The organism is Fibrella aquatica (assembly GCF_041321135.1).
GTDB classification, from domain to species: domain Bacteria; phylum Bacteroidota; class Bacteroidia; order Cytophagales; family Spirosomataceae; genus Fibrella; species Fibrella aquatica.
This window is the reverse complement of sequence record NZ_JBGGWF010000006.1, coordinates 230,296-287,764: the sequence shown is the minus strand read 5'-3', so window position 1 is coordinate 287,764 and position 57,469 is coordinate 230,296. Positions and strand designations below refer to the sequence as shown.

Below are 57,469 nucleotides of genomic sequence, written 5' to 3'. Positions count from 1 at the left end.
TGTGTAGGGGCGGCCCATCGTGGCCGCCCCTACAGATCAATCATCTTGGGTGATTAGGAACGGCTGGCTTTTAGCGTAGACTGGCTGGCAATCAAATCAAAATCCGAATCATTGTGCAGGAGCGTTATATCAGCCTGGATTGCGTAATAGGCAATTAGGCAGTCATTTGCTTTCCGGATGGTCACGCCTTTTTTGCGGAGCGCTCGGTACAGGTCAGCCGCTCCGATGGCAGTCAAAAAGGCATCTGCCTGAAAACAGTTGAGTGCCAATAAGCTGGTCCGGATCAGCTCATATTGTTTGTCATCACGAACACCCTGTAGGGTTTCCTGTACGATGACAGGCGCAATCCAAATTGGGTGGTTAGCCGCCAGGTAAACAGCTACACGATTTGTTTGAGGGCTGTCGATGCCTTTGAACCAGTCAACCCAAACGGTTGTGTCGACGAGAATAGGCTCCATTAATGACGACGCATGGCATCAATATCACCGTCCCAAACTACTTTGCCACGCAACGAAAGCAGTTGTTGGCGTTGAAGTTGCTTAACGAAGTTGTCTAAAGCTAAGGTCACTACTTCTTTCTTCGTTTTAGCATTACTCAGCTTCAGTGCCTGCTCAACAAGTGTAGCGTCTAGGTCAATGTTCGTCCTCATGATCCTGTCGATTTATACACAAAGATAACGAGATTTTGGTGTATAAAAGACTGGTTACCCTTTCCGCTTCGCCAGCCAGTCGCGTACGGCGGGGCCGGTGCCGAAGGGCCAGGGACGAAGTTCGCTGATAGGCGTGAGCTTATAGGCCTGTAGCTCGGTGGTATCCATCACAATATCGCCCGTGGCGCGAACGTGGTAGGTGAAAATAATTTCGTTGCGCTGGTAGAAGGTGTAAATGCCCAGAAACTCCACGATCTCGACCTGCGTGAGGCCAATCTCTTCCCTGATTTCGCGCAGGATGGCATCGGCGGGTTCTTCGCCCCGTTCCAGAAAACCCGTCACCAGCCCGAACCAATCGGCGGGCCAGCCGATGTTCTGCGTCAGCACCACCGTATCGTTATCGTATTCCACAATAGCCCCCACCACCGGCAGCGGATTATCGTAGAAGACGTACCCGCAAGGCTTCGAGCAAACCAGTCGGTCGCGACCGCTAGCTTCTTTGACTTCCAGCGGCGAAGCGCAAACGGGGCAGAACTTCATGATTGGTTTGTGGTTTGTCGTTTGTCGTGTGAGGTTTGTGGTTGCGTTGCTAATCAACGAATCTGTGCATCGGCAGCGCAACTACAAACCACAGACTACAAACTACAAACTAATTTAAATCTCATTCCAGAATGCCTCGATCGCGCCCAGGGCTTCATCCACGGTTTCGACAACGATGAGGAGGTCTCTGTTTTCGGGTTTCAGGAAACCGTCTTCTACGCAACGGTCGAGTTGTTGAAGCATCAGGTCGTAATAGCCATTGACATTGATCACGGCAATAGGGCCATCATACAATTTCAATTGACGCCAGGCCAGGATCTCGAACAGCTCGTCGAAGGTGCCGTAGCCGCCGGGCAGTGTAATCACGCCTTTGGCCAGCGTCACCATTTTATACTTGCGCTCGTGCATCGTTTCCACGAAGTGCATCTCTGTCAGCGTTTGGTGAGCCACCTCCAGCTTGGCCAGGAAGTTAGGAATTACGCCCGTCACTTCACCCCCTGCGCTGATGACCGTATCGGCCACGTTGCCCATCAGGCCAAATCCACCTCCGCCGTAGATCAAACGGATGTTCCGCTCGGCCATCTTTTGGCCCAGTTCAACAGCTATTTCTTTGTAAATAGGTTTGGTTCCGGGTGAAGAACCACAGTAAACGACAATGCTATGCATGGGAAAAAATGTTCAATGTTTAAGGTTCAATGTCTAAGGTTGCTTCGCTAGGGAAACTTCTTAAACGCCGCGAAGCAACGTTAGACATTGAACCTTGAACGTTAGACTAATTTAGTCAGATCCATCCCGCCGAACGTACCTGAACTCATCATCAGGAATATATCGGCGTTGGCGCTGTTTTGTTTGATAAATGATTCGAGGTCAGTTGTTACGGTGAAAACCTGTAAGCCCGGTTTATCGAAAGCAGCCAAAATGTCGGACGGAGAAATGGGTTCCAGGCGTTTGATGGCCAGCGTGTGCTCATTGAAATAAACGGCCGCTATATCGGCCGCGGCGAGCGTTTGGTGGTATTCGGCCAGAAACGCCTTGTTCAGGCTGCTGAACGTATGTAACTCCACGCAGGCCAGCAGCTTTTTGTCGGGATACTGTGCCTTCACCGCTTCGGTCGTTGCCTCTACTTTCGAGGGCGCATGGGCAAAATCGCGGTACACGATCTTACCGCCTGCCTGCATCACCGTTTCGAGCCGCCGGGCCGCTCCCCTGAACGTCTGAATAGCTTCGTAGAACTGCTCGTCCGTAATGGCCAACCGATCACAAACGGCCATAGCCCCGGCGATGTTTTTCATGTTGTGCAGGCCAAAAACCTGTAGTGGCACTTCGCCACCCGCTGCCGTGGTCAGGTACGTATGTCCATTGCGAATCACGTGCGGATGCGCTAGATAAGGCACCTTCTGCACGTCGTGCCGTTCTTTTTCGCCAATCACATCGAGCATATTATCCGTCTCGTCGAAGAGTAGCACACCCGATTTGGGCATCTGATCGGCCAGCAATTCAAACTGATCGACGTATTCTTCGTAGGTCGGATAAATGTTGACGTGGTCCCAGGCAAGGCCGCTGATAAGCGCCATGTGCGGCTGGTAATGCAGAAACTTCGGCCGACGGTCGATGGGAGAGGAGGCGTATTCGTCGCCTTCGATGATAATGACCGGTGCTGAATTCGCCGACGTATCGTCGGTCAGGCTCACCATCGTATCGAATCCGTCGAGTTGCGCCCCTACCAGGTAATCGAACTTGCGATGATGGTACTTTAGTACGTGCAAAATCATCGACGTAATAGTTGTTTTGCCGTGACTACCGGCAATCACTACCCGCTGTTTCTGTTGGCTCTGCCTGAAAATAAATTCGGGATACGAGAACACCGTAATGCCCAGGGCGCGGGCTCGTTCCAGTTCTGGGTTGTCGACGCGGGCGTGCATACCCAGAATAACGGCATCGAGTCCGGTATGAACGCGGTCAGGAAACCAGCCCATTTCGGCGGGGAGCAACCCTTTTTGCTGAAGCCGGGTGCTGGCGGGATCATAAATCTCGTCGTCGGAACCCGTTATGGTGTGGCCTTGCTGATGAAGGGCCAAAGCGAGGTTGTGCATGGCACTCCCACCGATGGCAATAAAATGATAGGCCTGCGGCATGAAGATTGGTGGAGAAAAGTGTTTGTGGTGTGTTGTTTGTGGTTACGCTGCCAAGTCGAAATCTGGTAGATTGGCAGCGCAACCACAAACAACACACCACAAACCACAAACTGTTCAGAAGTTAAACTGGTAGACGAAGGTAGCCACTATCTTCGTTTAGCGAATAATGAGTTGCCCACTGACTATGAAATGGATAAACGGCCTGACGGTCGGAATGTTACTGACCGGATACGTTCAGGCGCTGGCGCAAGCTCCGGCGGCGGCGGGAAGCGCGTTGCCTTATAAAGGTGAAAACCTTGGCCCACAGGTCAATTCGACCTATAACGAAGGTACGCCACTCATCAGTCCAGACGGGAAAACGCTGTATTACACCCGCGAAGATCACCCCAACAACACAATGTTTGCCGACAAAGACAACGGCAGCACTGATATCTGGTATTCCGACTGGCAACCGAGCAATCAGTGGGGCCCTGCCCGCCGGTTGGGCGCGCCGCTGAATCAGTTCAACCACAACGCCGTGTTCAGCATTACACCCGATGGTAACTCACTGTTGCTACGGGGAGCGTATGTAAACGGCCGCTACGAAACGCGCGGTTTCTCGGTCAGCAAGCGCGTGAATGGCAACTGGAGTACGCCCGAAAAAATGGTCATTGCCAACTACGAAAAGATGAGCAAAGGCGCGTTCGACTTCGCCTACCTCACCGTCGACGGCAAGACCTTGCTGCTATCGTTCAGCGAAAAAAAGAACGGCCTGAAAGATGACCTGTACGTATCATTCCGCCAGAAAAACGGCACCTGGAGCCAGCCGATGAACCTCGGCGCCGATGTGAATACCGAGGAATTTACCGAAACAACCCCTTTTCTGGCTCCGGATGGTAACACGCTCTATTTCTCAACAAACCGCCCCGGTGGACAAGGTGATAACGATGTGTGGGTAACCCGCCGGGTCGACAAAACCTGGAAACGCTGGTCGAAACCGCAGAATCTTGGCCCTACGGTCAACACCGACGGTTACGACGCTTATTATTCTATTTCGGCGCTGGGCGATATGGCCTATATGACGACCTTCAAAAACACACAGGGCGGTAAAGGCGGCGACATTGTTCAGATCAAACTCTTCGAAGATACTAACCCTAGAGGAGGAACTGATTCGACTACGCTGGCGCAAAATCCGGCAAAAGCTGGCGGTGGTGGCGATAACAACCCCGCCGCCGATGACCTGACACGCCCCGGTGCGGTAGCCATGATTTCGGGCAAGGTGATCGACCAGAAAACGGGCCGACCCATTGCCGCCGAAATTATTTACAACACCCTGCCCGATGGGGCTGAAGCAGGTCGTGCCACGGCTGACCCGGCTACGGGCGAGTACAAGATCATTCTGCCCTATGGTCAGAAGTACACGATGCGGGCCGTAACGCCCAACTACATTGCCGAAGGCGAAAACGTGGACTTGACTGGTGGCCCCACCGACAAGAAAGGGTTTGTCGAGATCAAAGGCCGCGAGTTAAAGCTGGTTCCGATCGAAGTAGGCCAATCTATCCGGCTGAATAATATCTTCTTCGACACCGGAAAGTCAATCCTGCGCGATGAATCGGCCCCGGAACTCGACCGGATGGTGGTGGTGATGAACGAGAACCCCAAACTTGGCATTGAATTGGGCGGGCATACTGATAACACCGGCTCAAACGAGATAAACGCTAAGCTCTCGCAAGACCGCGCCGACGCCGTACGTGAATACCTGATCGGCAAGGGCGTTGAACCTGACCGTATTGCCAGCAAAGGCTACGGCGAAACCAAACCCGTTGCGCCTAACGACTCCGACGCCGGCCGCCAGCAAAACCGCCGCGTAGAGTTCGTAATCACGAAGAAGTAGGGGGGCAGTTAAGCCAAGTCATTCTCAATCAACAAACGCTCAATCTCTTGGTCGGAAATGGTTGCCTGATCTGCTTTGTCGAAAATAGACAGGAGCGTGACTGATTCCTGCAAAGCCACTACGCAGGAAATTACTCGGGCACCACCTCGCTTACCACGACCTTTACTTTTGATGGCCAAGCGAATTTTGTAGCAGTTTCGCCCCAGCGGTGAGCCTTGTTCTGGATTTTCGGCGAGACTTTCCCCCAGAACTTCTACGTCTTGTTTAAGCGACGGGTATTTCTTGGCTAATCGCTTCAACTCCTTGACAAAATTCTCGGAGGTAAGGATATCATAACTCATTCAATACATCTTTAAGAGGCCGCGTTTTCAGCGTGCCTTTTTGCAATGCGATGTAGTCTTCTTTGAGTTGATTGAGTAGTTGTTCTTTCGTCGGCGCGGCGTCATCCTGAATAAGATTGGCCAGTTGCTCCCGTTCTTTTGCCGGAAACTGTTCGCGAATCAGTTGGGCCAATTGGCTCAGACTAACGTCCGTTGACGGGGTATGAAGGATAGCTTCCATAGAGATACACTTGGTTTAACGAAGATAAAGAAAGTAGGGAGTTAGCAACAGAACAGGCGAATCGGTAGCGAGGTTTCAACCGTAACGCGGACTTCAGTCCGCATGATTATTGCTCAACTATGCGGACTGAAGTCCGCGTTACGTCCTAATTTGCAGGCATGTGGCAAATCTGGATTGACACGGGCGGCACCTTTACCGATGGCCTCGCCCGCGACCCAAACGGGATTATTCATCGCATCAAAGTATTAAGCAGCAGTCGGCTGCGTGGGCAACTTATCGACGGCCGAGTGGTGGCTCCCTGGTTGACCGCGCCAATCTTCGACGGCTATATGCTGCGTGTGGTTGATACGGACAACACCCCGCTCCAGCGGGGCAAGCTGTACCTGGTTCAGGCGCTGGCCGTTGATGGGCAACTCACGTTGGCCAGCGGGGATAACGTACCCAGCCAAACCGTTACCATCGAACTCTTTTCTGGTGAAGAAGCGCCGGTACTGGCGGCTCGGCTACTAACGCAAACACCGCTGAGTCAGCCGTTTCCTGAACTGGAAATGCGGCTGGGAACCACACGAGGCACCAACGCTCTGCTCGAACGGAAAGGTGCACGGGTGGCCTTGCTGGTGACAGAAGGTTTCCGCGATCTGCTGGTGATCGGCACCCAACAACGGCCTGATCTGTTTCAACTCGCCATTCCACTCGCTGAGATTCTCTACGAAACCGTGCTCGAATTACCTGAGCGCATCGCCGCCGACGGATCGGTTTTGCAGACGCTTTCGATCGAAACCATACAGTCGCTGATTGCGCAACTGCATGCCGAACAACCCGAAGCTGTGGCCATTTCGCTGTTGAATGCCTACCAAAATCCAGCCCACGAGCAACAACTGGCCGACGCCTTAACTGAAGCCGGTTTTCCCGTAGTCTGTACATCGACCAGCCTGTCGACAGCGCCGGGCTATGTGTCGCGTACGCAGACAACCGTGATCAACGCGTACCTGACGCCGGTACTGGCCCAATACCTGAATAATGTCCAGTCGCAATTGGGCGGCCGCGCCGTGCGGGTGATGACCAGTGCGGGCGGACTGGTTCGGGCCGATCTGTTTCAACCGAAGGATAGTTTGCTGAGTGGTCCGGCGGGGGGCGTAATCGGTGCAGCAGCCGTAGCCCAGCATGAAGCCTTGCTCACGCTCGATATGGGCGGCACCAGCACCGATGTGGCCCGACTCGAAAACGGTCAGCCCGATTACCGGTTCTCAACGCCCATCGGTCCGTTCGACCTGCAACTGCCTTCACTGGCCATTGAAACCGTAGCAGCGGGTGGCGGCTCTATTTGCTGGTTCGATACATTGACGGGCCAATTACGCGTCGGCCCCAAGAGTGCGGGTGCTAACCCCGGCCCGGCCTGCTACGGCGTGGGTGGGCCGTTGACAATTACTGATGTAAACTTGCTTTTGGGTAAACTAGACCCGCAGCAGTTCGGGATTCCGGTGTTTCTGGCCAAAGCTCAGGCGGCACTCGATACCATTGTTGAGCAGGTAAGCCAGACCACGAACCCCGCCTCAGCGGGGCAGGCTGTACCTGCCGATGCGCTTGAGTTGTTGCAGGGTTTCGAACGGATCGCCGACGAAATAATGGCCGGGACAATCCGAAAAATCTCAGTCTCACGCGGCTTTGATCCCGTCAACTATAGCCTACTCGTCTTCGGCGGCGCGGGTGGGCTACATGGTTGCTCCGTTGCCCGGCTATTGGGTATGAACCGACTCATTCTCCCCTTCGATGGTGGGCTGCTAAGTGCCTACGGAATTGGTCAGGCGCAGATTGAACGGCGCGCCAGTCGATCCGTGCTGCAGCCGCTTTCGACCATATTCAATCAGCTTTCGCCTTGGATCGACGACCTGACCGAACAGGCGACGGCGGCCCTTCGGCAGGATATTCCGGCGCACGACGTAGCGTTGTCGGTCGAGGCTACGCTGTTTTTGCGGCTGCAAGGTCAGGAAACTACCATTCCGGTCAGCGTAGCCGATAACGTACCTGATACGCTGGAAGCCGCGTTCCAACGCGATTACCAACAATTATACGGTCACCTGCCCGCTGGAAGATCCATCGAGGTCGAAAGTCTGCGCGTAACTGTACGAACAACCAGCCCCGAGACCGAAGCAGACTCGCTCACCGCCGCCGAAGAAATGGAAGCCAAACCCGTTTCCCAGATAGGCACGTACCCGGTCTACGACTGGACGACGCTTCAGCCCGGCCACACGCTCACCGGACCAGCTTTACTGCTCAATACGACGTCATCAGCATTTATTGAAGCAGGTTGGGAGGTAACGGTGCAGGGAGATATGACGGCGGTGGTTACTACCCTCACCCCCAGCCCCTCTCCCACGTTGGGAGAGGGGAGTCGCACTACAGTAGCTCCGCTATTAAGCGTAGCATTACCCCCCTCTCCCACATTGGGAGAGGGGCCGGGGGTGAGGGTAGTCATCCAGCTCGAACTCTTCACCCAACGGTTTCGGGCTATTGCTGAGGAGATGGGCGCGCAATTGCAGCGGACGGCGTTTTCGGTGAACGTGAAAGAACGGCTCGATTTCTCCTGTGCCCTGCTCGACGCGAACGCCCGATTGGTGGTAAACGCGCCACATATTCCGGTGCATCTGGGTAGTCTAGGTGTTTGTGCCCGCCTGACGCTGGCGAAGCTGGACCAGGATGGAACGCCACTCGCTCCCGGCGACGTGGCGGTGACGAACCACCCGAAATATGGCGGTTCGCACTTGCCCGACGTAACGCTGCTGCAAGGTGTATTCGATGAAAACCACAGGCTGATTGGGTACGTAATCAACCGGGCCCACCATGCCGAGATTGGCGGACGAACACCCGGCTCTATGCCACCCGATGCTACCTCGCTCGTTGAAGAAGGGGTGGTGCTGGAACCGCAGTTTCTGGTGCGAAATCGGCAGTTTTTATGGGATGATGAGTTCAGCGGAGTGTCACTCCGCTCTTCTGACGGAAAACGAAGTAGCACTCCGTTGAACATCGTCTTTTCGCAGGCAACGTACCCAACGCGTGCGCTGGCCGAGAACCGGGCCGATCTGGAAGCAGCCATTGCGTCATTACGGGCGGGCGAAACAGCCTTGCAGAATCTGGTGCGGGCGCATGGCCTCGATTTGGTTCATCAGTACATGGAGCGGCTCCAGCAATCGGCCGCCGACGCGATTCGGACTGTGTTAACGCAGTATGACGGGCAGGAATTTACCGCCATTGAAACCCTTGATGATGGGCATCCAATTCAGGTACGTATGACGGTAGACAATCAGCAACTTACCATCGATTTGCGCGGAACGGGCGCGGTGCATCCCAATAACCTCAACGCTAATGTATCGATTCTGCATTCGGCGGTGCTGTACGTATTACGACTGTGGGTCGGCGAGCAGATCGACGCAACCAATATTCCGCTCAACGAAGGGTTGATGGCTCCCGTACGCTTTATTTTGCCCGAATCATCGTTTCTGAACCCGATTTTTCCTGAAAATTCAGCCGACTGCCCGGCGGTGGTGGGGGGGAACACCGAGGTCAGTCAGCGGCTGGTCGATACGTTGTTAAAGGCGTTGGGGCTGGCGGCGTGCAGTCAGGGAACGATGAACAACTTTCTGTTTGGCAACGATTCGGTGGGTTACTACGAAACCATCGGTGGTGGCGCGGGGGCGACGCGCGGACAGGCGGGACGGTCGGGTGTGCATCAGCACATGACGAATACCAAACTCACTGACCCCGAAACGCTGGAACGGCGCTATCCCGTGCGGCTGTGGCGGTTCAGCCTCCGGCCTAGTTCGGGTGGGGAAGGCCAATGGCGTGGCGGCGACGGACTTATCCGCGAACTAGAGTTTCTGGCCCCGTTACAGGCCACGCTCGTGAGTCAGCACCGCCTGGTGGCACCTTACGGCCTCGATGGCGGTGAACCGGGCGTAGTAGGTCGCCAAACGTTGATTTTCCCTGATGGAAAGGAGGAAACCCTCCCCGGCCTCTTTACCCGACAAATGCTCACCGGCGAACGCATTCGCCTGGAAACACCCGGCGGCGGCGGCGTAGGGGAGAAGTAGTACCGAAGCTCCAGCTTCGGTAGTAATAAACTAGCCTTGACTACCGAAGCTGGAGCTTCGGTGCTACCTGACATGAAGACTTTTTTCTATCTCCTCGTAACCCTCATCACCCTTCCCGCTTTTGCGCAAAAGAAAGCGGACAAAGAAGAATGGCTGTCGCTGTTCAATGGTAAAGACCTTAGTAACTGGGATATAAAAATCACCGGTTATCCGCTGGGCGAAAACTACGGCAACACCTTCCGCGTCGAAAAGGACATGATTCGTATTGCGTATGACCAGTACTCTACATTTGATGGGAAGTTTGGACATATGTATTTCAAGCAGCCGTTTTCGCACTACATCCTGCGGTTCGACTACCGGTTTACGGGCAACCAAACGCCCGGTGGTGCCAGCTGGAACGTGCGGAATAGCGGTATTATGTTTCATTCGCAATCGGCGGCGAGCGTGAGCTTGAAGCAGGATTTTCCGGTGTCGCTGGAAGTGCAAACGCTGGGTGGCCTGAGCAACGGTAAACCCCGGCCAACGGCCAATCTGTGTTCGCCAGGTACGTTGGTGAAGCAAAAAGGGCAGGTGAACCCGCTGCACTGCATTGAATCGACGTCGAAAACCTACGACGGCGATCAGTGGGTGACTGTGGAAGTGCTGGTGCTGGGCGATTCGCTGATCGAGCACCGCATGGAAGGCAAAACGGTACTGGCCTACGAACATCCTGTCACCGACGCTGTGTTTATCAGTAAAGACAACGACTACGAACAGGCGGGCGTAGCCGACGCCACCTATTGGCGCGCCAGAGCTGGAAAGCCACTCAAAGGAGGCTATATTGCCCTCCAAGCCGAAAGCCACCCGATCGACTTCCGTAACCTGAAAGTGCTGAACCTCAAAGGCTGCATGAATAAGAAAGCCAAAAACTACAAGTCATATTATGTCGAGGCTGATGAGGCTTCGTGTGTGTTTAAATAGCGTTCAAAGTTCAACGTCTAAGGTTCAACCGCACCGGCGGACCGGTTGAACCTTAGACGTTGAACTTTGCACCCAACAAAATGCCCAAATCTCTCTCCCTACGCTCCGGTCTTGGAAGCATCTTATTCTGGTCGGTTATTTCGGCGGCGTTCATTGGGCCGGGAACGGTGACTACCTGCGCTATGGCGGGCTCACAATTCGGGCTGACGTTGCTGTGGGCACTGACGTTCTCTACCGTTGGGACTATTCTATTGCAGGAAGCGGCGGCCCGCATAACCATTGGGTCGGGGCTAAGTTTGGGCGAACTACTTACGCATGTGTATGGCGGTCGCGTCAAGTGGTTGATTGTGTGTTTGTTTGGCGCGGTAGCGCTGGGCTGTGCGGCTTATCAGGCAGGTAATATCCTGGGTGCCGTGGCGGGCTTGTCGATGCTGTTTCCGGGCACGTCGGCTAAGGTGCTGACGGGCTTGGTTGGGCTGGTTTGCGTGGCGTTGCTGGCTAAGGGATCAACGCAGCTCATTGCTAATTTTCTGGGTCTGATCGTGTTCGGTATGGGCGTCGCGTTTGCCTACGTGGCCGTCAGTGCATCGCCCAATGCGGGTGAGCTGGCGCAGGCGCTGGTCTTGCCCAGGCTGCCGGGCGGTTCGCTGGTGCTGGTAATTGGCTTGATCGGAACCACCATTGTGCCGTACAACCTGTTTCTTGGTTCTGGCCTGAGTCAGGGCGGCAGTGATCCCGAGCAGGCGCTGGTTGACATGCGTCTGGGAATCGGGCTGGCCGTGCTAATCGGTGGCCTTATTTCAATGGCGATTCTGGTGTCAGGTACGTTGATTTCGGGTACATTCTCCTTCCAAACCGTGGCGCAAACGCTCACTGCCCGGTTGGGGAGCTGGGCAGGTGCATTGTTTGCTTTCGGACTGTTTGCGGCCGGGTTCACTTCCGCCCTAACTGCCCCGCTGGCCGCTGCCGTAACGGCCAAAAGCCTGCTTGGCTGGTCTGAAACGTCGATGCCGTATCGAGTAGTTTGGCTTGTAGTGATGGCCGTTGGGCTCACTTTCGGGCTGTTGGGCGTGAAACCGGTTCCGGTCATTATTCTGGCGCAGGCGGCCAACGGGTTGTTGTTGCCCATCGTTACGGTCTTTCTGCTGATTGCCGTCAACAACAAAACGGTGATGCCCGCCGCTTACCGTAACCGCCTCTGGCAAAACGTGGCTATGGGTTTGGTGGTGCTGGTAACGGCTTTTCTGGGCCTTCGAAACGTGTGGCTGGCACTATTCGCCTGATTCGCTTATGTATGTAAAGAGATTAATAGTCAGAGTTTACCATGGCATTAGTTTGTGCGTTCGTATAGCGTTCGGCTGTTTCCTCGGAAGATGTGCATAGCCCGGCCATCGCTGGTCATCACAAACCGACCCCAGGCTTCGTCGGGGACTTTCTGTTGAGTAGCGTGTACCCATATCTTGTCTCCCTTTGTGTACCATACTGCCCCCGGTACCACGTTTACCGCGTTGGCCCCCGTATTTACATTCGATGAACCGTTGACCCCTTCGTAGCTGGCATGGGCTTGTCCGCCCCCTGAACCCAGCCGCCCATCGGGATAAAAAACCAGCAGGGTGCGGGTCGATGAGTAAAAACCAGAACTGCCGTAGTTGCTCGTGTGGGCCCATGTGCCTACTAGCCGGGCGTTGCGCGGGAGCCCGTCGGCTTTGGGGTTGGGTACAGCTTGCTCCGCAGCGGTGGGGTTGCGGGGCTGTGGGGCCGTTGCTTTGCCTTCGCCCCCTTGCGGGACGAACGCGCCCATAACAGAGGCTACATGGTTAAGGCCAAAAGCTATAATCAGTTTCCCGTCTTTCAAGACCATCTCTAGGTTCATCGACGTACCTGCGGCCAGGTCGGTAACTGTACCCGCTGCTTCTGTGCCTTGTATCTGAGCAGTTACCCGGTACGTTTCGGTGCCAGTGGGCACTTTTGCCGTTACCGAGCCGGTAAGCTGGTTGCCTGCCACGCGGAGGCTCATACTAGACGGAAACTCCTGTTGCGGATTCTGCACAGCCGCTATTGCACCCTGCCAGTTACCGGAGAAGGTTTGAGCCAGAAGCGCAGATGAGGATATAACGAGAAAAAGGAGGGTAGATAGCTGTTTCATTGCCGTAAGATACTGGCTTTGAGTTGAACCAAAATTTAGAAATTTATGGATTGGCTGTTGATCGTCAGAGTGTTCGTGACGAACAGCTGAAAGAATAAGTCTACTTGGTTGTGTATACAACGCTTTCACAGACGGGGCGGCAGGTTTCCATAATTGGCATCTTGTTTAACAACCGTTCGGGAACCTGATATGTGAGATGTGCATCGAACTGGCACGATACTCTGTTGGCTGAATTGGTTAAATCTGTGTACAATAGATGGGTTATTTCCGTATGAACATTAACTAATAAAATGAGGCTCAATTCGTTTAAATAAGGTATTGACGAATGAGCCCGCCAAAACGTTATTATCTTGGGCGGGTTAATCTGTTTTGCTCCATTGATTATGAAAATCTATATGCGGGTTCCGTTGCTGATTCTGAGTGTGGCCATCGGGCTGAGCAGCTGTAATTCGGCCATGCAGGCCTATAAAAAAGGTGTTCGCCATTTCGACGCCGGTGAATACAATCTGGCGTTGGGCCAGTTTACCAAAGCAACGGGCAAGGTCGATGCCGGGCGGCTCAATTACTACACCGCCGAATCGTACCGCCTCTCCAACCGGATCGATCAGGCAGTTCCGTTTTATCAGAAAGCCATTGAAGGGGGGGCAGTACCTACCGCAACTACCCCCGACGCTGCGCCTAAACCAAATCTGGCCGATGCCAACGTGGCCGATCTTCGCCTTAACTACGCCTATGCGTTGAAAGCAAATGGTGATTATCAGGGCGCTCAGGTGCAGCTACAGCAGTATATTGATTCGAAGCCTAAAAGCAAAGTCGGCCTTGCCAAAGCACAGCGTGAGATTGAAACGTTGCGGGCTATCAGCGCCATTACTGCCAAGAAAGCCGACTTTCGAGTCACTAATCTTAACGCCCTGAATTCGCCCGGTACCGAATATGCGCCTGTGCTTCGTGGCGATGAATTGATCTTCACCGCGTCGCGAAAAGACGTTACCTATAAAAACAACGGATTGGCCATGACGGGCCTTTACAAGGCAAAAGTTGGGCAGACACCCGACGAAACCGGATCCGGTAGCACTGGCGCTCAGTTGTTTAGCGGAAACGTATTCCAGACTGATGTAAACGAAGGAACCCCCACGTTCTCGAAAGACGGCAAAGCAATGGTATTTGCCCGGGGTAACAATGGCAAGCGGAAAGGCGGTGCCGATGTTGACCTCTACATGAGTCGGCAAGACCAGAGCGGTAACTGGAACACGCCATTCCGATTACCCATCTCCGATTCACTGGCCTGGGATGGTTCGCCAGCCTTTTCGGCTGATGGAAAGACACTGTATTTTGCCTCGAACCGGGCCGGTAGCGTTGGCGGTATCGATCTGTACCGGGCCAACGTCGATGCGTCGGGCCGGTTTAGCCGCCCGGTAAATATGGGCCGCGACATTAACACGCCCGGCGACGAGATGTTCCCCTTTGTGGCCGCTGATGGCAAACTCTACTTTTCGTCGGACGGGCACCCAGGCTTGGGTAAACTCGATGTATTCGTAGCGACTCGCTCGGGTGGGGTAATCCGGGTCGAGAACATGGGACAACCGATCAATTCACCCGCCGATGATTTTGGCTTGACCTTTCCTGAGCCCGATAGAGGGTATATGGCCAGTAACCGTCCCGGTGGCAAAGGCGACGATGATATTTATCTGGTCGAAAATGGGTCTGTTCCTTCTGGCGATACCACGACGATTGCCAAAAACACGCCGCCCAAAGCCGGTGCGCCTAAAGTGGTGCGTTATTTCCTGGCTGGCACGGTTAAAGTCAACACCGCCCCTAACACACCCCTCGACTCGGCTCGGGTACGTATTGTCGATGACAGCAACGACGCTACCGTGGCCGAAGCTACTACGGGTCAGCCAGGTACGTTCGGGAAGTTTCCGGTGCAGGAGGGCAAGACCTACAGTGTTATTGCCGAGCGCCCCGGTTACCTGACCCGCCGAGAACCCTTTACCATGCAGGGCCGCAGCATTCCCGAGATTTTCCTGACCAAGCCCGAAACCGACACTACCTTCAACGTAGCCCTGCTGCTCGACAAGGTGGAACTGAACAAGACCTTCGCGCTGGAAAATATTTATTACGATCTCAACAAGTATAACATCCGCCCCGATGCGGCCGAGGAACTGGACAAGCTCGTTACGATTTTGAAAGATAATCCGACGATCAAAATTGAGCTGGGTTCACATACCGATGCCCGTTCGCCAGATGCCTACAACATGACACTGTCGCAGAACCGGGCTAAAGCGGCGGTCGAGTATATTGTCTCGAAAGGGGTTGAGGCCGAGCGTATTACAGCCAAAGGGTACGGCGAAACGCAACTGGTAGTGAAAAACGCCCGTACCGAAGAAGAGCATCAACGTAACCGCCGAACTGAGTTTAAAGTCCTGGCGCTATAACCGAACCTATAAGGCGGTCCGCCGCTGTAGTTCTAAAACCTAGTTTAAAAGCCCTGTCGTAACAGATTGGGCTTTTCTTACATACAGATTAACTAAAAGTATAGTTATAGGTGTAAGTTTGTGCCTTCATACCTGCTGAACGGTCTAAAATATGATGCGACTTGTTTTACTATTCTTACTGACCACTCTGACCGCCCGCGCCCAGTTTACGCTGAAGGGTAGGGTAGTCAACGCCATTGATGATCAGCCGGTGCCGTTTTGCAGCGTTTTTCTGGCTAATACCACAAAAGGTACCACGGCCGACGAGAACGGTAATTTTGTATTGGCCAATTTGCCCGCCGGTCGGTTCGATCTGGTTGTTTCCAGCGTAGGATTTGAAACCCTGGCTACACCCCTGAATACCAATCAGCCTGCTTCACTGCTGGTTCGGGTTATGCCGGCGGCCAATCAGTTGGCTGAGGTGCAGGTACGTGCCAGCCGCGACCCTGAATGGCTGGAACATCTGGACGTTTTCCTGAAGAACTTCATTGGCAGTAGTAAAAATGCGCAGGCCTGTAAGATCGTGAATCAGAACGCGCTTTGGTTCGACGATAACCGCGCAACCCTGCGCCTGACCGGTGGGGCCCGTGAGCCACTGATTATCGAGAACAAGGCGTTGGGCTACCGAATCAGGTACGTGCTCGAGCAGTTCCTGTTCGACTATGGCCACAATTCGGTGTCGTATCTGGGTTATCCGGTATATGAACCCATGAAGCCGCGTGGGCGACGTGAAACGCTTCGGTGGGAAAAAGCCCGAAAAGAAGCGTACCTGGGTTCGGCCATGCATTTCATGCGCACGCTGCATACGCGAAAGACGGCTGAGGAAGGCTTCGAGATTCGGCGTATCCTGGAGCGAGCTGATTCGACGAAAGCAGGCGGGCAGTGGCGTGTGAAACGGGCGCGTTATCTGGTGAAAGATGCCTTACCGGCTACGTTTGTGCTCAATGAAGAATCATCGACCGATTCAACCACTGCAATGGAGTTTGAAAACTTGATTCAGGTGACGTACACGCAGGAAAAAGAATCGCCCGAGTTTGTGCGTTCACAATCGCCGTTTAGCTCAACACTGAGTGTTGGTGGTCCGCAATCGTCGATCATTTCACTGACTGAACCGAGGGTGATTATTGAGCGAAATGGCAATTTTTATAATCCGCTGGGTTTGATTTTCGAGGGATATTGGGGTTGGGAGAAAATGGCAGAACTCTTGCCGCTTACATATGAACCCTGACTGCCAGGTACGTAATTTGTGAACACTTGACGAATGTCGTCGGTTGTATCACCAATTAATTAGAGTGTTTATGATGAATGATCGTTTACGTCAGGTACTTGTAGTGGTCGTTACGGTTTCGCTGATCGTAGTGAATGGCCTCTCGAATGCGCGTGTATTTGGCCCGCAAACCAACGGCGACGTGTCGAACAAGTACAGTACACTAATTACGCCCGCCGGTTATGCCTTTTCTATCTGGGGAATTATTTTCCTGGGGTTGCTGGGTTTCGCGGTTTACCAGGCATTACCGTCGCAACGACATAATCCGCGTTTTCGCATGGCGGGCCCCTGGTACATCATCAACGCCCTGGGTAATGCTGTATGGAGCCCTATTTTCAATCAGGAATGGATTGGTGGAGCCCTGGTTGTGATTCTGATCATGTTTGCCAGTCTGTTTATGGTGATGGAAGCACTACGGATCAACCCGCGTACCGATATGGCAATGATGCGACCCGTGAAGGCAGCCGAAACGTGGTTGGCGCGCGTGCCGTTTTCTATTTATTTCGGCTGGCTGACGGTGGCTACAATTCTAAACATTACCCTTTGGTTTCGCGCGCACAGCTTCGATCTGTCGGGAATTTCTGAAACCGTGTGGGCCGTTGGTGTGCTTGTTTTGGCCCTTATTGTGGGTGCCGTGCTGTATAATCGCTACCGAAGTGCCGCCTTCATTCTGGTATTTACCTGGGCCTATGCGGCCATTGCTGTTAAACAGGAAGCCAATTCAACCATTCAACTGGCGGCCGGTGCCGGTGCCATCATCGCTATTTTACTGGCCATCTACGGCCTTATCGCCCCAAAACGCAGGCAGGTTTCTTTCTAAATCAAGAGTTAAGAATTAAGAGTTAAGAATTAAGAATTAAGAATTAAGAATTAAGAATTGCTCTGCTAACAACGTATTTTGCTGTTAGCAGAGCAATTCTCCATTCTTAATTCTTCATTCTTAACTCTTAATTCTTTCCCACTCGCTAACATCTAGCCGTTGAGTAAACGGCTTTTTTTGTTTACTGCGTTAATCGGTAGGCAAACCATATGTATGCTTTAATGGTGGCTACGTAAAAGCAATACTACTGATTGATGCAAGTGACGTCTTTCCAACCTTCTGCCTGCTCGATTCGCCGGGTTTTTTCAGGTGGCCTACCGTGGCTGTTTCTGCTGTTATCTATTGTGGCTCAGGCCCAGACCGATCGCACGAGTCAGTACCATTTAGAAACGGGCGCCTTACTGTCAACCGATCAAACGCCTTTTTGGCTTCGGGCTAATCAATACGGTATTGTTCCGTTAAAAGGGCCTGCTGTTCGATTACAAGGTGGTATACGGTCCGATTATCGGTTGACAGACAGTACCGGAAATCGCCCAAAACTAGACTGGGGCTATGCGCTCGATGCGGTGGCCAATGTGGGAGTTACCAATCAGGTTATTCTGCCCGAGGCGCACATCAAGGGTCGTTTAGGGGCCTTTGAGCTATACGTGGGCCGGAAGCGTGAAATCATCGGTCTAGTCGATACACTGCTCACATCAGGGGCTTATGCCTGGTCGGGAAATGCGTTGCCTGTGCCCAAAATTCAGATAGGGCTTTACCAATACACGCCCATTCCGTTTACTAAAGGCACTATTTCGATATTAGGCGCCTATGCACACGGCTGGTTCGAGAATGGGGACCGGATTGTCAAGGGTTCTTACCTGCATCAGAAATACCTATATGGCCGAATTGGCAAGCCAACCTGGCCATTCCGGCTATATGGCGGGTTTAATCATAATGTGATTTGGGGTGGTCAGGCTGCGCCCGGTGTGCTTAGTGACCTTATCGCCGTAAACGGAAAATTGCCGTCGGCTATTCAGTATTACCTGCCCATGGTGCTGGGTAGCCGAGGACAGGGCGACCGTAACGACCCGAACGTAACATCGCTGGAAGATAACCGGATCGGCAATCACCTCGGTTCGGTCGATTTAGGGGCTGATGTGAACCTCAGTGGTGGCTGGAATCTATACGGATATCGCCAGTTTCTGTACGATGATGGTTCACTGTTTTATGGTACTAATTTAACCGATGGACTGAATGGCCTTAGGCTGAAAAATCGTCGTCGGCATGCCGGTGAATCGTTCTTCCTGCAACAAATAACGGTTGAATATCTGTACACAAAAAGCCAGGGCGGAGATGATTTCGTAATCGATGATCCTGAACTACGTGGACGTGATAACTACTTTAACCACAGTCAGTTTGTTGACGGATGGACATACGTTGGCCGTACCATCGGGTCACCTTTCTTAACGCCTTCGACCGAAGCGCGCCCATCGTTGCCTGCTGATCGGGGCATTGTTAATAGCCGTGTCAGTGCATTTAATCTGGGGGCTAGTGCCTTATTTTCCAGCACAATTCAAATCATAACTCGATTATCATTCTCCCAAAATCTGGGTACGTATCCGGTACCGTACCCAACCATGCCGTCGCAATTTTCGGGCCTGATCACGGCTGCTGTTCCGATTAAAGCCTTTGGCGGTTCGGTACTGAGTAGTTCGCTTGGGGTTGATTCGGGTGGACTATTGCCAAATAGTATAGGTGTGTATGTTGGCTTGCGAAAAACGGGGTTGCTAAGCCGAACCGCAACGGCCCAACCAGACACCCGCTACCTGCAACGTTGAGGTCACGTATCTTTGAGGCATGCCAAATACCCCTTTGCCTGTTCATAAACTATACTTGTTGCTCGGTGCCAATCTGGGTGATAAGAAGCATACGTTCGAGCAGGCGCTTCACTACATCGCTGATCAGGTGGGTGATATCGTATTGCTATCGGGTCTCTACGAAACGGCTGCCTGGGGCGTTACTGAGCAGCCAACGTACATGAATCAGGTGCTGTTGGTGGTAACGTACCTGAAACCCGCCGAGGTGCTAACCCACACATTGGCTATCGAAGAACAGCTTGGTCGGGTTAGGGCCGAAAAATGGGGGGCTCGGGTGATCGATATCGACCTGCTGTTCTACGACGACCTGATTATCAACACGCCTACACTCACATTGCCGCATCCATTGCTGCATGAACGCCGATTTACACTGGTGCCATTGGCTGAAATTGCACCCGATCTGGTTCATCCGGCACTTAATAAGACTGCCAACGAGTTATTGATTAGTTGCTCTGATGATAGTGAGGTAATTAAATTCTCCTAACAAGTCGGCTTAACTGCGTTGAAGTCACTAATTTTGTGGCCGTTCAGTTGCCAAATTTTCAATAAACACATACCAATATGGCTATTGCCGTAGACAGTCCCGCCAGCATGCTGGCCGACCGGATCAATGCGCTTGAAGAATCATCGACGCTGGCCATGACCAAGATGGCGCGCGAACTGGCTGCCAAAGGCCATAAAGTGATCAGCCTGAGCGTAGGTGAGCCCGATTTTAAAACGCCCGCCCACATTTGCGATGCCGCCAAGAAAGCGATCGACGATGGGTTTCACGGTTACAGCCCCGTTGCCGGTTATCCCGATCTGCGGAAGGCCATTGCCGATAAATTCAACCGCGACAACAACCTGCCGTGGAAACCCGAAAATGTAGTGGTGTCGACGGGTGCCAAACATTCACTGGCTAATGTGTTACAGGTGCTGGTGAACCCCGGCGATGAGGTCATTATTTTCTCGCCCTACTGGGTTAGCTATTCCGAAATGGTGAAGCTGGCCGAGGGTGTATCGGTCGTACTCGACGGTTCGTTCGAGAATGACTTCAAAGTGACACCCGAGCAGTTTGAAGCCGCCATCACCGACCGTACCAAAGTGGTCATGTATGCATCGCCGAACAACCCAACCGGTTCCGTCTATTCAGAAGCCGAGTTGCGTGCAATTGCCGAGGTGGTAGCTCGCCACGATAACGTGTATGTGCTGGCCGACGAAATCTACGAATACATCAACTTCACGCCCGAAGGTCATTTCAGCATCGGGTCGGTGCCTGAGATCGCTGAGCGGGTAATTACCGTTAACGGGGTGGCCAAAGGCTATGCCATGACCGGCTGGCGCATTGGCTACATCGGTGCCGCCAAATGGATTGCCGAAGGCGTGGAGAAACTACAGGGACAGGTGACGTCGGGCACCAATTCGATTGCCCAGAAAGCAACGGTTGCCGCTCTAAACGGTTCGCTGGATGCGAGCCGTGAAATGGCGAAAGCTTACCACCGCCGCCGCGATCTGGTAGTTGGTCTGCTGAAAGACATCCCCGGCTTTAAAGTTAATACCCCCGAAGGTGCGTTCTACGCATTCCCGGATGTGAGCGCCTATTATGGTAAATCAGATGGAACAACGGCGATCAACAACTCGGATGATTTCTCGAACTGGCTGCTGAACACCTGTTACGTAGCCACGGTAGCGGGTTCTGGTTTTGGTGCGCCCAACTGCATCCGTATCTCCACCGCCGCCGCCGACGAAGCCCTCGTCGAAGCCGTAGGACGGATTCGGGATGCTGTAGCGACGCTCAAGTAATTAAGAATTAAGAATTAAGAATGGCTCTGCTGAGGCACCATATGGTACTTCGGCAGAGCCATTCTTAATTCTTAATTCTTAATTACTTAAACCAATTCCCGTACTTCCAGTAAATCGGCCGGGAGCTTGATGCGGTCTAGCAGGCGCTCTTCGAGGAGGTTGGCCCACTCATTCAGGTACGTTACCACATCGTCGCGGCGGTTGTGTTTCAGGAAGCGTTGCTCGACCGGAAAACGGCGGAGTACATCGCGGTCATCGAGTTTTTCGAGGTGCTTCAGATCTTCGAGTGAGAGACCCGCTTGAATCATCTGATTAATGATGATATCGAACGGAAGCTGGCTGGTGTCGCAATAGTCAGCCACCTGTTCATTCCAGTCGCCGTAGCGCTGCATGGCATACTGGTGAATCTGGTCTTTGGTCATGCGGGTCAGCTCCTGGGCCAGGTTGCCACAGTTGCAACTACCCATGTGGCCCCATTGATATGGAGCACCTTCAGCTACTTTACGGGCCGTGCGACGCAATGCGTCGATCAGTTCGGGGGTTGGTCGTGCCATAATACGTTTTGACTGGTCCGCCAGTGCGGTTTGCGTTTATTGGGAAAGCCGATTAACTAGTCAGAATGAATCGCCAAACTACACGATTTGCCGTCAAAATGGTACAAGTTGAACGAAAAAAGTGTTGCCAGAGCAGTTCGCATTGACAACGACCCGTTCAGCCGATTTGTTCGTGAACTGACAGTTGACTAGCACTACCTTTGGCAACCGTTCTACCTCTACGTTTGTGAGTCAATACCCACCGTTCAGAAACCGATCCTGGCTTTTTGCTTTCTTACTGTTGCTATCGGGCCCGCTTTTTGGCCAGTCGCCACTTATACCCACCCCCTTATCCCGGCAATATTCGGTCAATCAGCTACGCAGCGATTTTCGACTGATGCGTCGGGCTTTGGAAGAGGCGCACCCCGGCCTGTATCGCTACCATCCCCGCGACAGTGTATCGCGCTGGTTCGATGCCGCCGAAGTCCGCCTCACGCACCCCATGACTGAGTTGCAATTTCGGCGCGCCGTTGAACCGGCTATCGACCGAATTGGCTGCGGGCATACGGATTTGTATGGTTCTAAAGCGTATGTGAAGTACCGAAAAAAACATCCCTCCAAACCGTTTCCAGTCGATGTCTTTGTTGTAGACGAAAAGTTGTACGTGCGTGAAAACCGCAGCAACGACACCACCGTTCGGCGGGGATCTGAACTGCTAGCCGTTAATGGGCTGTCGGCAGGTACGTTGTTGAATCAGTTCTACCAGTATATATCGTCAGACGGGTACAATCAGACGTTCAAGCCTTTTGTATTGAACACGGGCCTGTTTGGTTCTTACTACGCGCTGGCCATCGGTGCCGATTCATCAGCACAAAGACTTACCCTCCGTGATTCGACCGGAACGGTGCGCACGCTGACATTTCGGATGCCCCCCGGTAATCTAAAAGCCAGTGCCGACTCGGTGGAGAAACGGGTCATTCCAGCCTCGAAACCCCGTAAACCGAAGCCTGGCAAACCAGAGCAAAAAGAAGAAGAAACCCGAACGCTGACTTTCTCGGAGCGCGATTCAACCGTTGCGGTGCTCAAAGTAGCCTCGTTTAGCGGCGGCGGGCAACGGGCCTTTTTTCGAAAAAGCTTTAAAACCATAGCCGCCCGAAAAACTGTTACCAATCTGGTGGTTGATGTGCGGGGAAATTTAGGTGGTAATTCCAGCGCGGCAACAAGGCTGGTGTCTTATCTGGTCGGGAAACCGTTTCAGGCTTATGCGGAAGTCGATGCGCCGGTCCGTCAAGTATCATTTAACCGGCATTTGGGCTGGAAATTCTGGCGATTCTGGCTCCGTAATTTTTTCACCCATAAAACATCTGAGGGTACATTTCGTCGTACGGGCGTAACCGGGCTGATTAAACCGACAACCAAAAATGCCTTTCGTGGAAAGGTGTTCGTGCTGACTAATGGAGGCACCTTTTCGGCGGGGTCGATTTTTACGTCATTAACAAAGCATAACGCCCCCGACCGGGTCACGGTGGTTGGCCGTGAAACAGGTGGTGGCGAATACGGCTGTAATGCGTTTACCTCTCCGTATATGACCCTACCCGAAACAGGGGTTCAACTCCGGTTTCCGCTCTATAAAATTGTGCTGGCCATTCCGGGAATCGATAAAGGGCATGGCGTATTACCCGACGTACCTGTACTTTACACCGCTCCAGCCATCCTGTCAGTGAAAGACCTGGACATGGAGAAGGTGTATGAACTGGTGAAGAAATAGTTTGTGGTTTGTTGCGGTCCGCCGCTGCGGTGTGTGGTTTGTGGTTGCGCTGCTGATACACGAATCCTTTGTTAGCAGCGCAACCACAAACCACACACCGCAGCGGCGGACCGCAACAAACCACAAACTTTTAAGCGTTCGCCAGTTGCCCGGCAATGTTCTGGAGCGCGGCTCCGAGCGCTTCGAGGCGGGTAGCCATATCACCCTCGGGGCCAACTTTTACCCCCATTTCGTGTGCCTGCCCTGATAAATCGAGTAGCACCTGTTGCATTTCCTCGGGATTGGGAGTGCCGCTTTCCAACTGTGTTTTCAGTTGCTGCAGCAGATCGACGATCTCTTTTGTATTTTCTGATTCGCTCAGGGTGCTGATCCACTCATCAATCACGCCTTTCCCGCTTTGCGGCGTTAATTCGCCTACCTCGGTGGTCAGCGTTGCCATGGTCGTGTCGAGCAGATCGGTAGCTTCTTCGTGGTTATCCATAATGTTGAGAACTAAAAAACGCCTCACTGCTCTGGTAGCAGTGAGGCGTTTTAAGCTGAAAAATTACACTGTCGTCGATAGTTGTCCGGCAAAATTGCGCAGTGACGTACTTAACGTGCTCAGCCGTGAAGGCAAATCTCCACCGGCCGATGCGCCCAGGGCATCCGTTTGGTCGGCCAGGCTAAGCAGTAAATCATGCAGTTTTTGATTGCTGGGCGAACCGCTTTGCAACTCCGACTGCAATTCCTGTAGATGCGGAATCATTTTGCTGGCCGAGTGGTCGCTTTTCAACGACGAAAACCAGTCTGTAATCAGTGAAAGACCTTCTTGCGGAGAGGCTGACTGTCCCTGGTCAAAGGCTTCGATCGTAGCGTCGATCAGTGTTGAAGCAGACGAACCGCTCGATTGTGAATGTTGATGTGCCATTGTTTTTTTAGTTTACTGTTAGTGAAAGGTCATTCGCTTGCGCTGTCATTCATTATCATGAGGTGGTCATTTATCGCAAAAACAATGAATGACCACTTAATGACAATAAATGACAGCGCAAGCGAATGACAATTTATTTGCCGTAGCCTGAGTTGTAAGGGCCGCCGTCTTGATGGGCGGCACCGCTAGCACCGATTGAATCGTCGTTGCTATTGCCAGTTGAAGCGCCTACGCTCGGAGCAACAGTTGCACCGGCGCTTCCGTCGCCCGACCGATGTCCCGCCAACCGTTCGCCAAAACCGGCTAAAGCGTCGGCCAATCCGGTCAGTGACGTTTGCTCACCGCCTTCAACAGACTGAGCTGCTTCCCGGGTTTGGTCGGCCAATTCGCTAAGGAGACGCTGAACCTGTTCGGTATCCGGCGTACTTTCCTGTAACTGTAATTGCAACTCACTAAGAGTTTTAGCTACCGGGCTGGCAGGGCTGTCTTCTGACTGAAGAGCGCTGATCCAGTTATTAATCAACGATATGCCGTCGATGGCCGAGACGCTTTCGGCGCCGCCGCTAAACGTGTGCACGGTCTCATTGATGAGTGCCGTTGCAAATTGCGATGAGTCTGCCATGGGAATAGGAGTTTGAATGAGTAGTAGTCGATAGTCGGCAGTCGATAGTCAATAGTCGCGTTGCTTAGGCACGTCTGGTGATCAAGCAGCGCGACTATTGACTATCGACTGCCGACTATTGACTCATTTCGATACTTGTTGATTAAGATTTTCCAGCACAGATACCAAACGCTGAAGCTCGGTTTGCTGAGCGCTGGCTTCCGGCGAGTCGATCACGCTCTGAGTAATGTCGATGAGATCTTCCAAATACGCCTGAATGACTGATGGTTCAGGAGAACCGCCATCCTTTTTACTTTCTTCGAGTTCCGTTTTCAGGTCTTCGAGTACATCGGCGATTTCGTCGGTTTCGTCGGTGCCATTCTGGTCAAGCAAGTCGATCCACTGATCGATGAGTGCCAAACCATCTGTAGGGGTTGTTGGCTGAAGACCGCTGTCGAACGCAGAAATTGTTTTTTCGAGGAGGGCGGTTGTTGCCTGATCTTGTGATGTAAGGGCCATGTGTTGTTTTGGAGTCGATAGTGGTTAGTCAATAGTCGATAGTGGCGTTGCTTTTAAAAACAGGTGGCAACGTACCCAAGATTATTGATGAACCACTACTGGTCATTTATTTAAGTTCTTTCGCAAATTCCTTAAGTGATTCACCGAGGTCTTTCAGGTCGTCCTGATACTTGTCGTCGGCCTTTTTGGCAACTTTAGCGGTTTCATCACCGAGTTTTTTTACCAACTGAGCCACCTTCTTCTTGTCGGGGCTTGCTGCTCCCAACTGGTCGTGTAACTCCTGTAAGTCGCTGGCAATACCACTGACTGACTTGTCTTCTTTCACAATAGAAAGCCACTCAGTAATCAGCGACGTACCATCTTTCGGTTTTGCACTATCGATACCATTGTCGAGGGTTTCGATAGTTGAGGTAATCAGCGTTTCGGCTTTTTTAGTCGCCATCTTTTCAGACATTATTGAGTGTTAACAAATCGGGGAACTGGTTGCTACAGTACGGGTTAAAACTCGATCAAGTCTGTATTGTTTATAGAAAAATATTGCCTTAGCCATTGGGCCGCCGCTCAGTTTACGAATGACCAAGTTCCTCGGAGCTAACGATCAGGCGTTGAAGTGTATCGGCCAATTGTTGCAGGGCGGTGGGGTTTGGTGTTGTTTCCTGCTGGGCAAACGCCTGTGTGTATTCGGCCAATTCCATCAGCAACACCCGAATCTGAACGGGGTCAGCGTCATTCAGTAATGCTTTCTGAAGGCTGCTCAGTGCCTCTCGAACGCTACCGAGGCCTTCATAATGGGCTAGTTCATTCAGCCAGTTATCAACCAGCGCCTGCCCCGATTCGGTAGCGTGCTCGCCATTGGTCAGTGCCTGAATGGTTGTATCGATCAGTGTCTCTGTTGATTGTTTCGTGTTCATTGCGTTGAGTTTTATAGTACGCGGAGATTGTATGGGTACTTGGATTAGGGGGATGATGATGGCACGCGGATTTTGCGGATTAAACGGATTTGCGCGGATTGTGTATTAAAACAGATTAGCTCTGCTTGAGGCTACAAATCCGCTTAAATCAAAAATCCGCGTGAATCCGTTTAATCCGCAAAATCCGCGTACCCATCATCATTCGTGTGAATCCGTTTTATCCCTCTAATCCGCGTACCCATTAAAATCCGTGTACCATCATAAACTAGTTTGACGCGGGAATGGCTGATATTTACCGTATGAATCCGCAACTTGAACGCCTTTACCATATTGCTCAGAAACCCGAACGACGCATCATTGGCCTGATGTCAGGTACGTCGCTCGATGGCCTCGACGTAGCCTTGTGTCGAGTTACCGGCAGTGGACCGGAGACCACTGTGGTCGTTGAGCAATTCACGACTGTATCCTACGACGAAGTGTTTAAAGACAGTATCCGGGCTGTGTTCGCGAAAAAGCAGGTCGATTTCGAGCACCTGACCCTGTTGAACGAAGCAATTGGCCGGCAGCATGGGCGGTGGGTAGCCGACTGCCTACGTACCTGGAATGTACCTGCCGACGAGGTAGACCTGGTAGCCAGTCACGGGCAAACGGTGTATCATGCGCCGGAGAAACAGCATCGGCGGCCGGGTTACGGAAATGCTACGTTACAAATTGGCGACGGTGATCACATTGCGGCCGAAACCGGCATTATCACGCTTAGCGATTTCCGGCAGCGGCACATTGCCCACGGTGGCGAAGGCGCTCCACTAGCGGTTTACGGCGACTATTTTGTGTTCTCGCAAATGGGCGAAAACCGCATCCTGCTCAACATGGGTGGTATTGCCAACTTCACCTACCTGCCCGGCTCCCTTGACGCTAGCGTGGTGTTCACCACCGACACCGGCCCGGGTAATACGATTTTAGACGCTTACGCTCGTCAGTTTACCGGCAAGCCCTACGATGAAGACGGGCAACTCGCAGCCAGTGGTCAGGTCAACGATACCTTGCTGAATGCCTTACTCGATCATCCGTTTTTCGCGCAGTCGTTCCCCAAAACAACCGGGCCAGAAGTGTTCAATACCGGGTACGTTCGAGATGCACAGCAACGCAGCCAAACGGAGAACATCGCGCCCGAAGACCTGATGGCTACGTTAACCCGATTCAGCGCCGAAAGCATTGCGCAGGCCATTAAAAAGGCACTCGCCAACGTACCTGAGGCCGATAGGGATGTGCATGTGTATATGAGCGGCGGCGGGGCGCACAACCCCGTGTTGACCAAAGCAATAGAAGCGTTGCTTCCGGGTTGTACCTTTGCCAAAACCGATGAGCTGGGTATTGCCGGCGACGCCAAAGAAGCCGTGCTTTTTGCCGTGCTGGCCAACGAATGCGTAGCCGGTTCAGGCACATCGTTCGGCAACCGCCAGGGCGTACCCAGTGTGTCGATGGGGAAGATTAGCTTTACTAAATAGGGTTTGTGGTTTGTCGTTTGAGGTTTGTGGTTGCATTGCCTATCAACCAAACGGGGTGTTGGCAGCGCAACCACAAACCTCAAACGACAAACCACAAACTTCAAGAACATGATTGACGTAACTGTAATAGGAGGAGGCATTGTGGGGCTGGCGACGGCCTTGCAAATCAAACAGCAGCGGCCGGCGTTGTCGGTGGTGGTGCTGGAAAAAGAGAATCAGGTGGCGGCGCATCAGACCGGCCATAACTCGGGTGTGATTCACTCGGGACTGTATTATAAACCGGGAAGCCTGAAAGCCACCAACTGCATTGATGGCTATCGGATGTTGCTCGACTTCTGCGATCGTGAAGGCGTGCCTTATGAGCTTTGCGGTAAAATTGTAGTCGCGACCAAACAGGAAGAAGTCGGGCAGTTGACTACGCTGTTCCAACGCGGTCAGCAGAACGGCCTCGGTGGACTTCGGCGTATTTCGCTGGGCGAAATGCGGGAGATTGAACCGCATGTGAAAGGCGTGGAGGGCATCTTCGTTCCGCAAACCGGCATCATCGACTACACGCAGGTGACCGAAGCCTACGCCCGTAAATTCCGCGAACTGGGCGGCGAAATTCACTTTGGCGAACGCGTAGAGCAGCTCACGCCGGGCAATTCCCTCAGCGTGGTGGTGACCAATAAAAATCGCTACGAAACCAAGCTGGTGGTAAACTGCGCCGGTCTGTACTCCGACAAAATTGCCCAGCTTACGCAACGCGAGCCGATTGGTTTGCAGATTGTGCCGTTCCGGGGTGAGTATTTCAAGATCAAGCCCGAGAAGCATTACCTCGTTAAAAACCTGATCTATCCCGTTCCCGATCCGAACTTCCCGTTCCTGGGCGTGCACTTCACGCGCATGGTCCACGGCGGCGTTGAGGCAGGACCGAACGCGGTGCTGGCATTCCAGCGCGAAGGCTATAAGAAGTCGGACGTGAATTTGAAGGAGTTCTGGGAAACGCTGGCGTGGCCGGGTTTCCAGAAAGTAGCGGCCAAATATTGGCAGATGGGCCTCGGCGAAATGTACCGTTCGTTCTCGAAGTCAGCCTTTACCAAAGCCCTGCAAGAGCTAATCCCCGAAATTCAGGAAGACGATCTGATCGAAGGCGGCGCTGGTGTTCGTGCACAAGCCTGCGACCGAACCGGCGGCCTCCTCGACGATTTCTCGATCATCGAAACTGACCGCGCCGTTAACGTCTGCAACGCCCCATCACCCGCCGCCACATCATCGTTATCGATTGGCAAAACGGTATCGGAAAAGGTGCTGGCGCGGTTTTAGGAGCTACTGACTGGATCGTAATATGTAGGGGCGGCCCCCCGTGGCCGCCCGCTCTCGGTCGCCATAGCGACCGCTGATAGGTGCATGCTATATATATGGTCGTAAACATCTGCCTGTGAAGATGTTACATAGGATATTCTTGCTAATTAACGGACCACCAGCGGTCGCTATGCGCCCGAAAGCGGGCGGCCACGATGGGCCGCCCCTACAAATCAACGAACCGTGAATAGGGCTACCGTTCTAGCTTAAAACCGGGTTCCAGCGCCGGGCGGGCGGGAGCGTTGGCTACCTGCCAGGCGGTGAGGTACATCCAGCGCGTCATGTTGGCCAGTTTGGCGTAGTCGATGCGGGCGGGTTCGTCGCGGGGGGTGTGGTAATCGTGGTGCAGCAACGAGGTGAAGCAGATCGCAGGTACGTTGGCGCGGGCGTAGGGCAGGTGATCGGAGCGGAAATACCAGCCTTCGGGGTGATCGGCCCGATCCCAAAGCGTATCCAGCTTAAACTTGGCCGTGGCCTGATTGGCCGACATCGCCTGATTCACCAGATCGAGTGAGTTACGATGCGGCACCTGCGAACCGAGCAACGCCGCACTGTCGGGCGAATTTCGACCCATCATTTCGCCATTCAGCACCGCCGCGATACTTGATTTCGGCACCGTTGGGTGGTCAACGAAATAGCGCGAGCCCAGCAATCCACGCTCTTCAGCCCCGTGGAAAACAATCAATAGCGACCGTTTGCCGGGTTTCTGCGCAAAGGCCCGGCCAATCGCCAGGGCGGCAGCGCAACCCGTGGCGTTATCGTCGGCCCCGTTGTAGATCGAGTCGCCTGCTACCGCCCGCCGAATACCGTCATGATCCTGATGGGTGCTGATGAGCACGTATTCTTCTTTCAATTTGGGGTCGGTACCCGGCAGTTTCGCCACGATGTTGACCGACGGGTAACTGAAGCTTTCTACGTTCACAACGTTGGTAAACTGCTGATTGGGTTGTTTAACCATATCGAGTTTGCTGGCTGGAAGCCACAAGAGCGGCGCCTGCGCAAACACGCGCGTATTGGGTCCGCCGGGTAGATCGTAGCGGCCCATTTCCATGGCGCTACTCCACCAGTTGTAGATCGCATCGGCGCGGCTGTCAGATACGAAAATGGTAGCCACAGCCCCGGCTTTCACAAATTCAGCGGCGCGGCGATTCATCGTTGTTTGCATAAACCGACGGAAACTAAGGTCGCCGGGTGGTGTACCCGAAAAGAGAATAGCTACGGCTTTCCCTTTCACATCCACTTTCGCCATTTCTTCCGGTGTGCCCGTTCCCACATACACCAACGGCGCATCGACCGAGGCAATAGCCGGGGCCAGTGCAATCACGTCGGGGCCGTAGGTCAGGGCTTTGCCGCCCACGATAAACCGGCTGGTTTCGCTCACGCGGGTACGTTGGATGTGAAAGAACTGAAAATACGTGCCATCATCACCAGCGGGTTGTAGCCCCATTGCCCGGAATTGCTCGGCAATCCAAGCCGATGCTTTTAGCTCGTTGAGCGAACCGGCTACGCGTCCCTGAAAATGATCGTCGGCGAGTTTATATACATCGCGTTTGAGGTCAGCCTCTTTAATCGCCGCTCGATTGTCGGAGGCTTGCTTCTGGGCAAAAGCGGAGGTAGAGACAAGGCTCAACAGCAGGGCCGTCTGGCTGAAAAAGCGAGAAACGTTGATCACAGAAGATAGTCAGTTAGATGATTGGCTAAAATACGCTATTTCATTCTGTGCCGCCCGCTTTGGCAGATAGCAACAGGCAGATTTGCGTGAACTGCTTCAGCAGACAGGCATGATTAACAGTAAATTACCTCGACCAACTGGTTATTAGGAAAACCATACCCTCCGTATGATGACTGTCTTAACCGAATCATTTTGGCTCTGGCAATTTCTGGGTCGCCTTCATCCGTTACTCGTTCATTTTCCGGTCAGTCTATTGTGCGTGGCCTTGCTGCTCGAAGTCATCGCCTATGTCAGAAAGTCAGACGACATGCGGGCAGGCATCAGGGCGATGGTTTGGATTGGGGCCATCAGTGCGGTTTTATCGGCCCTACTGGGGTTACTACTGGTTGGTCAGGACGATTACGCGGGCGGTACCGTTAGCACGCACCAATGGCTGGGGCTAGCTACCATGACGCTGGCAGTATTCACTGTTCTTGCCGGTCGAACCGGGCGGCAGAATCTCTACCGGGGGCTTCTGGCTGGTACGGTGGTGGGTGTCAGTCTGGCGGGGCACTACGGGGCTATGATAACGCACGGCGACGATTACCTGACCAGCGTGTTGCCTGGCGGGAAAAAAGAAACGCCTGTTGGTTCAACCGTAAGCTTTGTCAGTAACGGGCAACCGCTCAACGAACAACAGGTTGCCGAACTGAATCTGGAGGTACGTTCTATTCTGGCTCACAACTGCTACAGCTGCCACGGGTCGTCGAAAACCAAAGGCGACTTGCGGCTCGACAGTCAGGCGTTTATCATGAAAGGGGGCGAATATGGCCCGGTGGTCGTGGCTGGTTTTCCCGAAAAAAGCGACCTCATTCGCCGTATAAAGCTCCCCGCCGGGCACGATGACGCCATGCCAACGAAGGGCAAGCGGCTGACCGATAAAGAAATAGCCACGCTCGAGTTCTGGATAAAACAGGGTGCCCCCTGGCCAGCCGGTCCCGAAAAAAGCTTGTATCGGGTGGCTGCGCTGGAACCCCGTATGCCCACCATTCCGCCCGCCGCCGATGGGCTGACCAACCCCGTTGACCGGTTCGTAAACGTGTATTTCCAGCAACATAAACTGGCCTGGAAAGCCCCCGTCGATGACCGGACGTACCTGCGCCGGGTGTACCTGGATGTGGTTGGCCTGCTTCCCTCGCCCCAACAGCTCGATGCCTTTGTGGCTGATACCCGACCCGACAAACGAGACCAACTGGTACACGAGCTACTGAGCCGCAACGCCGATTACGCTCAGCACTGGCTCACCTTCTGGAACGACGCCCTGCGCAATGATTATACCGGCACTGGCTACATTACCGGAGGCCGTTTCGACATCACAAACTGGCTTTATACGTCGTTGAAGGCCAATAAGCCCTACAACCGGTTTGTAAAAGAGCTGGTCAGTCCCGATAAGCAGTCAGAAGGATTTATTCGGGGTATTCACTGGCGCGGTACCATCAACGCCAGTCAGCGGGTTGAAATGCAGGCCGCCCAAAACGTAGCACAGGTCTTTCTGGGACTTAACCTGAAATGCGCTTCCTGCCACGACAGCTTCATCAGTGACTGGAAACTGGCCGATGCCTACGCCTTTGCCAATATTTTTGCCGATACCACGCTGGAAATAAACCGCTGCGACAAGCCAACGGGCAAAATGGCGGGCCGGAAGATCCTCTTCGAGCAACTGGGCACCATCAACGGGCAGGCACCAACGGCCGAACGCCTCCGCGAACTGGCCGATTTTATGGTGCAGCCCAAAAACGGACGGCTATACCGAACGGTCGTGAACCGGGTGTGGGCGCAGTTGATGGGGCGCGGCCTGGTTGAACCCGTCGACGTGATGGACAACGAACCCTGGAGCCAGGATCTGCTGGATTGGCTGGCCGTCGATTTCGTCGATAATGGTTATGATCTAAAAAAGCTGATGGCCACTATTTTAACGTCGAAAACGTACCAGCTACCCTCCGTTGGGGTGAAAGATGCCGATCTGATCACAGCGCCTAATTTTGTGTTTACCGGCATGGTTCGCCGCCGGTTAACCGCCGAGCAGTTTACCGACGCGGTGAGTGCCGTCATCAGCCCGATCTACACTGACTCGGCGGTGGTGATGAAGCTCTTTCCGGAGAAGATCAGGCAGGAGATGCCGTTTCCACGCGCCGTTTTCGTTAAGAACGACCCCTTCTTAACGGCATTGGGTCGGCCCAATCGCGAAACGGTCAGCACCAGCCGTACATCGCAGGCCAATCTATTGCAGGCGTTGGAGCTGACCAACGGAACCCGGTTCAACGCGGCCCTGAAACGGGGGGCGCAGCAGTGGCGGGCAACGTACCCAGCACCCGATGTCCTGGTGAAAAACCTGTACCGGAAAGCATTTGGCCGGGAGCCAACACCCAACGAACTGGCTGTTGCCCAGAAAATCATTGGTAAAAATCCGGGTACCGAAGGCATTCAGGATCTTGTTTGGGCAATCAGCCTCCACCCCGAATTTCAACTGATTTACTGAATTTTAGTAGTTTGTATTGCGTGTGTTGCTGACGCGTGGCCCTTCGACAGGCTCAGGGTGACAAGAAACATCTAGATGTTGATGACGAACTTGAGTGGGAGTGTCACCCTGAGCCTGTCGAAGGGCCTACAGCGCGAAGCAACATACGCAAATCAAACTATAGCGCGTCAGTCACACATTCATTCACTCTTTCGCCCTTTCACTCTTTCACACCCCCTCCTATGGCAACAATCTGGAATCGACGGGATTTTCTGCAGAAGACGAGTGCGGCAACACTGGCGGCGCTGGCAGCTGGCGCACCGGTGGCAAGCCTGCTATCGGGCTGTGGCCGAACAGCGAAGCCGGGGCAGACCAACGGTACCGCCGATACCGTGATTCTGCTCTGGATGGCGGGCGGCATGGCCCATACCGAAACGTTCGACCCTAAACGGTATACCCCTTTCGAGAAAGGTATGGAAGGAAACCGGGTGTTGAGCACCTTCAAATCGGTACCGACCGTGCTGGATGGCATTCACTTCTCGGAAGGACTCGAATCCATCGGCAAGGTGATGGATAAGGGCACGCTGATCCGTTCCTACATGGCCGCCGACATGGGGCATATCCTGCACTCGCGGCACCAATACCACTGGCACACCTGCTACGAACCGCCTCAGACGGTGGCGGCACCGCACATCGGCTCGTGGATTGCGAAAGAACTGGGCCCGAAAAATCCGGTTATTCCCGCTTTCGTCGACATTGGTCAGCGCTTTACCCTGGGCGAAGCCGAGGAGTTAAAGGCCTTTCATACGGCGGGCTTTCTGGGGCAGGAGTTTGGTCCGTTCTTTATTCCCGATCCTACGCAGGGGCTCGAAAGCGTTCGGCCACCGGTGGGGATGGACAGCAAGCGGTTCGAACGCCGCAATCAGCTTTACAACGACCTTATCAGCAATGGCCCCGTTGGTGAATTTGGCAGCGATTACCAGAAAGAATCGCTGAAACGGTCGATGGAACAGGCGTACCGGCTGCTGAACTCGCCCGAAGCGAAGGCCTTTGACCTTAGCAACGAACCCAAAGCCAGTTACGACGTGTACAATACCGGCAAGTTTGGCCTGGGTTGTTTGCTGGCCCGCCGCCTCACCGAACAAGGTGCCCGGTTTATCAGCGTCACCACCGAATACGAGCCGTTTAAAGGCTGGGATACTCACGAAAATGGCCATACGCGACTGGAGGCCATGAAAAAACAGATCGACGGTCCCATAGCGCAACTGATCAACGACCTCGACAAAACCGGCCACCTCGACCGTACCCTGGTGATTTTGGCCAGCGAGTTTAGCCGCGATATGATGGTTGAAGGTCGCCCCGATGCCAAAGTACGTGAGCAGGTGAACCAGCCGGATATTCTGTCGGAGTTGAAGTTCTACGGAATGCACCGTCATTTTACCGATGGCTGTTCGATACTGATGTTTGGTGGAGGCGTGAAAAAAGGCTTTGTTTACGGAAAAACGGCCGACGAACGCCCCTGCAAAACCATCGAAAATCCGGTGCGGATCGAGGGTATTCACCAAACGATCTACCACGCGCTGGGTATTCCGCCCGATACCCACTACGACGTTGAAAAACGACCGTTCTACACCACCCCCGACGGTCTGGGCAAGCCGGTTCTGGATCTGCTGGTATAAGTTTGTGTTTGCGTTGTAAGTTAGCTTTCGCATCTGGCTTCGCGCGTCGTGCCCTTCGACAGGCTCAGGGTGACACCCTCACCCAAGTTGGTCATCAACATCTAGGTGTGAGTTGTCACCCTGAGCCTAGTCGAAGAGCACGACGCGCGAAGCCTGCAAAATCCAACGTATACACTCAACTTGGCCATTTATTCTTCGTCCCTAACGTACCTGCGCACGCATCGCTGGCCAAAACTGGTGCTGGGTACGTTGCTCGCGCTGTTTCTGGCTGACCGATTATTTCCGCCCAAAACGCGCGTTGCTTACTCCACACTGGTGACCGCTGCTGATGGCACTACGCTGCACGCGTTTCTCAACCGAGGCGATAAATGGCGAATGTATGCCACCCTCGACGAGATTACGCCCCGGCTGCGACAGGCCATTCTCCAGAAAGAAGACCGTTGGTTTTACTGGCATCCCGGTCTGAATCCCGTAGCCATGGTGCGCGCGGCGGGCCGGAACCTGTTGTCTGGTCGCCGAACGTCGGGGGCATCGACCATCACCATGCAGGTGGTTCGTCTGCTGGAGCCACGCCCGCGAACGTACCTGAGCAAGCTGATCGAAGTGGTGCGGGCGGTGCAGTTGGAGGCCCACCTCAGTAAAGATGAAATTCTACAACTGTATCTGAACCTGATTCCCTACGGCGGCAACGTAGAAGGCATCAAATCGGCGTCGTTAATCTTCTTCGGGAAACCGCCTCAATTGCTCAGTTTGGCCGAAATCACAACGTTAGCGATCATCCCGAATAGGCCGTCGAGTTTGCGGTTGGGCGAGAATAACGCGGCTATTGTGCAGGCGCGAAATGCGTGGCTTCGTCGGTTTGCCCAGTCAGGTACGTTCGAGCAAAAAGCGGTGCAGGACGCGCTCAACGAACCCCTCGATGCCCGCCGTCGACCCGCGCCCAATCAGGCACCGCACCTGAGCCTTCGCCTTAAAACGGAGCAGCCCGACGAGCCGATTATCGTAAGTACGCTACAACCCGACGTGCAAGCCGCCACCGAGCGACTAGTGCGCCAGTACGTGGATCGGGTGCGGGGGCAGAATATTCACAACGCGGCGGTGTTGGTGATTAATAATCAGACGGGGGCCGTAGAAGCCTACGTGGGTTCAGCCGATTTTGCCAACGCCTTCGATGGGGGGCAGGTCGATGGCGTGCAGGCAGTACGGTCGCCGGGAAGTGCGTTAAAGCCGCTGCTCTATGCCTTGGCGTTCGACAAGGGACTGATTACGCCCAAAGCCAAGCTGAACGACGTACCTACAAACTTCGGTGGCTACGAACCGGATAATTACGACCGACATTTCAACGGCCCTGTTACGGCCGAGTTCGCGCTGGCCAATTCGCTGAACATTCCCGCCGTAAAGCTTCTGCGCGACGTATCGACCCCCAGTTTCGTAGGTACGTTGCGGCAAGCTGGTTTCCGAACGGTACAAAAGCAAGCCGATGATCTGGGCCTGTCCATGATTCTGGGCGGTTGCGGCGTCACGCTGGAAGAACTGACGCAAGCGTATACCGCTTTTGCGAATGGTGGCTATGTCCAGCGAAGTGCCACTTCGCTTGTAACGGCAAATCAGCCACCTGTTACTATGCAACAAACGGAGTACCACTCCGTTCAACTGTTTTCCCCCGAAGCCGCTTTCCTCGTCACCAATACACTGACCCAGATCACCCGGCCTGATCTGCCCAATAACTTCGATAACAGCTACCGATTGCCGCGCATTGCCTGGAAAACAGGTACGTCGTACGGGCGGCGCGATGCCTGGAGCATTGGTTATAACCGGCACTATACCGTGGGCGTGTGGGTCGGTAATTTCTCGGGCGTCGGCGTGCCCGATCTGAGCGGAGCCAACACCGCCACGCCGTTGCTGTTTCAGGTGTTCAACGCCATCGATTACAACACGCCAACGGGCTGGTTTAGGGCGCCGGTGGGCGGAAAGCTGGCATCGCGGCAGGTGTGCCCTGAAAGTGGCGATGTGCCCGAACGTACTTGCGATGGTCGGGCGGTGGATTACTACATCATGGGCGTGTCGCGGGCGAGTCGGTGTCAGCACCAAACGCAGGTGTGGACCAATGCCGCAGGTACGTTGTCGTATTGCGCGCACTGCCGACCGTCGGGAAGCGACAGCGTGCTGGGGCCCGTTGCCCGGCTGTATCCGAATCTGGCGCCGGAGGTCGTGGCCTGGTATGCCGCCAGTAACCGACCCTACGCAGCCATTCCGCCGCATAACCCGGCGTGTGAACGGGTGTTTGGCACCGGTGTGGCCCCGTTGATCACGAGCCTGAACCAGAATAGCGAGTACTTTATCAATCCCAAAAAACCGGCCGATCTGGCGCTGACCTGTCAGGCGGCGAATGATGTGCAGCGGGTGTACTGGTACCTGAACGAGAAGCTGTACCGAGCAGCTAAACCCACTGAAACGCTCTTCTTCACACCTACACCCGGTGCACTGACCATTGCCTGCGCTGATGATAAAGGCCGCGTGAGCCGGGTACGTGTGCTGATTAAGCGGGAGTGAATGTTAAACGGATTCCAGAATAAAATTACCATCAATGCCCAATTTTTCATGGAGCTGTTTCGCTAGCTCGATCGTCAACTTCCGCTTGCCGTTAAGTAGTTCTGAAATTCGTGACGTCTCTACGTTCAGTAATTGGGCCAAGTCTTTCTGTTTCAGGCGTTTTTCATACATTTTCAGTTCTATCATGCCGATCAGTGTTGTTGGTTTCGGGAAAGCTATATGCCGCTGTTCATAGTCTTGAATGGCTTCTGCCAACTGCCGGGCCTGCATCTGAAGTGCCTCGTCATCATTCATCGTGGCAACGAGTTTATCAAACTCGATGAATGCTTGTTTGTAGTCTGTTTCCGTTGAGAGTATCATGGTTGATAGGTTACTGATTTGCTGGTAATAAAATTCCATATTATGTAATTTTCGTTGTGTTGATTAGGGCGGGAGGCGATTAACTGATAAATTATTGAAACAGGGTACATAGTAAGGCGTGGCTAGATGCATCAATTTACCCACCTAAAAACTCGCCTGTCTGATTGTAACCATAGCGGTCGAAACGGCGTTAGTGATTAAGCGCTGTTAATGGCCTGATTTTAACAGGTCGACTGTTCATCAGCACCGCCTAATCACCTATGTTCTCTATGCTTCGTAATTTGTCTGGCTTTGTACTCGTCGCGATCTTTCTGCTGATCGACGTTTATGTGTATCAGGCCTTTAGGTTCTTCACTCGAAATTCATCGGAAGTCACACAACGTACAGTGGCCTGGTGCTACTGGGGCTTTACTGCTCTTTCGTTGGGTACGTATATCGCCCTGCAACTACTTCCTGCCGATTCGATTGGCCGCGTTACCCGTACCATGCTTACCATCGCCGTGTTCATTGCGTATTTTTCGAAATTCATCACGGTTATTTTTCTCTTTATCACCGATATTGTGCGGTTCTTTCAGTGGCTTTGGTCGCTGGTTGCCGGACCATCGGCTTCCCCGGCCAGCAACCCCGCCACGTCAGGACAAGCTGTACCTGGATCGAAGGTGCCCGCTGCCGAAAACGCTATTACGCGCTCTGATTTTCTGGTGAAAACGGCCGTTGCAGCCGGTGCTATTCCGTTGGTCGCTTTCTCGTACGGTGTCATTTCCGGGGCGCATGATTACCGGATTCGCCGCATCACATTACCGTTGAAAAATCTGCCCCGGAGTTTCGACGGTATGACCATCGCCCAACTGTCGGATATTCACTCGGGTAGCTTTTTCAATAAAACGGCGGTAAAAGGCGGCGTGGAGATGCTGATGGGCGAAAAACCCGATCTGGTTTTCTTCACCGGCGATCTGGTCAACAGCCGCGCCGATGAGGTGAATGAGTACATCGACATCTTCAACAAGGTGAAAGCACCATTGGGCGTATACTCGACGCTCGGTAACCACGATTACGGCGCCTACGTGAAATGGCCAAGTGCCGAAGCGCAGCGCCAAAACGTGCTCGACGTGGTGAAAGCGCACAAACTGATGGGATGGAACCCACTGATGGATGAAAACCGCATTATTACACAGGGAGGCGATAAACTTGCCATCATCGGTGTACAGAACCTCGGTTTTGGTCCGGCGGCGTTGAAAGCGGGTAACCTGGCCAAAGCGTATCAGGGAGCCGAAGACTATCCGGTTAAACTGCTGCTCTCACATGACCCAACGCACTGGGATGCCGAGGTTCGTCCTAACTTCCCTGATATTGACGTGACGTTTAGCGGACATACGCATGGCGCACAGTTCGGCGTCGAGTTTGGCGACTACAAATGGAGCCCGGTCAAGTATTTCTACCGGCAGTGGGCGGGTCTCTATCGGGAGACCGCGCCCACCGACAAACAACAGGCGCTATACGTGAACCGGGGATATGGCTACATTGGTTACCCCGGCCGAGTAGGTATTTTGCCCGAAATCACGATTTTTACGCTGAAACAAGCATAGGGATGTCGGATTTGGGATTGTTGCTTACGCATGAGTTTGCTTTGGCGTAAGCAACAATCCCAAATCCGACATCCCCAATCCGACATCCTAAAGTGTGGTTAGAAAAACTACTCCCTGGCTTTTCTTGTTTAGTTAAATGTACCAACATATAATTGATGTTTTTATGAAGCTTTCCTTTATTTCCATCATTTCGTTTGTGCTGACCTTGTGGTCGACGCACAACAAACCTGAAACGGCTCCGGCTATTCCGCTTTGCGGCGTTGCTGGTATGCAGCAACTCGCTGGCGACCCGGCTTTTCAGGCATTACATGCCAGCCCGATTCCATTTCATTATGAATCAAAAGCTGGTGAAATGATGACGTTCAACACGCCCGATGGCAAAACCGCCAGCGGGTTCATGCTCAAATCGAAGAAGCCATCGAACAAGTGGCTGTTGGTGTATCAGGAATGGTGGGGTCTGAACGACAACATCAAGATGCAGGCCGAAACGTTCTACAACGACCTGAAAAACGTGAACGTGATTGCCCTCGACATGTACGATGGCAAAGTGGCTACTGCCCCCGCCGAAGCCGGTAAGCTGATGCAGGGCGCTGACAAAGCCCGTCTGGCCGCGATCATGAAAGGTGCGATTGCCTACGCCGGTCCGAAAGCTGAGTTCGCCAGCGTTGGCTGGTGCTTTGGCGGTAGCCTTTCACTTCAATCGGCCATGTTGGCTGGCAAACAGGCCAAAGGTTGCGTGATGTACTACGGTTTCCCTGAGCAGGATACGGAGAAGCTGAAAACGCTGGACACAGACGTATTGGGTATTTTCGGCAACCAGGACAAATCGATCAACCCGCAGGTGGTCAACACGTTTGAAGAGAACATGAAGAAAGCCGGTGAGAAAATCGAAGTAGTGCGTTACGATGCCGGTCACGGTTTCGCCAATCCAAGCAACCCCGTCTTCGATAAAACCGCCTCTGCCGACGCCTACAAACGCGCATTAAGCTACTTGAAAGATCGGCTGAAAGCGTAAGAAAAAGGGTTTGTAGTTTGTTGTTTGAGGTTTGTAGTTGCGCTGCTAAGCCGCGAACTGGTTAGTTAGCAGCGCAACCACAAACCTCAAACAACAAACTACAAACCCTTTTTTCATGCAACTAAAAATCTCTGCCGATAACCCGCTTGAATGGGTGGCTTTACGGGCCAATATGGTGCCTGTGCCGCTGCTGCACGCGCAGATCATGCCCGTGATCAGCAAGGCGGTGCTCGAAGCAGCTGATAAAGGTGTGTTCGATGCCGTGGCTGATGGGAACGATACCACCGACGATATTGCGCAGGCGTGTGGGCTAAACCCTAAAGCGACCGGCGAACTAATGGGTCTGCTCACCGCGCTGGGCTACTTCACGTACCTGACGGGTACGTTCACCCTGACGCGGATGGCCCGGAAATGGACGCTCAAGCACGAGCCGGAATCGGTCTACGGTATGTTGCTGTTCAATAACCGGGTGGTTTGGCCCTGGCTCGAAAAGCTGGGTACGTACCTGCAAACCGGCGAAGGCATTCATTACCACGACCACCTCGACGCCCAACAATGGAATTATTATCAGCAGGCTATGGTGGCCGCGTCGGGCAGCGAAGCTAAAGAATTTGGTCGACGTACCCCCGTCCCTAAATCCGTTAAGGATGGATCGCCCGCCCGCATGCTCGACATTGGCGGGTCACACGGACAACACTCGGTAGCGCTCTGCAAACGCTATACGGGCCTCTCTTCTACCATTATTGATTTACCTGCCGCCATTGAGCAGGCCGCGCCATTACTGGCCCGCCTCGGTATGGGCGACCGCGTAAAACACCAGCCTGGCAACGCCCTAACCGACGATTTCGGCGAAGCCCAATATGACATTGTCCTGATGTCGAGTCTGGCGCATCACTTTACGCCCGAGCAGAATCGCGACGTGGCCAAACGGGTAGCGCGCGCCTTGAAACCGGGAGGTATTTACATTGTCAATGAGTTTATCCGGCCCGAAACCGGTGCCGCGCCTGAACTGGTTGGTAGCTCCACCGATCTGTTCTACGGCCTCACCAGCACTGCCGGCAACTATTCCATCGCCGAAATTCAGGATTGGCAGCGCGAAGCAGGCCTCCGCAAAGGCCGCGTTGTTAGCTACCGCACGTTGCCGGGAAGGGCCATGGTGATTGGGATAAAGTAAGAGATTTGCTCGCTATTGGCTGGATGGTTGATATGTAGGGGCAACCCATCGTGGTTGCCCGCTTTCGGGCGCGAGAGCGACCGCTGATGGGACGTTGCTATTTTTCAAATGCGTACCTGTCTGGCGATTACTAATTTACACTTGCTCTACAGGCGGTCGCTTTGCGCCCGAAAGCGGGCGGCCACGATGGGCCGCCCCTACATGATAACCACCTGGGTTAATGGCTAATCACGCCAACCTACAACGCTACTTTTTCTTCCCCGGCATCAACGGCTTTGATGAATTTCACCAGGCCGGGGAAGTAGTGTGGTTGATCGTCCCACATGCTGCAATGGCTACCGTCGGGGCAAATCAGGCTGGTGCCTTTGGGGAGTTGCGTTGCCATCCAGGCCATATGCTTCGGGTCCATGGTATCGTGCATGCCGCCGATGGTCAGCGTAGGTACGTTGATGTTCTTCAGGTCGGCGCGGCGGTCCCAGGTGGCGAGTCGGCCGGAGATGCCGAATTCGGATGGGCCCTGCATTAACGTGTATACCGTGCTGTTCATCGTCGGAAATGCCCGGTCGAAGGCGTTGGGCCAGGGTTTCAGGCGACAAACGTGCTGCTCGTAGAAACTGGGCGTCAATAATTCCATGTAGCGCGGGTTCGCGAAATCTTTCCGAGCTTCGATCGACTTGATTTCGGCCAGCACCTTTGGGTCCATCTGCTTGCCCAGCACCTCTTCAGCGTATTTACCGTATTCGGGGCAACTGCTCATCATGTTGCTGATGATAAGCCCTTTCAGATTCTGCTGGTATTTCAGCGCGTATTCCGTGGCCAGAATACCGCCCCAACTGTGGCCCAGCAGGTAGAAATTGTCTTTGTTCAGTCCCAGCGCCAGGCGTACCTGTTCCACTTCTTCCACAAAACGAGGCGTAGTCCAGAGCGTGCTATCGGTGGGATGATCGCTATTGAGTGAGCCGAGCTGATCGTAGTAGTAAAATTCGATGTCTTCGGCGGGGAAATAACTCTCAAACGATTCAAACAGCACGTGATTGCCGCCGGGACCACCGTGCAGCAACAGCACCTTGATGCGCGGATTATTGCCCACGCGCTTGGTCCAGACGTTGAACGTACCTGACGGCGTTTTCACCGGAATCATCCTGACGCCGCCCGTCCGTACGCCTGTTTCCGGCGATTGATTGTAGGTCACGGCGTCGTTGCCTGACGACGTTTTGTTACAGGCTACCGCTGTAATTAGCAACGCAGCAAAAAAGGCAAGGCGTGTGAAAAGGTGCATCATGTTGGTGACGATGTTCAGGGGAAAACGGTTGGCTAAGATAAGCAATTGGCCTATCGCTCAGTCCCGTAGAATCGCTGCCGGCTTAATCTCCGCACAATGTGCGGTGAATAAATAGCTTATTCACCGCAACGTACCTGACTCTATGCATCGTCGCGGCGCATGATTCGGTTTCTGATCCGGCTGAGGCTGACGGGTGTGACGCCGAGGTAATTGGCGATGTAGTGCTGTGGAATCCGGTCCAGAATCTTCTTCTTGTTGCTCGTCAGCAACTCCAGATAGCGCGCTTCGGGGCTTAGGGTTAATAAACCGACCATCCTGTCTTCCAGCCCAATGGCGATGTACTCGCCGATGAGGCGGCCGAATTTTTGCCAGCTGATACTGCGTTCGAACAGGTCAGCCAACACCGTGTACGGAAAGACAACGTACCTGGCCGGGCTAAGGGCTTCGATGGTCATCCGCGAAGGTTGTTTGGTGAGGCAACTCATGTAGGCGCTCATGAGGTGATTCTCGAAATAGAAATATGTCGTTTTCTCCTCGCCATCAATAGTATAAAACTGCCTGAATGAGCCTTCCAGTACCAGCGCAACCTCGTTTGCCTGCTTGCCCTCCTCAGCAAAAAGCTGGTGCTTCTGAAGCGTTTTAACCTCTAGATGAGGTATCAGCATAGCCCATTCTTCTTGGCCCAGCGGTGTAAATCGCTCGATCTGTTGGCGAAGTGTTAAAAGGTCTTGAGCGGTCATAGACAGACAGATGTGTAGAATAATGGCTACTTTTGTCCTGAACTACGTTTAAACAGGTCAAAATAGTACATCATGTTGCAATGATATAGAACAGAGATTTTACCTTAAACCGCGTTTGAACAACAGGCAGCATTACGTCAACCTATCAGTACAATCCTTATGGCTAACCTCAATTTGACACTCGGCGACAAAACCTATTTCCCGTTTGTGTCAGCACCCATCGCTTACGAAGGTCGTGAATCCGACAATCCGATGGCGTTTAAATTTTACGACGCGAACCGCACTATTCTGGGTACGCCCATGAAAGACCTGTTCCGGTTTGCCGTAGCCTACTGGCATACCTTCTGTGGCACAGGAGCCGACCCCTTCGGACCGGGTGTAAAGCACTTCCCCTGGGACGCCAGCGCTGGCAACGATCCCCTGGGTGCCGCATTCAACAAAGCTGATGCTGCCTTTGAGTTCATTACCAAAATTGGCATGGAATACTATTGTTTCCATGACGTCGATGTATCACCCGAAGGTAATTCAAACCACGAATTCGAGTCGAATTTCCGTAAGGTTGTCGATTACCTGAAGCAAAAGCAGGATGCCAGCGGCGTGAAACTGCTGTGGGGTACGGCCAACCTGTTCTCGCACGAGCGCTATATGAACGGCGCGAGCACCAACCCCGATTTTCATGTGCTGACGCACGGTGCCTGGCAGGTGAAAAATGCCATCGACGCTACCATCGAACTGGGTGGACGGGGCTACACCTTCTGGGGCGGTCGCGAAGGCTATATGTCGTTGCTGAACACCAACATGAAGCGCGAACAGGAACACCTGGGCCGCTTCCTGCAAATCAGCCGTGATTATGCCCGCAAGCAAGGCTTTACCGGTTCGTTCTACATCGAGCCTAAGCCGATGGAGCCAACCAAGCATCAGTACGATTTCGACGCCGCTACGGTGGTCGGTTTCCTGAACCGCTTTGGCTTGCAGGATGACTTCGAACTGAACATCGAAACCAATCACGCCACGCTGGCCAGCCACACCTTTGCCCACGAATTGCAGGTAGCCGCCGACAACAACATGCTCGGCAGCATCGACGCCAACCGCGGCGATTACCAGAACGGCTGGGATACCGACCAGTTCCCCGTTGATGTATATGAACTGACCGAGGCCATGCTGGTGATTCTGGAAGCGGGTGGTATCAAATCAGGCGGTGTAAACTTCGACGCCAAAACGCGCCGGAACTCAACCGACCTGGAAGATATCTTCATCGCCCACATTGGTGGTATGGATACCTTCGCTCGGGCCGCCATTGCCGCCGAAGCTATTCTGGGTAAATCGAAATACAAGCAACTGCGCACCGAGCGTTACGCCAGCTACGACAGCGGTGCTGGTGCCGACTTCGAAGCGGGTAAGCTGACCCTCGAAGACCTGCGTGAGTACGCCATGACCAACGGCGAGCCAAAACAGGTGAGCGGTAAGCAGGAGCTGTACGAAATGATTGTCAATCAGTATATTTAAATTGGTCTAAAGTTTAAGGTTTAATGTCCAAAGTGCGTTGCCGATGCAGAGAGTTTCTACATTAGCAGCGCACTTTGGACATTAAACCTTAAACTTTGAACCGCTTATGAAAGTCTTCCTTCTCCTTCTCCTCCTTCCATTAGCCAGTCTGGCTCAGACGATGGAAACTACGCCGCAGGAAGATGTGGCGATTATGCAAGCCGTTGATGACTTGTTCGAAGGCATGAAAAAAGCCGATTCGGCGGCCGTGCGTGCTGCTTTTGCTTCGGGTGCCACACTACAGACCGTTACCAATACCGCTGGCTTTGTCAGCGTAAAAACCGAGTCGATCGAAGGCTTTGCTTCCTCAATCGGGAAAGCCAAACCGGGCGACTTAGACGAAGTCATTCAGCCGTACCAGATTCAGATCGACGGCGATCTCGCCACGGCATTCATCCCCTACAGCTTCAATTACAAAGGCAAAACGGTCCATTGCGGGGCCAATGCCTTCACCCTCGTCCGGTTCAACGGTGTCTGGAAAATTCAGGCCATCATCGATACGCGAAGGAAGTGTTTGTAAGGCAACTGATTAGTTAAATGACTGTCTGAATTCCAGTGGTGACTGGGCTGTTTTGCTTTTGAACAGTTTGCTGAACGACTGCGAATGCTCGAAACCCAGCTCGTAAGCAATCTCCGTAACGGTCAACTCGGTGGTCGACAACCGTTCTTTCGCCTTCTCGATCAGCTTGTCGTGGATATGCTGTTGCGTGCTCTGCCCGGTTAGCACCTTCAGCAGGCCGCTCAGGTAGTTGGGCGACACGTTCAGTGCATCGGCCACGAACTGCACAGTGGGTAATCCTTTCTTTGCCAGCGTGTCGCTGTTGATATAGTCGGTCAAAACAGATTCGAGCCGGTCGAGGAGTTGGTAATTCGTGATTTTGCGGGTGATGAACTGCCGATGATAAAAGCGGTCGGCATAGGTCAGCAATAGCTCCAGTTGGGCGATGATCACGTCCTGACTGAACGTGTCGATGGGGGAGTGGTATTCCAGCCCGATCTGCTGCATCAGCCCCGAAATCATCGTTTCTTCTTTCTCCGACAGGTGTAGGGCTTCGTGAACGGCATAGCTGAAGTAATCGTACTGCCTGATCTTTTTGGCCAGCGGTGTATTCCACAAAAAATCGGGATGAATCAGTAATAGCCAGCCCGTATGCTGCAACTCGGCCTGTGCTTCGATGGTAAAGACCTGACCGGGCGAGATAAAGATCAGCACCCCCTCATCGAAATCATACGCCTGCTGCCCGTACTTCATTTTACCGTTAAAATTCCGTTTCAGCGCAATGGAGTAAAAATCCTGAATGATGCTGGTCGATTTATCGCAAGAACACCCCTTGATTGATTCGAAATTGATCACGCTGACCAACGGATTCTCCGGCTTCGGCAAGTGCCTGCTCTGGTGATATTCGGTAATCGTTTTCAGGCGAAGCGGCTGTCCGTTTTTCATAGGTACGTTGAGTTGGTGATGGGTTGGGGGGTGTTTTTGGTGTGTATTGCGTCAGCAACACAGCGGAAGCAATACACACCAACGCTACAAACTAAACAACGTCTTCAATCCTTCCCGAAGCGAAGCGGGTTTTCGCCCGAGCAGGTGTTCCAGATCAGCGCTTACCGCATCTTCCTGACCGTTTTTGATGTCGGTCATAAAGCCAATCATACGCTGAACACTGAATTCGGGCAAGCCCCGCTGTTGCATCTGCTGGGCGAAGGCTGTCGCTGGCGTATCTGTATAACGTACTTCTTTGCCGGATAGGTTTGTCAGCGTGGCCGCCACATCGGCAAACGAATATGATTCGTTGCCCGTCAGTTCGTAGATCCTGTTGCCGGAACCCGCCTCTGCCAGGGCATTAGCCATTGCTTCGCCCATCTCGCTCCGAAGCGCGAAAGCTACCCGCCCCGCCCCGGCTGGCAAATGAATACCCCTGTCGAATACCGCCGGACCGACGAACAGCGGAATCGTGTCCATGTAGAGGATGTTCCGGAACAGCATATAGGCCAATCCGCTGGCTATGATGTACTCTTCTGTCTGAAAGTGACCTTCCATTAGTTGGTTGGCCAGCGTGCTCCGGTCTTTCAGCGCCCGACTCGTGTAAGCAATCCGCTGAACACCCGCCTTTTTCGCCGCGTCAATCACGTTCTGGTGCTGCCGAAGCCGATTGTCTTCATCGGTCCCCGCAATCAGCAGCACCGAATCGATGCCCTGCATGGCCTGATCGAGCGAAGCCGTGTCATCATACGTACCTACCCGAACGGATACACCGCGTTCGGCCAGATGGGTAGCCTTTTGCTCATCGCGAACCAGCGCCGCAATCTGAGAGGCGGGAAGTGTCTTGAGGAGAAAATCAATAACGGAAGCGCCAAGCTGGCCCGTTGCGCCGGTGATAAGTATCATGTTGTTGGTTGTTGAGTTGTGATTTTTGTACTGGCACAAAGCGAATCTGGCGCGAGGATTTCCTCGTGCCTATCATGTTGCAAGCATCTGCTTGCACAGCGCGTACGCGCAATTGTAGCTGGGTACTCAATTCTCTGCTGTATTGCCTTAACGGGCAGCAAGCGGATCGGTCCGGCGTCCCGGCTTGCGACATAAAAGGCACGAGCATATGCTCGTGCCAGCTTCGCCTCGTGCCGAAACTTACCCGTTGTAAACCGCCGCAAATTCCCTGGCGAAATCCACCAGTTTTACTTTTCCCTGCGGTGTTGACTGGTGCAGGTCGTAATCGCGTCGCATAATGCCCGAGTGAATGCTAGCGCCCAGATCGACCAGATCGGCGGCAATACTGGTTGGTATGCCGTTGGCTTCCATACCACTGCGCGCCTGATCATCGGTGAACGTGACCCACGTCAGTTCTGGCTTGCCAATGGCGGCGCCCAGCACGTGCGCAATCTCGGTACAGGTACGGTCGTCGCTGGCGATGTAGCGTACCAACTGGCCCGTTGCTGTTGTGGTGAGTTCGTCGGCGGCTACAGTGGCGATATCGGCGGGTGCCACCAGGATCAGTCTGTCATCGCCGCCGTAATTGGCACCCATGAAGCTCGCTCCCTTGATCATGTTGACTTGGGTAAACAGGTTGTAATAGAAGTACGCCGGGCGTAGCAGCGTGAGGTTTATAGCTGGTAAACCCTTCAGCATTTCTTCTATGTCGTGCGCTCCAAGAATAACGCCGGTACCCTGGGTCAGGTCAGCGCCGTAGCTGCTGAGGTAAACCACCCGCTTCACCCCCGACTGCTCGATGGCCTGCACGTAGGTACGTCCAATGCGCCCGTAATAGGCCCGCAGATCAGGTACGTTGTAGTTGGGCGGCACCATGGCGTACACGGCGTCGGCACCGGTAAATGTGATTGTCAGAAATTCGGGATCGTTGAGCGTGCCGATAGCGGCGATGGCACCCAGTGCCTCAATGGCGACCTTTTTGTCGGGATTGCTGCTGATGACCGTAACGGTATGCCCTTGCCGAACAAGCGTTTCAGTCAGTGGTTTGCTGATGTGGCCCAGCGAGCCGGTTACTACAATGTTCATGGTCGTTGCTTTTGACAAAGGTCCACCTTCACGAACACGTACCTGTAACCGAATCTACGGTTGTTGTAGCCGAATCAAGTTTCAATCCATTACAGCTTCACGCCCTGAATCAGAATGGCCGCGCGAACCGACTGTTCTTTCAGGTGTAGAAACTGTTTGCGGCTCTCGTCCTGCGAAAAAGCCCTGAAATCCTGCTCGGTCTCGAAGCTCACGAAATGAATTTCGTACGGCTTCTCCATCAACTGCTCGTCAATAAACGCGTCGTCGGTGGGACGTACCCGGAGTAGCAGCTTCCCGTTGTACTTCGCGATGAGTGGAATGGCTACGTTCTCAAATTCATGAAATACCGCCTCCTGCCCTTCGTTGACGTAGATTAATTGGGTGAAATAGATCATGGTTGTAGTGGCCGTTTGTAGAAAAAAGATAGGTTAAATGATCTTATCAATATCATTTCATGAATTACGGTGACCGCCTAAATAGCTCACTGTCTTAACGATAAGGACGGTAAGTTAGGCTGATTCTGTCACGTGCGTGGTAATTCCGATGACTAATTCTGATGCGCGGGTTGCACAACGAGTCGGGGCCGATACGTACCGTTTGTTGCTGATTGCTTAACTCAACCCAGTTTTCTATTCACACATGTTTACACACATATTGAAGCGGCCTGCCGCTTATTACAGCCTTTTTGGCTTGCTTCTGCTTGGCCTGAGTAGCCAGGCCGCCATGCCTGCAGTATCGCCTTCAACAAGCACCAACAACGAGGAAGGAAGAACGAAAACCAATGCCGCAGCCACGTCGTTGCCCGCATCAGTGTCCGTCATTGAGCCGAACAAATGCTATCGGCTGGTGTCGCGGCTCAGTGGCAAAGTGCTGGGCGTAGAAAGCAGTTCGCCCAACGACGGTGCCCAGCTTCGCCAGACTACCGACGGTAATCAGCTTGCCCAGGGATGGCAGTTTACAACCGACGGTGCCTACTACCGGATCTCGGTGCTGCATAACCAGAAAGGTATTCAGGTACGTAACTCCGCAACGGCCGATGATGCGCTGCTCGAACAGTGGACGTATTGGGGCGGAAGTCATCAGCAGTGGAGCGCCCAGCGGAATGCCGAGGGATACTACAGTTTCGTGAACCGCAACTCGGGTAAGGCCATTACCGTGCGCAATGCCAGCGTGGCCGAAGGTGCCGAGATTAGCCAGCAGACGTTGGGCACGGGCCAGCAACAGCAGTGGAGCATCGAAGAACGTGGCTGCACTGCCGCCCCTGCGAACCGCCCGCCCGTTGTCGTGGCTACGTCTACGCCGCTGACCGGTACGTCACCCCTGAGCGTAACCTTCACGGGCAACAAATCCTCAGACCCCGACAGTGACCCCATCACTTACCAGTGGGATTTCGGTGATGGCACCTTCTCATCCGAAGCCAATCCGGTGAAGGTCTTCACCATCCAGCCCGGTCGGCAGGGTATTCCTCAGTCCAGCTACAGTGTTAAGCTGACGGTTTCGGATAATCGGGGTGGCATTGCCATCAGTCAGACGTTGGTAGTTTCGCTACGGAGCAATGCGCCGACGGTTCGGATTACCAACCCTGTCAACAACGCCAACTACGCGCTGGACAAAGCAACCAGCTACACCTTCGCCGCTTCGGTCACCAACGCATCGAGCGGGCTGACGTACCTATGGCAGGTTAAACTGCGCCATAACAACAGCGAGCAACTGGTGTCGACCACGTCGGGACCTAATCCCGTTGTTTCGATTTCGCCGGCGGGCTGTGGCGGAGAAGATTTTTACTACCTGATTGGCCTGAAAGTGACCGACGCTAGCGGGCTAACTGGCCAGGATTCGGTCAAGATTTACCCCGATTGCAACTCGCCTAAACTAACGGTCACCGGTCTGACGGCCAGCACGGCAACTAGTGGCAACAGTAGCCGGGTGCTGCTCCGGTGGACAAACCCCACCGTCAGCTTCGACGACGTGCTGGTGGTTGGAAAAGCCGGATCGGGCTTCACGGAAATTCCCCTCGACCTCGCCTACACGGCCAATGCCAGCTTCACGGGCAACGGGGCCAGTTTGTACGGCGGTAAGGTGCTTTATCAGGGTACGGGCAACTCGCTGTTGGTGACCGAACTGACGGCAGGGCAACGCTATTATTTCCGGGTCTATGCTCGCAAAGACAGAGGCTGGAGCGGTGGTGTTGAGGTGAGCATCATCCCGACCGCCGCCAACCGCCCACCCGTTGTGGTCGCCACGTCTACGTCGCTGACCGGTACGTCGCCCCTGAGCGTAACCTTCACGGGTAACAAATCCTCAGACCCCGACGGCGACCCCATCACCTACCAGTGGGATTTCGGCGATGGCACCTTTTCGACCGAAGCCAATCCGGTGAAAGTCTTCACCATCCAGCCCGGTCGGCAGGGGGTTCCCCAATCTAGCTTCAGCGTCAGGCTGACGGTTTCCGACGATAAGGGCGGCATTGCTCTCGGGCCGCTTCTTCTGGTCTCGTTGAGTACTGCTTCCGCTGCGATTGAACCCGGCAAATGTTACCGCATCCAGCCACGTGGTAGCGGACTAGTGTTGAACGTACCTGCCGGGGCGGGTAACGACGGTGCCAAACTACAACTGAACGCCGACGCCGGGCAGCCCTGGCAGAAATGGCAGTTCACGACCGACGGGTCTTACTACCGGATCTCGGTGCTGCACAACCAAAAAGGCATTCAGGTACGTAACGCGTCCACGGCCGATGATGCGCTCCTGGAACAGTGGACCTACTGGGGCGGAAATTACCAGCAGTGGACGGCCCAACGCAATTCCGAAGGCTACTACAGCTTCATTAGCCGCAATTCGGGCAAGGCCATTACCGTGCGAAACGCCAGCGTGACAGAAAATGCCGAGATCAGCCAGCAAACGCTGACGACGGGCCAACAGCAGCAGTGGAGCCTCACCGAAACCACCTGCCCAGCGGGTGGCCGATTGGGCATTGCCGAAGCAGGAACCACGTTCAGTCTGTGGCCCAACCCGGCAAACGACCACGTTATGGTCGACCTCAGCCCCGCCCGTGGCCAGTCGGTGGGCCTGCAACTAAACGACCTGCTGGGCCGCCCGCTCCAGCAAACGCAACTGGAGAGTGCCCCAACGGAGCCGTACCGCGTCAACACGGGCCAGCTACCCAACGGCTTGTACCTGCTTCAACTCTCCCCCGCCGGACAATCGCCAACGACACTACGGTTACTGATACAGCGGTAATGTAAGTCATAGATTGAATTAGGTAAAGTTGCTTTCGTATGGTGCTAACGCTTAGTCGAAGGGCGCGATGCACGACGCACGACTTAAGCTTTCCATACCCGCTCTTTTCGTGGCGTCTTTGTCATCCCGACGATAGGAGGGATCTTGAGTTTTCTTTACTCCAGTGTTAGGCTAACCTCAAGATCCCTCCTCTGTCGGGATGACAAAAAACAGTAAGTGCAGAAGTTAAAAAGGCCTTTATGATCTATTTGTGGGCACATAGCCTCACAACCGCCAGATTAACTGCGTCTGCGTGCCGACGCTGTAGGCCTTGTAATTCAGCGTTTGCGAGGCGGGGTTAACAACCGGTTTGTAGAAGGAATAGGAAGCCGTGGGCTGAATCAGCAGCGACAGGCGTGAGTTGAACCGGTAGTCTATCCCCGCACCAATGACGCCCTCCGTCCAGAGGTGATCGGCTGTAAACGTCTTGCTTTAGGCCAACACGACACCCGCCGAAAAATAGGGAGACAGCCGTCGATCCGTTAGTCTTGTTTCGGGCCGAACTGATGTTGGTACTTGGGCCTGTAGAATGTAATGCCCTCAATGAAGTCGAAATCTTTCTTATTGAAGGTAAATAACTCAACTGGGTAGGTCAGGGCTGTTGCTGCGATCAGCATATCGGCAATGCCGGGGCGTTTTGTGTGGTGTTCCCAGGTTAACCGAAGAAGCGTGCGAGAGATTTCTGCATCCAGACCAATGATGTTGAACTTGTTGATGGTCTCGGTTGTCTTCCGCCGCTCCGTTCGCCTCATGCCGACGTACATCTCTGCTTCTGAGATTACGCTGAGGGCCAGCCGAGAGAAACCGAGTTCGTCAAGTTCCTGTAGCATGACTGGCGTACCCCGGAAATACTCAAACAGGACGTTTGAATCACAGAGAACTATCTTCTTTTGGGCCATGCTGCCTTGCGAATGGATTCCATTGTACGCTCATCCTTCGCCCATATCCCGCCGAACGAAGCAGGGGTTTCGGTAGGGCTGGCATCACCAGTACGCAAAAATGGAATTGGCGTCTCTACCTGAGCGTCTATGCCATTCTCGCCCAGTAGCTTAAGGGCTTTGGCTAAATCATTATCGCTGACGAGTAAGGTCTTCATTGGTCTTTGTGCTATGCTACAAGTATACAACAAATTTCGCCCCGTTAATGGCTCAATAGCGTGGCACCGTAGCTGCCCGACAACGTACCTGCCGCGCTATGTATGCGTCACCTGATCGGGATAATACCATGTTACGTTCATCGGTTGGCTGCACCAAGAGCCGTAGGCTCGGCTCATGCTGTAGCGGCGGGTTTCAACCCGCCGACAAGGGGCAGGTGTATTTGAAGGAGAGCCATCGGCTCGGTCCATGTAACCGCTTGCCCTGTACGGATCGTCCCGACGGGACTTCCGGGCGGATGATTGACGGGGTCAGCGGGTTGAAACCCGCCGCTACAACATGGGTCAAGCCTACGGCTTTTTGAAAGGCGCGTCTCGGCACCGTAGGACGTTAACCGCTCAAGCAACGTACCTGAACGTACTATCACGCTTTGCGCCATAGCCTAGCCAGAATCGTACCACCTCACAAGCACCAGATCACCTGCGTCTGCGCGCCGACGCTGTAGGCCTTGTAATTCAGCGTTTGCGAGGCGGGGTTCACAGCCGGTTTGTAGAAGGAATAGGAAGCCGTGGGCTGAATCAGCAGCGACAGGCGCGACGTAAACCGGTAATCGACTTGAATAGGTGGCTCTTGGCCGGCTATCCGTTTTTCTGTTGGATATCAAGAACGAAATCGACTGAAACACCAACAGAATTAGCAATCTGTTCAGTTGTCAAAATCTTCAAGGCTAGCAGATTCGTGATCGTTTCTGTCTTAACCTCATCAATTCGGTGCTGCTCTGCTTTTACCGCTTCTGCATTGGCGGCTGTAACTCGTGCAAAGTGCGCCCGTTCTTCAGGGGTCATTTTCCTGGTATCCAACTCATCAATAGCTCGTTTAAGCCATTCTTCATTCCAGAAGGCTGGATATTGCGTAGGCTCTGTGGTATGAAGCGTCTTCATAGTATACACTAGTTTCTCCAGGTCCGTCTCAATGTCAGCTACTTGCTTATCAAATTTAGCCAACTCTACCGTGATAAACGACATTTGGGTATCAATGATTTCACCTTGCTCATTACGCAAGTTCGCGACGCTATGGAAGGAAGACGTAGGCAGAATACTTTTCGCTAAAAACGCGATGGCATAGAGTTTAGGCAAATTGGCGTAACCAAACTGACCGCGCTCTACAAGTGTGTTGAACTTGTGTAAAGCATAAAACTTCATCCGTTGTACGAAGTACGGGGAGAAGCCCAACTGCATTTCAACGATAAACTGCGTACCATTTTCATCGGTGCAGGATAGATCGAAAATGCCGCTACGGCTGTCCAGAGTTAACGCCTCAAACGCGTTTTTATCGAAGTGTATCTCCCGAATAGGAGTTGCTGATTTTATAAGGGCTTGTAAAGCGGTGCGTAAAAACAAATCATCTGACTCGTTACCAAAAGTAGCCTTGAAGCCGTAATCTGAAATAATAGGAATGTAAACGCGTGCCTCCATCGGGCAAAGCTATTGAAAGTCAGCCGAATTGCCCATACAGTATTATGGTACATACCGTTTACTTTACCACCCAGCCGTGAGCGTATCGCCTCACAACCGCCAAATCAGCTGTGTCTGCGCGCCGACGCTGTAGGCTTTGTAATTCAGCGTTTGCGAGGCGGGGTTCACGGCCGGTTTATAGAAGGAATAGGAAGCCGTGGGCTGAATCAGTAGCGACAGGCGCGAGTTGAACCGGTAGTCTACCCCCGCGCCAACTACGCCTTCTGTCCAGAGGTGATCGGCTGTGAACGTCTTGCTTTTGGCGAACACGACACCCGCCGAAAAATAGGGTGATAGCCGCCGATCCGTTAGCCGGTAATTCACCAGAACAGGCACTTGCCACCCCTCGCTGGTGAAGGGTGTGGGTTCACCATATGGCCCTTGCCAATTCGCTATCCGAGCCGCGTTCCGGTAATACAATGCCCCGACCGACACATCCCATTTCGGCGTGACATGATACCGCGCCGTTAACCCGACCGACGAAACCGTACTACGGATATCCGCCGGAATCAGCGTTCTCGACCCGTTGGGGTTGAGCACATCAACCTGATAACTAGTTTTAGTTGCGTTAAACCAATAAGCAGGCACGATCGATACCCGGCTTTGGGCCAAAACGCCCGTCATGCATGTGCCCAGCAGGGCAACCGAAAGAAGAAAGGATTTCATACGTCATATTGTTGAGTTGCTGTGTTTATTAATGCTTATCTTCCAAGATACCTATTAAGTTTATTAAAGAAATTGTTGCAGAATAGCAAAGCGAAGCGTCTTTTTTACTTGCAGTACGCTTGTGTGTCAATTCGTTTGCTAAATCGTTTGATGCTCTCGCATATTTTCTCAAACTCTCATTTGCTCCTCCTGCAAGTTTAATTGCAATATAAGCTTCAAGCATTCTCTTAGCGTCAGTCTTACTTGCTTTAACTCCGTCTAAAGTTGGGTATTTTTCATTGTCGTATATTGCTTGAGCAATTGAAATAATTGTCTCTCTGCAAAGTAGGCCAATTGCTTGAAATTGTTCTTCGTTTGAAGCACTCTTCAATTGATTCTTGACTTCACTTATGCTTCTTTCAACGCGCTCCCAACCTGTCATGTTAACAGAAATATTCAGAATTTCGGACTGTTCGGTTTCTTGAAGAATCCCTAATAACCCACTGTACATTTCACCTATAAATAGTCGCCTATCTTTATATTGAGGCATTTCACCTGAACGCCATCTTTCATACCACTTCCACAGGTCATTAAAGGTGTTTGGATTTTCAATAGAAAGTTGCTTTAGTGATTTGTCAACTAAGATATATCTTTTTTGAAATTCACTATTCACGTCTTGAATTCTTTGACCGCCTGTAGATACAGAAACCATTGTATCCTTAAGATATTTTACTTCTGCAATGAGTTGATCTTTGGTAAATTTATCGGAAATTTTTCCCCAATCGATTTTAGGTATTGATTTAGGTATAATATACACCCCTGCTAATTGTGTGTTTCTAAATGGGTATAAAACTATCTCAATTTTTTCTTTAATTTTCGCTTGTACTTCTGTTTGTCTCTCCCGTAATTTGACAAACCTATCAACTGACGTTATTACATATACTGAATAATATGCTATTCCTTCACCCCAATTCTCATAATCCGTTTGCTCAGAATTTATTTCGGAAAATCGTAGCAAATCAGCAATTTCAGAGTCATTATCTACTCTGAATAGTTCTATTACTGTTGAAAGTATTCTGCTTAGTTCTTTTTTGTCTTCAAGCACGATGTAAGCGATTTTAATTACTCAATTTAGGTGGCGGTTTTCAGCCTCATGCATGAAAACGAATGATTGAAATGTTAAAATTCATATATAGTAGAAATAAAGTTGTAAGCGTTCAAATTAATATTACCAAAGTTTTTAAGTTTGTATAACCTGATGTTATACCTAATGCTTTTTGTTATTTTTGACGTGTTTTTGATATCTAGAATAACCATTATCCTCGCCAATTTTTATTTCTTCATTATCAACCGTTATAAAGTATTTATTTCCATTGCTGTCAGTATAGTTTTGAGTATATATTATTAAAGTTTCATTGTAATAAGTTGCGATTTCATCCTTTGTCCACTTTAAGTCAAAATGTTTAGAGATATTTGAAAGTACCTGTTGAACCCTTTTTTTACTTTCAAGGATTGTATCAAAATTTTTCAAATGTTCGATAATGTCTTTAATAAAGCTTTGTCGCTTTTGTTTATTCTCAAACGCACTTTGGATTTCTCGCCTTAATTGTCCTGGAATTCTATCGAGATCTTCTTTCTTTTCATTTTCAATTTTTAATGGTCTTTCAGAATTAATGGGCACTCTGATTCTAATAAATTGACGTTTACCTTCAACAGTGAAATTTGTTGTCTTGTCAATATGAACATCAGCCGTTTTATCGTCCCAGTTTTTTATTTCCCGACTTCCCCTTCTGTGGTCATCGATTATTATCGTCTGATTCTCTATTAATCTCTTTAAAGCCATGATCCTTTGCTAAATTACCTTGATAAATATTGCTGATAAGTCACTAACTACCATACCTTAAAAGTAATATATGCACTTCACACCTTTAGATATTTAGTTCTTAAGTTTCTTGATACAGTCTCCTCATTAACCAATTAAAACTTACAATGCCTACCAAGTAAGCTAGCCTCTGTAAGTTGTGAAAGGTAATGTATTGATAACCAGCAGATGTTTTGCGTCAGTGAAGCGTTTAGTT

At 52.8% G+C, this 57,469-nt stretch carries 52 protein-coding genes; 23 read left to right on the top strand and 29 right to left on the bottom strand.

Annotated features, from left to right (window positions below; all coding sequences use genetic code 11):
- Positions 1-53 precede the first annotated feature (53 nt).
- From vapC to ACAW87_RS16310, 5 genes are all read right to left on the bottom strand, one after another.
- Entirely contained in the window at positions 54-458 is a 405-nt protein-coding gene (gene vapC / locus ACAW87_RS16330; RefSeq protein ID WP_370724703.1) for a type II toxin-antitoxin system VapC family toxin, read from the bottom strand.
- A complete protein-coding gene (locus tag ACAW87_RS16325) occupies positions 458-649 on the bottom strand; it encodes a type II toxin-antitoxin system VapB family antitoxin (RefSeq protein ID WP_370724702.1) in 192 nt (63 codons plus the stop codon). Before ACAW87_RS16325 ends, vapC begins: the two co-directional genes overlap by 1 nt.
- Positions 650-703: 54 nt before the next feature.
- Positions 704-1,189: an NUDIX domain-containing protein gene (locus tag ACAW87_RS16320; protein WP_370724701.1), complete on the bottom strand. Its 486-nt coding sequence runs from the start codon at positions 1,187-1,189 to the stop codon at positions 704-706.
- Between the two features lie 114 nt (positions 1,190-1,303).
- Positions 1,304-1,855 (bottom strand): LOG family protein, encoded by a 552-nt coding sequence (locus tag ACAW87_RS16315; protein WP_370724700.1) that lies wholly within the window; start codon positions 1,853-1,855, stop codon positions 1,304-1,306.
- 101 nt (positions 1,856-1,956) lie between these two features.
- Positions 1,957-3,324 (bottom strand): UDP-N-acetylmuramate--L-alanine ligase, encoded by a 1,368-nt coding sequence (locus ACAW87_RS16310; RefSeq protein ID WP_370724699.1) that lies wholly within the window; start codon positions 3,322-3,324, stop codon positions 1,957-1,959.
- Positions 3,325-3,508: 184 nt separating this feature from the next.
- Between ACAW87_RS16310 and ACAW87_RS16305 the strand changes: the two genes are divergently transcribed.
- Positions 3,509-5,197: an OmpA family protein gene (locus ACAW87_RS16305; RefSeq protein ID WP_370724698.1), complete on the top strand. Its 1,689-nt coding sequence runs from the start codon at positions 3,509-3,511 to the stop codon at positions 5,195-5,197.
- An 8-nt stretch (positions 5,198-5,205) separates the two neighbouring features.
- Here the strand turns inward: ACAW87_RS16305 and ACAW87_RS16300 are convergent, their stop codons facing one another.
- The gene (locus tag ACAW87_RS16300; RefSeq protein WP_370724697.1) at positions 5,206-5,538 is read right to left on the bottom strand and encodes a type II toxin-antitoxin system RelE/ParE family toxin; all 333 of its coding nucleotides are present in this window, start codon (positions 5,536-5,538) and stop codon (positions 5,206-5,208) included.
- Positions 5,528-5,758 carry a hypothetical protein gene (locus tag ACAW87_RS16295; protein WP_370724696.1) on the bottom strand — a complete coding sequence of 77 codons (231 nt, stop codon included), beginning with the start codon at positions 5,756-5,758 and terminating at the stop codon, positions 5,528-5,530. The genes ACAW87_RS16300 and ACAW87_RS16295 overlap by 11 nt, the downstream gene beginning before the upstream one ends.
- A 158-nt stretch (positions 5,759-5,916) precedes the next feature.
- Here ACAW87_RS16295 and ACAW87_RS16290 point away from each other — a divergent pair, with 158 nt between their 5' ends.
- The 3 genes from ACAW87_RS16290 (at position 5,917) to ACAW87_RS16280 (ending at position 12,089) form a co-directional block, all read left to right on the top strand.
- Complete coding sequence (locus ACAW87_RS16290; protein ID WP_370724695.1) at positions 5,917-9,846, top strand: hydantoinase B/oxoprolinase family protein; 3,930 nt, start codon at positions 5,917-5,919, stop codon at positions 9,844-9,846.
- A 72-nt stretch (positions 9,847-9,918) separates the two neighbouring features.
- Positions 9,919-10,806 carry a 3-keto-disaccharide hydrolase gene (locus ACAW87_RS16285; protein WP_370724715.1) on the top strand — a complete coding sequence of 296 codons (888 nt, stop codon included), beginning with the start codon at positions 9,919-9,921 and terminating at the stop codon, positions 10,804-10,806.
- Positions 10,807-10,886: 80 nt separating this feature from the next.
- Positions 10,887-12,089, top strand: coding sequence for an Nramp family divalent metal transporter (locus ACAW87_RS16280; protein WP_370724694.1), 1,203 nt, complete (start codon positions 10,887-10,889; stop codon positions 12,087-12,089).
- A gap of 47 nt (positions 12,090-12,136) precedes the next feature.
- Here ACAW87_RS16280 and ACAW87_RS16275 read toward each other — a convergent pair whose 3' ends face one another.
- Positions 12,137-12,952, bottom strand: a complete 816-nt coding sequence (locus ACAW87_RS16275; protein ID WP_370724693.1) for a hypothetical protein — start codon at positions 12,950-12,952, stop codon at positions 12,137-12,139.
- Between the two features lie 383 nt (positions 12,953-13,335).
- Here ACAW87_RS16275 and ACAW87_RS16270 point away from each other — a divergent pair, with 383 nt between their 5' ends.
- From ACAW87_RS16270 to ACAW87_RS16245, 6 genes are all read left to right on the top strand, one after another.
- Positions 13,336-15,387: a CHU_0125 family OmpA-like outer membrane integrity protein gene (locus ACAW87_RS16270; RefSeq protein WP_370724692.1), complete on the top strand. Its 2,052-nt coding sequence runs from the start codon at positions 13,336-13,338 to the stop codon at positions 15,385-15,387.
- Between the two features lie 151 nt (positions 15,388-15,538).
- Positions 15,539-16,654, top strand: a complete 1,116-nt coding sequence (locus ACAW87_RS16265; RefSeq protein WP_370724691.1) for a carboxypeptidase-like regulatory domain-containing protein — start codon at positions 15,539-15,541, stop codon at positions 16,652-16,654.
- A 70-nt stretch (positions 16,655-16,724) separates the two neighbouring features.
- Positions 16,725-17,513 carry a TspO/MBR family protein gene (locus ACAW87_RS16260; protein WP_370724690.1) on the top strand — a complete coding sequence of 263 codons (789 nt, stop codon included), beginning with the start codon at positions 16,725-16,727 and terminating at the stop codon, positions 17,511-17,513.
- A gap of 254 nt (positions 17,514-17,767) precedes the next feature.
- Positions 17,768-19,333, top strand: coding sequence for a capsule assembly Wzi family protein (locus ACAW87_RS16255; RefSeq protein ID WP_370724689.1), 1,566 nt, complete (start codon positions 17,768-17,770; stop codon positions 19,331-19,333).
- A 19-nt stretch (positions 19,334-19,352) separates the two neighbouring features.
- Positions 19,353-19,856 carry a 2-amino-4-hydroxy-6-hydroxymethyldihydropteridine diphosphokinase gene (folK, locus tag ACAW87_RS16250; RefSeq protein ID WP_370724688.1) on the top strand — a complete coding sequence of 168 codons (504 nt, stop codon included), beginning with the start codon at positions 19,353-19,355 and terminating at the stop codon, positions 19,854-19,856.
- A 77-nt stretch (positions 19,857-19,933) separates the two neighbouring features.
- Entirely contained in the window at positions 19,934-21,154 is a 1,221-nt protein-coding gene (locus tag ACAW87_RS16245) for a pyridoxal phosphate-dependent aminotransferase (RefSeq protein ID WP_370724687.1), read from the top strand.
- A gap of 86 nt (positions 21,155-21,240) precedes the next feature.
- Here ACAW87_RS16245 and ACAW87_RS16240 read toward each other — a convergent pair whose 3' ends face one another.
- Positions 21,241-21,708 (bottom strand): hypothetical protein, encoded by a 468-nt coding sequence (locus tag ACAW87_RS16240; protein WP_370724686.1) that lies wholly within the window; start codon positions 21,706-21,708, stop codon positions 21,241-21,243.
- A 226-nt stretch (positions 21,709-21,934) separates the two neighbouring features.
- On the opposite strand from ACAW87_RS16240, the gene ACAW87_RS16235 reads away from it, so the two are divergent.
- Positions 21,935-23,455 carry a S41 family peptidase gene (locus ACAW87_RS16235; RefSeq protein ID WP_370724685.1) on the top strand — a complete coding sequence of 507 codons (1,521 nt, stop codon included), beginning with the start codon at positions 21,935-21,937 and terminating at the stop codon, positions 23,453-23,455.
- 130 nt (positions 23,456-23,585) lie between these two features.
- Here ACAW87_RS16235 and ACAW87_RS16230 read toward each other — a convergent pair whose 3' ends face one another.
- The 6 genes from ACAW87_RS16230 to ACAW87_RS16205 form a co-directional block, all read right to left on the bottom strand.
- Entirely contained in the window at positions 23,586-23,936 is a 351-nt protein-coding gene (locus tag ACAW87_RS16230; protein ID WP_370724684.1) for a hypothetical protein, read from the bottom strand.
- A 63-nt stretch (positions 23,937-23,999) separates the two neighbouring features.
- Positions 24,000-24,362 (bottom strand): hypothetical protein, encoded by a 363-nt coding sequence (locus tag ACAW87_RS16225; RefSeq protein WP_370724683.1) that lies wholly within the window; start codon positions 24,360-24,362, stop codon positions 24,000-24,002.
- 133 nt (positions 24,363-24,495) lie between these two features.
- Positions 24,496-24,984 (bottom strand): hypothetical protein, encoded by a 489-nt coding sequence (locus ACAW87_RS16220; RefSeq protein ID WP_370724682.1) that lies wholly within the window; start codon positions 24,982-24,984, stop codon positions 24,496-24,498.
- A gap of 123 nt (positions 24,985-25,107) precedes the next feature.
- Positions 25,108-25,482 carry a hypothetical protein gene (locus tag ACAW87_RS16215; RefSeq protein WP_370724681.1) on the bottom strand — a complete coding sequence of 125 codons (375 nt, stop codon included), beginning with the start codon at positions 25,480-25,482 and terminating at the stop codon, positions 25,108-25,110.
- Positions 25,483-25,588: 106 nt separating this feature from the next.
- Positions 25,589-25,936: a hypothetical protein gene (locus ACAW87_RS16210; protein WP_370724680.1), complete on the bottom strand. Its 348-nt coding sequence runs from the start codon at positions 25,934-25,936 to the stop codon at positions 25,589-25,591.
- Positions 25,937-26,048: 112 nt separating this feature from the next.
- Positions 26,049-26,393 (bottom strand): hypothetical protein, encoded by a 345-nt coding sequence (locus ACAW87_RS16205; RefSeq protein WP_370724679.1) that lies wholly within the window; start codon positions 26,391-26,393, stop codon positions 26,049-26,051.
- 299 nt (positions 26,394-26,692) lie between these two features.
- Here ACAW87_RS16205 and ACAW87_RS16200 point away from each other — a divergent pair, with 299 nt between their 5' ends.
- Both ACAW87_RS16200 and lhgD read left to right on the top strand, forming a co-directional pair.
- Positions 26,693-27,901 carry an anhydro-N-acetylmuramic acid kinase gene (locus ACAW87_RS16200; protein ID WP_370724678.1) on the top strand — a complete coding sequence of 403 codons (1,209 nt, stop codon included), beginning with the start codon at positions 26,693-26,695 and terminating at the stop codon, positions 27,899-27,901.
- A gap of 108 nt (positions 27,902-28,009) precedes the next feature.
- Positions 28,010-29,206 carry an L-2-hydroxyglutarate dehydrogenase gene (gene lhgD, locus ACAW87_RS16195; protein ID WP_370724677.1) on the top strand — a complete coding sequence of 399 codons (1,197 nt, stop codon included), beginning with the start codon at positions 28,010-28,012 and terminating at the stop codon, positions 29,204-29,206.
- Between the two features lie 232 nt (positions 29,207-29,438).
- Here the strand turns inward: lhgD and ACAW87_RS16190 are convergent, their stop codons facing one another.
- Positions 29,439-30,917, bottom strand: a complete 1,479-nt coding sequence (locus tag ACAW87_RS16190) for a M28 family peptidase (RefSeq protein ID WP_370724676.1) — start codon at positions 30,915-30,917, stop codon at positions 29,439-29,441.
- Between the two features lie 169 nt (positions 30,918-31,086).
- On the opposite strand from ACAW87_RS16190, the gene ACAW87_RS16185 reads away from it, so the two are divergent.
- From ACAW87_RS16185 to pbpC, 3 genes are all read left to right on the top strand, one after another.
- Entirely contained in the window at positions 31,087-33,435 is a 2,349-nt protein-coding gene (locus tag ACAW87_RS16185; RefSeq protein ID WP_370724714.1) for a DUF1549 domain-containing protein, read from the top strand.
- 221 nt (positions 33,436-33,656) lie between these two features.
- Positions 33,657-35,093: a DUF1501 domain-containing protein gene (locus ACAW87_RS16180; protein ID WP_370724675.1), complete on the top strand. Its 1,437-nt coding sequence runs from the start codon at positions 33,657-33,659 to the stop codon at positions 35,091-35,093.
- Positions 35,094-35,273: 180 nt separating this feature from the next.
- The gene (gene pbpC, locus ACAW87_RS16175) at positions 35,274-37,646 is read left to right on the top strand and encodes a penicillin-binding protein 1C (RefSeq protein ID WP_370724674.1); all 2,373 of its coding nucleotides are present in this window, start codon (positions 35,274-35,276) and stop codon (positions 37,644-37,646) included.
- A gap of 3 nt (positions 37,647-37,649) precedes the next feature.
- On the opposite strand, the gene ACAW87_RS16170 is transcribed toward pbpC, so the two are convergent.
- Positions 37,650-38,006 (bottom strand): helix-turn-helix domain-containing protein, encoded by a 357-nt coding sequence (locus tag ACAW87_RS16170; RefSeq protein WP_370724673.1) that lies wholly within the window; start codon positions 38,004-38,006, stop codon positions 37,650-37,652.
- Between the two features lie 269 nt (positions 38,007-38,275).
- Here ACAW87_RS16170 and ACAW87_RS16165 point away from each other — a divergent pair, with 269 nt between their 5' ends.
- From ACAW87_RS16165 to ACAW87_RS16155, 3 genes are all read left to right on the top strand, one after another.
- Complete coding sequence (locus ACAW87_RS16165; protein WP_370724672.1) at positions 38,276-39,592, top strand: metallophosphoesterase; 1,317 nt, start codon at positions 38,276-38,278, stop codon at positions 39,590-39,592.
- Positions 39,593-39,755: 163 nt separating this feature from the next.
- Positions 39,756-40,607 carry a dienelactone hydrolase family protein gene (locus ACAW87_RS16160; RefSeq protein ID WP_370724671.1) on the top strand — a complete coding sequence of 284 codons (852 nt, stop codon included), beginning with the start codon at positions 39,756-39,758 and terminating at the stop codon, positions 40,605-40,607.
- Positions 40,608-40,722: 115 nt separating this feature from the next.
- Entirely contained in the window at positions 40,723-41,781 is a 1,059-nt protein-coding gene (locus ACAW87_RS16155) for a class I SAM-dependent methyltransferase (protein WP_370724670.1), read from the top strand.
- A 238-nt stretch (positions 41,782-42,019) separates the two neighbouring features.
- Here the strand turns inward: ACAW87_RS16155 and ACAW87_RS16150 are convergent, their stop codons facing one another.
- Both ACAW87_RS16150 and ACAW87_RS16145 read right to left on the bottom strand, forming a co-directional pair.
- Positions 42,020-43,063 (bottom strand): proline iminopeptidase-family hydrolase, encoded by a 1,044-nt coding sequence (locus tag ACAW87_RS16150; protein WP_370724669.1) that lies wholly within the window; start codon positions 43,061-43,063, stop codon positions 42,020-42,022.
- Between the two features lie 140 nt (positions 43,064-43,203).
- Complete coding sequence (locus tag ACAW87_RS16145) at positions 43,204-43,803, bottom strand: Crp/Fnr family transcriptional regulator (protein WP_370724668.1); 600 nt, start codon at positions 43,801-43,803, stop codon at positions 43,204-43,206.
- A 159-nt stretch (positions 43,804-43,962) separates the two neighbouring features.
- On the opposite strand from ACAW87_RS16145, the gene xylA reads away from it, so the two are divergent.
- Positions 43,963-45,309, top strand: a complete 1,347-nt coding sequence (xylA, locus tag ACAW87_RS16140; protein WP_370724667.1) for a xylose isomerase — start codon at positions 43,963-43,965, stop codon at positions 45,307-45,309.
- A 106-nt stretch (positions 45,310-45,415) separates the two neighbouring features.
- The gene (locus tag ACAW87_RS16135) at positions 45,416-45,868 is read left to right on the top strand and encodes a nuclear transport factor 2 family protein (protein ID WP_370724666.1); all 453 of its coding nucleotides are present in this window, start codon (positions 45,416-45,418) and stop codon (positions 45,866-45,868) included.
- 9 nt (positions 45,869-45,877) lie between these two features.
- On the opposite strand, the gene ACAW87_RS16130 is transcribed toward ACAW87_RS16135, so the two are convergent.
- The 4 genes from ACAW87_RS16130 to ACAW87_RS16115 form a co-directional block, all read right to left on the bottom strand.
- Positions 45,878-46,792, bottom strand: coding sequence for a helix-turn-helix domain-containing protein (locus tag ACAW87_RS16130; protein WP_370724665.1), 915 nt, complete (start codon positions 46,790-46,792; stop codon positions 45,878-45,880).
- An 84-nt stretch (positions 46,793-46,876) separates the two neighbouring features.
- Positions 46,877-47,737 (bottom strand): SDR family oxidoreductase, encoded by an 861-nt coding sequence (locus tag ACAW87_RS16125; RefSeq protein ID WP_370724664.1) that lies wholly within the window; start codon positions 47,735-47,737, stop codon positions 46,877-46,879.
- 240 nt (positions 47,738-47,977) lie between these two features.
- Positions 47,978-48,862, bottom strand: a complete 885-nt coding sequence (locus tag ACAW87_RS16120) for an NAD(P)H-binding protein (protein ID WP_370724663.1) — start codon at positions 48,860-48,862, stop codon at positions 47,978-47,980.
- A gap of 89 nt (positions 48,863-48,951) precedes the next feature.
- Positions 48,952-49,257, bottom strand: a complete 306-nt coding sequence (locus tag ACAW87_RS16115; protein ID WP_370724662.1) for a DUF1330 domain-containing protein — start codon at positions 49,255-49,257, stop codon at positions 48,952-48,954.
- 244 nt (positions 49,258-49,501) lie between these two features.
- On the opposite strand from ACAW87_RS16115, the gene ACAW87_RS16110 reads away from it, so the two are divergent.
- Positions 49,502-52,099, top strand: coding sequence for an RICIN domain-containing protein (locus ACAW87_RS16110; protein ID WP_370724661.1), 2,598 nt, complete (start codon positions 49,502-49,504; stop codon positions 52,097-52,099).
- Between the two features lie 521 nt (positions 52,100-52,620).
- Here ACAW87_RS16110 and ACAW87_RS16105 read toward each other — a convergent pair.
- Both ACAW87_RS16105 and ACAW87_RS16100 read right to left on the bottom strand, forming a co-directional pair.
- Positions 52,621-53,037, bottom strand: a complete 417-nt coding sequence (locus tag ACAW87_RS16105; protein ID WP_370724660.1) for a type II toxin-antitoxin system VapC family toxin — start codon at positions 53,035-53,037, stop codon at positions 52,621-52,623.
- Positions 53,019-53,234 carry a hypothetical protein gene (locus tag ACAW87_RS16100; RefSeq protein ID WP_370724659.1) on the bottom strand — a complete coding sequence of 72 codons (216 nt, stop codon included), beginning with the start codon at positions 53,232-53,234 and terminating at the stop codon, positions 53,019-53,021. The genes ACAW87_RS16105 and ACAW87_RS16100 overlap by 19 nt, the downstream gene beginning before the upstream one ends.
- 128 nt (positions 53,235-53,362) lie before the next feature.
- Between ACAW87_RS16100 and ACAW87_RS16095 the strand changes: the two genes are divergently transcribed.
- On the top strand, positions 53,363-53,596 hold the full coding sequence (locus tag ACAW87_RS16095; RefSeq protein ID WP_370724658.1) for a hypothetical protein: 234 nt from the start codon (positions 53,363-53,365) through the stop codon (positions 53,594-53,596).
- 274 nt (positions 53,597-53,870) lie between these two features.
- Here ACAW87_RS16095 and ACAW87_RS16090 read toward each other — a convergent pair whose 3' ends face one another.
- The 4 genes from ACAW87_RS16090 to ACAW87_RS16075 form a co-directional block, all read right to left on the bottom strand.
- Complete coding sequence (locus ACAW87_RS16090) at positions 53,871-54,707, bottom strand: Rpn family recombination-promoting nuclease/putative transposase (RefSeq protein WP_370724656.1); 837 nt, start codon at positions 54,705-54,707, stop codon at positions 53,871-53,873.
- A gap of 90 nt (positions 54,708-54,797) precedes the next feature.
- Entirely contained in the window at positions 54,798-55,412 is a 615-nt protein-coding gene (locus tag ACAW87_RS16085; RefSeq protein WP_370724654.1) for an outer membrane beta-barrel protein, read from the bottom strand.
- Positions 55,413-55,440: 28 nt separating this feature from the next.
- Positions 55,441-56,496 (bottom strand): hypothetical protein, encoded by a 1,056-nt coding sequence (locus ACAW87_RS16080; protein ID WP_370724652.1) that lies wholly within the window; start codon positions 56,494-56,496, stop codon positions 55,441-55,443.
- Between the two features lie 162 nt (positions 56,497-56,658).
- Positions 56,659-57,234, bottom strand: a complete 576-nt coding sequence (locus tag ACAW87_RS16075) for a hypothetical protein (RefSeq protein ID WP_370724650.1) — start codon at positions 57,232-57,234, stop codon at positions 56,659-56,661.
- Positions 57,235-57,469 lie beyond the last annotated feature (235 nt).

What these genes read in the sequence shown, in the direction of transcription:
- vapC (WP_370724703.1), bottom strand. Translation starts at nt 458, where the DNA reads ATGGAGCCTATTCTCGTCGACACAACCGTTTGGGTTGACTGGTTCAAA.
- ACAW87_RS16325 (WP_370724702.1), bottom strand. Translation starts at nt 649, where the DNA reads ATGAGGACGAACATTGACCTAGACGCTACACTTGTTGAGCAGGCACTG.
- ACAW87_RS16320 (WP_370724701.1), bottom strand. Translation starts at nt 1,189, where the DNA reads ATGAAGTTCTGCCCCGTTTGCGCTTCGCCGCTGGAAGTCAAAGAAGCT.
- ACAW87_RS16315 (WP_370724700.1), bottom strand. Translation starts at nt 1,855, where the DNA reads ATGCATAGCATTGTCGTTTACTGTGGTTCTTCACCCGGAACCAAACCT.
- ACAW87_RS16310 (WP_370724699.1), bottom strand. Translation starts at nt 3,324, where the DNA reads ATGCCGCAGGCCTATCATTTTATTGCCATCGGTGGGAGTGCCATGCAC.
- ACAW87_RS16305 (WP_370724698.1), top strand. Translation starts at nt 3,509, where the DNA reads ATGAAATGGATAAACGGCCTGACGGTCGGAATGTTACTGACCGGATAC.
- ACAW87_RS16300 (WP_370724697.1), bottom strand. Translation starts at nt 5,538, where the DNA reads ATGAGTTATGATATCCTTACCTCCGAGAATTTTGTCAAGGAGTTGAAG.
- ACAW87_RS16295 (WP_370724696.1), bottom strand. Translation starts at nt 5,758, where the DNA reads ATGGAAGCTATCCTTCATACCCCGTCAACGGACGTTAGTCTGAGCCAA.
- ACAW87_RS16290 (WP_370724695.1), top strand. Translation starts at nt 5,917, where the DNA reads ATGTGGCAAATCTGGATTGACACGGGCGGCACCTTTACCGATGGCCTC.
- ACAW87_RS16285 (WP_370724715.1), top strand. Translation starts at nt 9,919, where the DNA reads ATGAAGACTTTTTTCTATCTCCTCGTAACCCTCATCACCCTTCCCGCT.
- ACAW87_RS16280 (WP_370724694.1), top strand. Translation starts at nt 10,887, where the DNA reads ATGCCCAAATCTCTCTCCCTACGCTCCGGTCTTGGAAGCATCTTATTC.
- ACAW87_RS16275 (WP_370724693.1), bottom strand. Translation starts at nt 12,952, where the DNA reads ATGAAACAGCTATCTACCCTCCTTTTTCTCGTTATATCCTCATCTGCG.
- ACAW87_RS16270 (WP_370724692.1), top strand. Translation starts at nt 13,336, where the DNA reads ATGAAAATCTATATGCGGGTTCCGTTGCTGATTCTGAGTGTGGCCATC.
- ACAW87_RS16265 (WP_370724691.1), top strand. Translation starts at nt 15,539, where the DNA reads ATGATGCGACTTGTTTTACTATTCTTACTGACCACTCTGACCGCCCGC.
- ACAW87_RS16260 (WP_370724690.1), top strand. Translation starts at nt 16,725, where the DNA reads ATGATGAATGATCGTTTACGTCAGGTACTTGTAGTGGTCGTTACGGTT.
- ACAW87_RS16255 (WP_370724689.1), top strand. Translation starts at nt 17,768, where the DNA reads ATGCAAGTGACGTCTTTCCAACCTTCTGCCTGCTCGATTCGCCGGGTT.
- folK (WP_370724688.1), top strand. Translation starts at nt 19,353, where the DNA reads ATGCCAAATACCCCTTTGCCTGTTCATAAACTATACTTGTTGCTCGGT.
- ACAW87_RS16245 (WP_370724687.1), top strand. Translation starts at nt 19,934, where the DNA reads ATGGCTATTGCCGTAGACAGTCCCGCCAGCATGCTGGCCGACCGGATC.
- ACAW87_RS16240 (WP_370724686.1), bottom strand. Translation starts at nt 21,708, where the DNA reads ATGGCACGACCAACCCCCGAACTGATCGACGCATTGCGTCGCACGGCC.
- ACAW87_RS16230 (WP_370724684.1), bottom strand. Translation starts at nt 23,936, where the DNA reads ATGGATAACCACGAAGAAGCTACCGATCTGCTCGACACGACCATGGCA.
- ACAW87_RS16225 (WP_370724683.1), bottom strand. Translation starts at nt 24,362, where the DNA reads ATGGCACATCAACATTCACAATCGAGCGGTTCGTCTGCTTCAACACTG.
- ACAW87_RS16220 (WP_370724682.1), bottom strand. Translation starts at nt 24,984, where the DNA reads ATGGCAGACTCATCGCAATTTGCAACGGCACTCATCAATGAGACCGTG.
- ACAW87_RS16215 (WP_370724681.1), bottom strand. Translation starts at nt 25,482, where the DNA reads ATGGCCCTTACATCACAAGATCAGGCAACAACCGCCCTCCTCGAAAAA.
- ACAW87_RS16210 (WP_370724680.1), bottom strand. Translation starts at nt 25,936, where the DNA reads ATGTCTGAAAAGATGGCGACTAAAAAAGCCGAAACGCTGATTACCTCA.
- ACAW87_RS16205 (WP_370724679.1), bottom strand. Translation starts at nt 26,393, where the DNA reads ATGAACACGAAACAATCAACAGAGACACTGATCGATACAACCATTCAG.
- ACAW87_RS16200 (WP_370724678.1), top strand. Translation starts at nt 26,693, where the DNA reads ATGAATCCGCAACTTGAACGCCTTTACCATATTGCTCAGAAACCCGAA.
- lhgD (WP_370724677.1), top strand. Translation starts at nt 28,010, where the DNA reads ATGATTGACGTAACTGTAATAGGAGGAGGCATTGTGGGGCTGGCGACG.
- ACAW87_RS16185 (WP_370724714.1), top strand. Translation starts at nt 31,087, where the DNA reads ATGACTGTCTTAACCGAATCATTTTGGCTCTGGCAATTTCTGGGTCGC.
- ACAW87_RS16180 (WP_370724675.1), top strand. Translation starts at nt 33,657, where the DNA reads ATGGCAACAATCTGGAATCGACGGGATTTTCTGCAGAAGACGAGTGCG.
- ACAW87_RS16170 (WP_370724673.1), bottom strand. Translation starts at nt 38,006, where the DNA reads ATGATACTCTCAACGGAAACAGACTACAAACAAGCATTCATCGAGTTT.
- ACAW87_RS16165 (WP_370724672.1), top strand. Translation starts at nt 38,276, where the DNA reads ATGCTTCGTAATTTGTCTGGCTTTGTACTCGTCGCGATCTTTCTGCTG.
- ACAW87_RS16160 (WP_370724671.1), top strand. Translation starts at nt 39,756, where the DNA reads ATGAAGCTTTCCTTTATTTCCATCATTTCGTTTGTGCTGACCTTGTGG.
- ACAW87_RS16155 (WP_370724670.1), top strand. Translation starts at nt 40,723, where the DNA reads ATGCAACTAAAAATCTCTGCCGATAACCCGCTTGAATGGGTGGCTTTA.
- ACAW87_RS16150 (WP_370724669.1), bottom strand. Translation starts at nt 43,063, where the DNA reads ATGATGCACCTTTTCACACGCCTTGCCTTTTTTGCTGCGTTGCTAATT.
- ACAW87_RS16145 (WP_370724668.1), bottom strand. Translation starts at nt 43,803, where the DNA reads ATGACCGCTCAAGACCTTTTAACACTTCGCCAACAGATCGAGCGATTT.
- xylA (WP_370724667.1), top strand. Translation starts at nt 43,963, where the DNA reads ATGGCTAACCTCAATTTGACACTCGGCGACAAAACCTATTTCCCGTTT.
- ACAW87_RS16135 (WP_370724666.1), top strand. Translation starts at nt 45,416, where the DNA reads ATGAAAGTCTTCCTTCTCCTTCTCCTCCTTCCATTAGCCAGTCTGGCT.
- ACAW87_RS16130 (WP_370724665.1), bottom strand. Translation starts at nt 46,792, where the DNA reads ATGAAAAACGGACAGCCGCTTCGCCTGAAAACGATTACCGAATATCAC.
- ACAW87_RS16125 (WP_370724664.1), bottom strand. Translation starts at nt 47,737, where the DNA reads ATGATACTTATCACCGGCGCAACGGGCCAGCTTGGCGCTTCCGTTATT.
- ACAW87_RS16120 (WP_370724663.1), bottom strand. Translation starts at nt 48,862, where the DNA reads ATGAACATTGTAGTAACCGGCTCGCTGGGCCACATCAGCAAACCACTG.
- ACAW87_RS16115 (WP_370724662.1), bottom strand. Translation starts at nt 49,257, where the DNA reads ATGATCTATTTCACCCAATTAATCTACGTCAACGAAGGGCAGGAGGCG.
- ACAW87_RS16110 (WP_370724661.1), top strand. Translation starts at nt 49,502, where the DNA reads ATGTTTACACACATATTGAAGCGGCCTGCCGCTTATTACAGCCTTTTT.
- ACAW87_RS16105 (WP_370724660.1), bottom strand. Translation starts at nt 53,037, where the DNA reads ATGGCCCAAAAGAAGATAGTTCTCTGTGATTCAAACGTCCTGTTTGAG.
- ACAW87_RS16100 (WP_370724659.1), bottom strand. Translation starts at nt 53,234, where the DNA reads ATGAAGACCTTACTCGTCAGCGATAATGATTTAGCCAAAGCCCTTAAG.
- ACAW87_RS16095 (WP_370724658.1), top strand. Translation starts at nt 53,363, where the DNA reads ATGTTACGTTCATCGGTTGGCTGCACCAAGAGCCGTAGGCTCGGCTCA.
- ACAW87_RS16090 (WP_370724656.1), bottom strand. Translation starts at nt 54,707, where the DNA reads ATGGAGGCACGCGTTTACATTCCTATTATTTCAGATTACGGCTTCAAG.
- ACAW87_RS16085 (WP_370724654.1), bottom strand. Translation starts at nt 55,412, where the DNA reads ATGAAATCCTTTCTTCTTTCGGTTGCCCTGCTGGGCACATGCATGACG.
- ACAW87_RS16075 (WP_370724650.1), bottom strand. Translation starts at nt 57,234, where the DNA reads ATGGCTTTAAAGAGATTAATAGAGAATCAGACGATAATAATCGATGAC.